At 41.6% G+C, this 57,671-nt stretch carries 39 protein-coding genes, 3 rRNA genes and 1 riboswitch (2 of these 43 only partly in view); of the genes, 31 read left to right on the top strand and 11 right to left on the bottom strand.

Annotated elements, in window-relative coordinates:
* Positions 1–99, bottom strand: the start of a protein-coding gene (locus ACZ5B7_RS28895) for an IS110 family RNA-guided transposase (protein ID WP_464490083.1). 1,176 nt of this gene lie to the left of the window's left edge; 99 of the gene's 1,275 nt are visible here — the first part of the coding sequence; it begins with the start codon at positions 97–99; its stop codon lies off the left edge, out of view.
* Between the two features lie 238 nt (positions 100–337).
* Here ACZ5B7_RS28895 and ACZ5B7_RS28890 point away from each other — a divergent pair, with 238 nt between their 5' ends.
* The 4 genes from ACZ5B7_RS28890 (at position 338) to ACZ5B7_RS28875 (ending at position 4,304) form a co-directional block, all read left to right on the top strand.
* On the top strand, positions 338–1,702 hold the full coding sequence (locus tag ACZ5B7_RS28890; protein ID WP_464492000.1) for a spore germination protein: 1,365 nt from the start codon (positions 338–340) through the stop codon (positions 1,700–1,702).
* Positions 1,703–2,797 (top strand): GerAB/ArcD/ProY family transporter, encoded by a 1,095-nt coding sequence (locus ACZ5B7_RS28885; protein WP_464491999.1) that lies wholly within the window; start codon positions 1,703–1,705, stop codon positions 2,795–2,797.
* Positions 2,794–3,888 (top strand): Ger(x)C family spore germination protein, encoded by a 1,095-nt coding sequence (locus tag ACZ5B7_RS28880; protein WP_464491998.1) that lies wholly within the window; start codon positions 2,794–2,796, stop codon positions 3,886–3,888. The genes ACZ5B7_RS28885 and ACZ5B7_RS28880 overlap by 4 nt, the downstream gene beginning before the upstream one ends.
* 197 nt (positions 3,889–4,085) lie before the next feature.
* Positions 4,086–4,304, top strand: coding sequence for a hypothetical protein (locus tag ACZ5B7_RS28875; RefSeq protein ID WP_464491997.1), 219 nt, complete (start codon positions 4,086–4,088; stop codon positions 4,302–4,304).
* Positions 4,305–4,540: 236 nt separating this feature from the next.
* Here the strand turns inward: ACZ5B7_RS28875 and dnaB are convergent, their stop codons facing one another.
* From dnaB to ACZ5B7_RS28860, 3 genes are all read right to left on the bottom strand, one after another.
* Positions 4,541–5,860, bottom strand: coding sequence for a replicative DNA helicase (dnaB, locus tag ACZ5B7_RS28870; RefSeq protein ID WP_464491996.1), 1,320 nt, complete (start codon positions 5,858–5,860; stop codon positions 4,541–4,543).
* Between the two features lie 176 nt (positions 5,861–6,036).
* Positions 6,037–6,366: a hypothetical protein gene (locus ACZ5B7_RS28865; RefSeq protein WP_464491995.1), complete on the bottom strand. Its 330-nt coding sequence runs from the start codon at positions 6,364–6,366 to the stop codon at positions 6,037–6,039.
* Positions 6,353–7,189 carry a conserved phage C-terminal domain-containing protein gene (locus ACZ5B7_RS28860; protein ID WP_464491994.1) on the bottom strand — a complete coding sequence of 279 codons (837 nt, stop codon included), beginning with the start codon at positions 7,187–7,189 and terminating at the stop codon, positions 6,353–6,355. The genes ACZ5B7_RS28865 and ACZ5B7_RS28860 overlap by 14 nt, the downstream gene beginning before the upstream one ends.
* A gap of 1,020 nt (positions 7,190–8,209) precedes the next feature.
* On the opposite strand from ACZ5B7_RS28860, the gene ACZ5B7_RS28855 reads away from it, so the two are divergent.
* Positions 8,210–9,610 carry an amidase gene (locus ACZ5B7_RS28855; RefSeq protein ID WP_464491993.1) on the top strand — a complete coding sequence of 467 codons (1,401 nt, stop codon included), beginning with the start codon at positions 8,210–8,212 and terminating at the stop codon, positions 9,608–9,610.
* Between the two features lie 152 nt (positions 9,611–9,762).
* Positions 9,763–10,029 (top strand): AbrB/MazE/SpoVT family DNA-binding domain-containing protein, encoded by a 267-nt coding sequence (locus tag ACZ5B7_RS28850; protein ID WP_464491992.1) that lies wholly within the window; start codon positions 9,763–9,765, stop codon positions 10,027–10,029.
* A gap of 871 nt (positions 10,030–10,900) precedes the next feature.
* Here ACZ5B7_RS28850 and ACZ5B7_RS28845 read toward each other — a convergent pair.
* The 3 genes from ACZ5B7_RS28845 to ACZ5B7_RS28835 all read right to left on the bottom strand — a co-directional run bounded on the left by ACZ5B7_RS28845 (position 10,901) and on the right by ACZ5B7_RS28835 (position 12,103).
* Positions 10,901–11,182, bottom strand: coding sequence for a DUF1450 domain-containing protein (locus ACZ5B7_RS28845; protein ID WP_464491991.1), 282 nt, complete (start codon positions 11,180–11,182; stop codon positions 10,901–10,903).
* 89 nt (positions 11,183–11,271) lie between these two features.
* Entirely contained in the window at positions 11,272–11,421 is a 150-nt protein-coding gene (locus ACZ5B7_RS28840) for a LysM peptidoglycan-binding domain-containing protein (RefSeq protein ID WP_464494590.1), read from the bottom strand.
* 154 nt (positions 11,422–11,575) lie between these two features.
* Positions 11,576–12,103 (bottom strand): NUDIX hydrolase, encoded by a 528-nt coding sequence (locus tag ACZ5B7_RS28835; RefSeq protein ID WP_464491990.1) that lies wholly within the window; start codon positions 12,101–12,103, stop codon positions 11,576–11,578.
* A 463-nt stretch (positions 12,104–12,566) separates the two neighbouring features.
* Here ACZ5B7_RS28835 and ACZ5B7_RS28830 point away from each other — a divergent pair, with 463 nt between their 5' ends.
* The 7 genes from ACZ5B7_RS28830 (at position 12,567) to ACZ5B7_RS28800 (ending at position 20,656) form a co-directional block, all read left to right on the top strand.
* Positions 12,567–13,679 (top strand): ROK family protein, encoded by a 1,113-nt coding sequence (locus tag ACZ5B7_RS28830; RefSeq protein WP_464491989.1) that lies wholly within the window; start codon positions 12,567–12,569, stop codon positions 13,677–13,679.
* 110 nt (positions 13,680–13,789) lie between these two features.
* Positions 13,790–15,307 carry a sodium:solute symporter family protein gene (locus ACZ5B7_RS28825; protein ID WP_464491988.1) on the top strand — a complete coding sequence of 506 codons (1,518 nt, stop codon included), beginning with the start codon at positions 13,790–13,792 and terminating at the stop codon, positions 15,305–15,307.
* 90 nt (positions 15,308–15,397) lie between these two features.
* A complete protein-coding gene (locus ACZ5B7_RS28820; protein WP_464491987.1) occupies positions 15,398–16,651 on the top strand; it encodes an AGE family epimerase/isomerase in 1,254 nt (417 codons plus the stop codon).
* On the top strand, positions 16,641–17,951 hold the full coding sequence (locus tag ACZ5B7_RS28815; protein WP_464491986.1) for a neutral/alkaline non-lysosomal ceramidase N-terminal domain-containing protein: 1,311 nt from the start codon (positions 16,641–16,643) through the stop codon (positions 17,949–17,951). Before ACZ5B7_RS28820 ends, ACZ5B7_RS28815 begins: the two co-directional genes overlap by 11 nt.
* Positions 17,935–18,708 (top strand): glucosamine-6-phosphate deaminase, encoded by a 774-nt coding sequence (locus ACZ5B7_RS28810; protein WP_464491985.1) that lies wholly within the window; start codon positions 17,935–17,937, stop codon positions 18,706–18,708. Before ACZ5B7_RS28815 ends, ACZ5B7_RS28810 begins: the two co-directional genes overlap by 17 nt.
* Positions 18,709–18,713: 5 nt before the next feature.
* Positions 18,714–19,901 (top strand): N-acetylglucosamine-6-phosphate deacetylase, encoded by a 1,188-nt coding sequence (locus tag ACZ5B7_RS28805; RefSeq protein ID WP_464491984.1) that lies wholly within the window; start codon positions 18,714–18,716, stop codon positions 19,899–19,901.
* Positions 19,901–20,656: a sugar isomerase domain-containing protein gene (locus tag ACZ5B7_RS28800; RefSeq protein ID WP_464491983.1), complete on the top strand. Its 756-nt coding sequence runs from the start codon at positions 19,901–19,903 to the stop codon at positions 20,654–20,656. Before ACZ5B7_RS28805 ends, ACZ5B7_RS28800 begins: the two co-directional genes overlap by 1 nt.
* 373 nt (positions 20,657–21,029) lie before the next feature.
* Here the strand turns inward: ACZ5B7_RS28800 and ACZ5B7_RS28795 are convergent, their stop codons facing one another.
* Positions 21,030–21,722 carry a hypothetical protein gene (locus tag ACZ5B7_RS28795; RefSeq protein WP_464491982.1) on the bottom strand — a complete coding sequence of 231 codons (693 nt, stop codon included), beginning with the start codon at positions 21,720–21,722 and terminating at the stop codon, positions 21,030–21,032.
* Between the two features lie 713 nt (positions 21,723–22,435).
* Between ACZ5B7_RS28795 and ACZ5B7_RS28790 the strand changes: the two genes are divergently transcribed.
* Positions 22,436–23,938 (top strand): hypothetical protein, encoded by a 1,503-nt coding sequence (locus tag ACZ5B7_RS28790; protein ID WP_464491981.1) that lies wholly within the window; start codon positions 22,436–22,438, stop codon positions 23,936–23,938.
* Between the two features lie 324 nt (positions 23,939–24,262).
* On the opposite strand, the gene ACZ5B7_RS28785 is transcribed toward ACZ5B7_RS28790, so the two are convergent.
* Positions 24,263–25,201 (bottom strand): LysR family transcriptional regulator, encoded by a 939-nt coding sequence (locus ACZ5B7_RS28785; RefSeq protein WP_464491980.1) that lies wholly within the window; start codon positions 25,199–25,201, stop codon positions 24,263–24,265.
* Positions 25,202–25,317: 116 nt separating this feature from the next.
* On the opposite strand from ACZ5B7_RS28785, the gene ACZ5B7_RS28780 reads away from it, so the two are divergent.
* The 13 genes from ACZ5B7_RS28780 (at position 25,318) to ACZ5B7_RS28720 (ending at position 47,324) form a co-directional block, all read left to right on the top strand.
* Positions 25,318–26,097, top strand: coding sequence for a class I SAM-dependent methyltransferase (locus ACZ5B7_RS28780; RefSeq protein WP_464491979.1), 780 nt, complete (start codon positions 25,318–25,320; stop codon positions 26,095–26,097).
* Between the two features lie 692 nt (positions 26,098–26,789).
* The gene (locus tag ACZ5B7_RS28775) at positions 26,790–27,920 is read left to right on the top strand and encodes a muconate cycloisomerase family protein (RefSeq protein WP_464491978.1); all 1,131 of its coding nucleotides are present in this window, start codon (positions 26,790–26,792) and stop codon (positions 27,918–27,920) included.
* Between the two features lie 56 nt (positions 27,921–27,976).
* Positions 27,977–28,297: a DUF3870 domain-containing protein gene (locus ACZ5B7_RS28770; protein ID WP_464491977.1), complete on the top strand. Its 321-nt coding sequence runs from the start codon at positions 27,977–27,979 to the stop codon at positions 28,295–28,297.
* 260 nt (positions 28,298–28,557) lie between these two features.
* Positions 28,558–29,820, top strand: coding sequence for an MFS transporter (locus ACZ5B7_RS28765; RefSeq protein WP_464491976.1), 1,263 nt, complete (start codon positions 28,558–28,560; stop codon positions 29,818–29,820).
* Positions 29,821–30,322: 502 nt separating this feature from the next.
* Entirely contained in the window at positions 30,323–31,468 is a 1,146-nt protein-coding gene (locus tag ACZ5B7_RS28760; RefSeq protein ID WP_464494589.1) for a HupE/UreJ family protein, read from the top strand.
* Positions 31,469–31,913: 445 nt separating this feature from the next.
* A complete protein-coding gene (locus tag ACZ5B7_RS28755) occupies positions 31,914–36,905 on the top strand; it encodes a lamin tail domain-containing protein (protein ID WP_464491975.1) in 4,992 nt (1,663 codons plus the stop codon).
* Positions 36,906–37,389: 484 nt separating this feature from the next.
* Positions 37,390–38,682, top strand: a complete 1,293-nt coding sequence (locus ACZ5B7_RS28750) for a M14 family zinc carboxypeptidase (protein WP_464491974.1) — start codon at positions 37,390–37,392, stop codon at positions 38,680–38,682.
* 938 nt (positions 38,683–39,620) lie between these two features.
* Entirely contained in the window at positions 39,621–40,340 is a 720-nt protein-coding gene (locus ACZ5B7_RS28745) for an ABC transporter ATP-binding protein (protein ID WP_464491973.1), read from the top strand.
* Complete coding sequence (locus ACZ5B7_RS28740) at positions 40,337–41,089, top strand: ABC transporter permease (RefSeq protein ID WP_464491972.1); 753 nt, start codon at positions 40,337–40,339, stop codon at positions 41,087–41,089. The genes ACZ5B7_RS28745 and ACZ5B7_RS28740 overlap by 4 nt, the downstream gene beginning before the upstream one ends.
* Before the next feature lie 648 nt (positions 41,090–41,737).
* Positions 41,738–43,287 (top strand): 16S ribosomal RNA (locus tag ACZ5B7_RS28735).
* A 195-nt stretch (positions 43,288–43,482) separates the two neighbouring features.
* Positions 43,483–46,417 (top strand): 23S ribosomal RNA (locus ACZ5B7_RS28730).
* An 86-nt stretch (positions 46,418–46,503) separates the two neighbouring features.
* A 5S ribosomal RNA gene (gene rrf, locus ACZ5B7_RS28725) occupies positions 46,504–46,620 on the top strand.
* Together the 16S, 23S and 5S rRNA genes form the textbook arrangement of a ribosomal RNA operon.
* Before the next feature lie 215 nt (positions 46,621–46,835).
* Complete coding sequence (locus ACZ5B7_RS28720; RefSeq protein WP_464491971.1) at positions 46,836–47,324, top strand: DinB family protein; 489 nt, start codon at positions 46,836–46,838, stop codon at positions 47,322–47,324.
* Positions 47,325–47,530: 206 nt separating this feature from the next.
* Here ACZ5B7_RS28720 and ACZ5B7_RS28715 read toward each other — a convergent pair whose 3' ends face one another.
* Together ACZ5B7_RS28715 and ACZ5B7_RS28710 are read right to left on the bottom strand one after the other, a co-directional pair.
* Positions 47,531–48,403 carry an HNH endonuclease gene (locus ACZ5B7_RS28715; RefSeq protein ID WP_464491970.1) on the bottom strand — a complete coding sequence of 291 codons (873 nt, stop codon included), beginning with the start codon at positions 48,401–48,403 and terminating at the stop codon, positions 47,531–47,533.
* An 18-nt stretch (positions 48,404–48,421) separates the two neighbouring features.
* Positions 48,422–49,351 (bottom strand): hypothetical protein, encoded by a 930-nt coding sequence (locus tag ACZ5B7_RS28710; RefSeq protein WP_464491969.1) that lies wholly within the window; start codon positions 49,349–49,351, stop codon positions 48,422–48,424.
* Positions 49,352–49,923: 572 nt separating this feature from the next.
* On the opposite strand from ACZ5B7_RS28710, the gene ACZ5B7_RS28705 reads away from it, so the two are divergent.
* From ACZ5B7_RS28705 to ACZ5B7_RS28690, 4 genes are all read left to right on the top strand, one after another.
* Positions 49,924–54,432: a cadherin domain-containing protein gene (locus tag ACZ5B7_RS28705; protein ID WP_464491968.1), complete on the top strand. Its 4,509-nt coding sequence runs from the start codon at positions 49,924–49,926 to the stop codon at positions 54,430–54,432.
* A gap of 183 nt (positions 54,433–54,615) precedes the next feature.
* A riboswitch (cyclic di-GMP riboswitch) is annotated at positions 54,616–54,702 on the top strand.
* A 60-nt stretch (positions 54,703–54,762) separates the two neighbouring features.
* Positions 54,763–55,455: a kinetochore Spc7 family protein gene (locus tag ACZ5B7_RS28700; RefSeq protein ID WP_464491967.1), complete on the top strand. Its 693-nt coding sequence runs from the start codon at positions 54,763–54,765 to the stop codon at positions 55,453–55,455.
* Positions 55,456–55,543: 88 nt separating this feature from the next.
* Positions 55,544–56,455 (top strand): HD-GYP domain-containing protein, encoded by a 912-nt coding sequence (locus ACZ5B7_RS28695; RefSeq protein ID WP_464491966.1) that lies wholly within the window; start codon positions 55,544–55,546, stop codon positions 56,453–56,455.
* Positions 56,456–56,779: 324 nt separating this feature from the next.
* A protein-coding gene (locus ACZ5B7_RS28690) for a quinone oxidoreductase family protein (protein ID WP_464491965.1) crosses the window boundary here: on the top strand, positions 56,780–57,671 show its 5' portion. It continues 89 nt past the right edge of the window; the window shows 892 of its 981 coding nt (coding positions 1–892); it begins with the start codon at positions 56,780–56,782; its stop codon lies off the right edge, out of view.

Genomic DNA, 57,671 nt, shown 5'->3' with positions numbered 1-57,671 from the left:
TACGTGAAATTGTTGCGCAATATCAACTCCAACAACTAGATGTTTAACTGAAATTCTTTCTATTAGTTGATTTTGTTTGTTTTGCATTTTAAACTTCATTATAGGGGTTCCTCCTTAAGGTTTGAGTTAGATTGGTCTCTATACTCATATCTTACTGAGGAGCTCTATTTTTTTCAAAGTCGAAAAATAACGATCTACAGGAATGCTAATTAAGAGAAATTTCTCCGCTTAATTTTCAAACCCGATGTATAACAGATTATCCGTCAATCCCCAGTGTGAATGGAAAACCGTTTATAACTCATACTATTAATATTCTCCACACTAAAAGGTGAGTTATATGAAGGGTCAAAATAAAACAATTAGAAACCTGAAGCTCCAGTTGCAAGAAACAAAAGATTTAATAACGCACTCCTTTGTATATTTTAATCAGGAAATTTCTTTGGTGTATCTGCAAAGCCTATGTGACAGTCAGAAAATTAAGACTGATATAATCCAACCTTTAATGATGTGTGAGAAAGAATCGAAATTTCTTTTGCACCTTTTGTCGTTACCATCTGCAAATGACATTCAGAACGGTGAGGACCTGCAGTCTTTAGTCATTGATGGGTGTGTCTTAATTTTTATTTCGGGTTCTGTTTATTCTTATAAGGCTCAAAAAGAAATCAATACTGAGGCTCAGGATTCGTCGGTAGAGATGTCTGTTCAAGGACCTCAAAAAGCATTCTCGCAGGATTTGGATCAAAATATCACCTTTATTCGAAAACGATACCCAAGCAGCAAGATAAAAGTAGAATACCAAGAGGTCGGGTCTTTATCCAAGACGAGAATCGCCCTTCTTTATGATATCGATTATGTAGATTTTACTGTCCTAAAAAAGTTAAAGAAGCGTTTAAGTGAAATAGATATGGATGTTATTCAAGCTGCCGGTCAATTAAATAATGCTCTAACGGGAAGAAAGATTAGCTTATTTCCGACCACGATGATTTCAGAACGACCCGATCGGGCTATACTCAATCTTTCACAAGGGAAAATTGTCATCGTGATACACGGAACGCCTTTTGCCGTAAGTCTTCCGGCTGTTTTCTTTGATTTTATGTCTTCAATGGATGATCTGTACCATGCTTATTGGATTAAGAAACTCATGCTTACTATTCGTTATGCTGCATTGATTATTACACTGGCATTGCCTGCTTTATATATCGCAATAACATCGTATAATCCTGAAATACTGCGATCACAGCTTACCTTAACCATTGCTGGAAGCAGGGCAGGGGTGCCTTATCCATCTTTCTACGAAGTTCTATTTATGATGCTGGTAGTGGAAATGTTGGTGGAAGCAAGTATAAGGCTGCCAAAGGCAATCGGGCCAACAGCGACAACGGTGGGGGGACTAATTCTTGGACAGGCCGCCCAACAGGCAGAGCTTGTCAGTTCAATTATGATTATTATTACGGCATTTGTGGCCATTGCCAATTTCACGATCCCGATTAACGCTATGAGCTTTGCAATTCGGTGCATTCGCTATCCTTTAATTCTTGCAGCATCCTTTTTCGGAATTGTTGGGCTGGTGGCAGGCATCATTGTGACGATATGTGTTTTAGTTGATATGCGAAGCTTTGGAACACCCTTTTTATCTTTGTATTGGGGCTCTTCGGATAAGATTGAAACCATAAGCGAGAGTCCAAAGGGGGGTCATCAATAGTTGATTCGTCATTTCTACTATATCGTCATCTTGACAATGATGATAAACATCATGGTAAATGTGCCAGCTGTTTTAATTCAAAAACGGTTTGACGGCACGATTATGTCTATGATTCTAAGTGTTTTTATCGGAGGCTTATTGGTGATCATATTTATATTTGCTATGGGTAAATATCCACAAATGGGCCTCCCTGAAATTTTCCTCCTTGAAAGGGTTCCGGCTTTTATTCGTAACCCCTATTTAGCCTTTTTGGCCTTAATGTGGATAGCTGCTGGGTCATTTGCCTTAATTTCCTACAGCTATGTCATTAAGCTATATATCAGCCCGGATATGAGTCTGGGGGTCATTCTTGGCTTTTTACTTATTATTGTCATATTTGGTGCTTTAAAAAAAACGGACTCCATTCTTTTCTTAGTTGAAATTGTTGTTCTCCCTGCTGCACCATTAGTGGCGTTTATTTTATTCAAGGCTTTTAGCAGCAAATACTTTTATTGGGAGCATATTTTTAGAATGCTCCATAACATTTGGCAATTTCCTAGCTATAGCTCTATCGCTGCGGCTACCTATATATTTATTGGGTACATAAATTTGGTTATTATGAATCGTTTTATCAATTCAAAAAAAGTTTTAAAGTTTATATGGATTCTTCCCATCATAGGGTTTCTAGTGATAATTTCCACATTTTTTGTACCAATCGCTTTTCTGGGCGTCGATGGTGTAAACGATGTGGTATTTCCTTGGATCTTCATAAGTGACTCTTTAAGGATGGAATTTGGCTTCATTGAAAGGGTGCTATATTTAATCCTGTGCTTGTATCTGCTTCTCATTTTAGTGTTCGGGATTATAACATGGCATGTTGGACTAAAGCTTTTAGAGGGAATAATTGAAGGGAGAAATATGAAAAGGAACGGTAGGAAAAAGATCTATAAATATGTATTCCTGATAAGTATTGGGCTTTGTACGATGATCCTCCAATCCCTTACAAATCAACGGGAATTTTTCTATATTGTAAAGACGTGGCTAAACATTCGCTTTCCTGCCGAGATGATGTTGGTAGCCTTGGTATTTTTCTTATCGAGGAGGCGGAAGACGTGAGGAAACAGTTTGCACAGATAGTGGTCCTTACCTCATTTTTCCTATCTGGCTGTCAATTTAACGATCTAGATAAACGTTTCTTTGTGGTTGCCATCGGAGTGGATTTAACACAAGATGAAAAAAATCCCTACCGTGTCATGGTGAAATTAGCGATTCCTTCGGCTCAGGTCGAGCCTGGAAAATCGAGGTTTCAAATTATTAAAAAAGAGTCTAATTCTATTCCGGAAGCTATTCGGATCATCCAGTCAATGGTGGATAAAAAATTAGACTTCGGCCATTGCAGGGTGATTATTTTAAATGAAGATATTTTGCGGCATGATCAATTAGCCGTAATCAAATGGTTTATAAAGCGCCCTGATATACAAGGGATTTCATATGTAGCTGTTGGAAAGCCGTCGGCAGAAAAAGTGCTATCTTGGAAGGTGAAATCAGAGAGATTGCCTGCAAACGCCCTTATTTTAGCATTTAATGAAGTAACCAATAATTCACCATATGTAATGTCTGATATTCTTAATGACTATTATATGAGACTTAGAGAAGATGGGATTGACCCTTATTTACCAATTATCGAGCCCATAAAAGGGTCCTTTAGAATTAATAAAGCCGTGGTATTTAAAGAGAAAAAGATGAAAGCCGAGTTAAATCCAAATGAAACTAGATTGTTAAATGAGCTTCTGAACAATGAGAAAACAGCCTTAATCAACGTTGGGAAGAGGAATGAGCGACTTTTTGTAAATGCCGAACACACAGACACGAAATGGAAAATAATTGTCCCGAAAAAGGGGAAACCTTATGTTCTTCTTTATATTAAGATTCATGGTATTGTTGAGGAATCAGAATTGACCCTTCATAGACGGAGTGATCTTGCAAAATATGAAAAGAAGGCTGCTAGCCAAATTAGCTCAAGGGTAAAGGAGTTTCTTGTTCATCTTCAAGAATTAGAGGTTGACCCACTAGGACTTGGGCTAAAGTATCAGGCCAAATATGGGATAACAAATAATGACATAAGCCAGTGGAAGGCGATCTATTCTAATCTGGAATTTAAGGTGAAAACGGATGTAAAGCTTAAGGGGACTGGGGCAATGTATTGATTTTTAGAAAATTATTAAAAGATGAGCCGTAGAGGGGCTATTTTGCATGTGCCACGTATCATGATTACCAAATTTGTCACAAGGAGAATAACTTAGTTGTTTAATTGTATGTGGTAGTAAGGAGCGTGATCTTCATGCGTATTGGCGAAAAGAAAAGCTTTGTCTATTTTCCCTAATATGGCTTGATCGAAGTGAGTATGGCTGACTCTCAAAAAAAGCGAGACCACCAGTTAAGCAGGCAGGTGGAGAAAGAAGAAAGTATGTCGCTTGAACAACTCTCCAGGAATACCCTGAGTGATGAATCGATCAGAGAAATGTTTGAACAGGCCTACCCGGGACATACCGTTATTCAAAACGGAAACGAGTGGACGATTGTCCCGAACGAGAACCTTAACAAGAAAAAATTCAAAGACTAGCCTTAGCTGCCGAAGGCTTACCAGTTGAGAAAGGAGGGAATCCCGCAAGGGATGATAGCGGGACACGAAACCCTCTTTTCCTCCTGGTATCATGAATCCTGCGGCTGTCTTCATTTCTTGCGGGGACACTCGGTCATGAATGCCAACCTCTGTACAGGACAAGCCAGGTTCAGCCGCCAGCCTGAGTTCCTTTTTAAAAAAAGCCCTTCGTCTTCGTCTTCGATCTTTGTCCTTCGTTATGTTTCCAAATGGGTGAACAGGCCATATTCTCTTTGGAAGCCAAGTTCGATGGTGCCGGTAGGGCCGTTGCGGTGCTTGGCGAGTATGATTTCGATTTTGTTCCGGTACGGTGAGTCTTTGGTGTAGTAATCATCGCGATATAGGAAGGCGATCAGGTCGGCATCCTGCTCGATTTGCCCGCTTTCACGCAGGTCGGAGAGAACGGGATGCTTGTCGTGGCGGCTTTCGACGCCTCGGCTCAGCTGGGACAGGGCGATGACAGTTACGTTCAGTTCTCTCGCCATGGTTTTCAGGGACCGTGAGATTTCATTGATTTCCGCCTGGCGGTTTTGGCGGAAGCTGCGGTCTCCTTCAATCAGCTGGAGGTAATCGATGACGACGAGGATTCGCTGCTCTTGGCCGTATTCCCGCCGTGCTTTGTGAACCTTGGACCAAATATAGGGGATATCCATCCCGGCTTTGTCAAAAATATGGAGATTCAGTTTGGATAGCGCCCCGATGGTATCGGTAAAATGCTGCCAATCTTCCTCCTGAAATTCCTTCTTCGGGTTTTTCATTTTCCGGCTGTCGATTAAGCCGGTGAATCCTGCCATCCGTTTTAGCAGCTGCTTTTTGGACATTTCTAGGGAGAAAATCAGGCTGATGTCCTGTTTGGCTGCATGAAGGGCGACATTCAGGGCGAAGGCCGTCTTTCCCATGCTCGGGCGGGCGCCGATGATCACCAAGTCGGATTCTTGAAAGCCGCCAGTGAGCATGTCGAGATTAGGGAAGCCGGAGGGAATGCCGACGATCTCGCCCAAATCCTTTTCGCAATCCATGAACAAATCCACCAAGGACGGGGTGATGCTGCCGGTGTCTTCGTCGGTAAGCTGGTCATCGATGGCCATTAGCTCTTGAATCCCGGTGTGGATCGTCTTTTGGATGTCTTTTCCGTTTGCCTGCTCGATGAGGCGCGAGGCAATGTGAATCGTTTTTCGCTTTTGCGCATATTCCTTAACGGATTGCTGATAGAAGGGAAAGTTGGTGGTGGTCGGCACGCTCCCGGCTAGTCGATTCAAATAGCTAACCCCGCCAATCCATTGCAGATTGTCGACGCCGAGCTCGTCAATCATCGAGACATAATCAATCGGCTTTCCCTTCTCATCCAGGCTGCGAATCGCCGAATAAATCAGTCTCAGCTGCGGAAAATAAAGCTGCTCCGGCAGAATCGCCGCCTCCTTCACCAGCCCGCCGTCCAGAAACAACGCCCCCACGAAAGCCTCCTCCACCTCCTGGCTAAAGCATGACGGTACTTGTGTTTGTGTTTGATTTATCATAATCGTGCCTCCTAACAGTGATGCATGGGGACGGTTCTCGTGCATCACTTTTACGTAGTAGTGACCAACTGACGGGTGCTGCTCCCGAGTTGAGCTTTGCGCGTCCGTCATGATATGTGATAAGGGGGGCGGTGACAGGCCCGCCCCGACAAGGACTGAGAAGTCTGCTTTTTCCTCTACCTCTGAATTCCCAGAATGGCCCTCATGTTTGCCAGTTCTCGCTGGACCACTTCTTCACTCGCTAGCTTATGCCTGGTGGCCATGATGAATCTGGTCTCGCTGGCATTAGGGACGGTCATGGCGCCGGACGATTTTGGCAATAGGTCGGCGATTTTAGGCGGAAAGGGTGATTCTTTTACGAACGAAAACAGTCTTTCCTGCACGATGTCGTGTCCATAGCTTTTGAGCACTTCATGCCACAGGTTCACCTTTTCCTGATTGACGATAAATTGGTCGTAGAAAGTGTTGATGGCCTTTAAAAGCTCAAACGTTTCACGCTTCATCATTGAGATCGAAATCCTCCTCGTTAAGGGTTTGTTTGGTTGCAGTTAGGCCCCTTCGTTTTTCAAAGAGGGGATTCGCTTGCGGCTTTTGGTTGAGATACGATTCGAATTTGGTTCCAAACAATGTTTCCGGTCTCAGGTATGTACTCATATGTGGATCATCGAGCCATTCGGCTGTCTTTATGTCGATGACTTTCTTAAAGTCCTCCACGGTAAAGCCTTCTCTTAATCTAGCTTGAATCAGCTGTTTCGTTTTCTTCGTTCCTGATTTGTAACTGGCATTCGTTTTGGCATTGAGGTAGTCGACGATGTCGACAATAGGTTTTTTCTCTGTGGTAGTCTCTGAAGTAATCTCTGGTATTGCTTGGGTCAGGTTGATTTCTTCTGTGGTCCAGTCTGGACTCTCAGACAGGTCAGTCTGAACCGACGGTTGGCCAGAAGTTGTGAAGAGGTCAGCTTGTACCTGTGTTGTGGGTGTTGTGTCAACGATGGTGGGACCTTCCTCCAGGGAATCCAGGCGTTGATAATCAATCGTATACCATTTGGTTTTATCGAGTTTAAGCTTGTTCCAATTGGACGAGATCAGGAAACCCTGTTCTTCGAGTGAGAGAATGGTTCGTTTAATGGTACTCTCCGACCAGAATGGCATTTGTTTCTGCCAATCCTTATAGGAGTTGTATATCCATTTTTGTCCCTCAATCAAATGGGAACTGGTCTGGATCCAATAATGAATTTGCTGAAGCACGATGGCTTCGTTCAGGCCCATTTTGACAGCGAGCGAAGGGATGATCATGATGGGCGCTTCGTTCATTAGTAATTTCGTCATCGGTTTTTCCTCCAGTGTGGTGTGAACCCCATTTTGAGGCACGAGAACCGTCCCCGTGCTTCACCCATAAGATATCGGGTTTGGTAGAATTAGTCGAATTGCCTCATTTCCAATTTGGAACGAATTTGGGTAGGAAAATGCGATTTTTGGCTCCAAATCGGAAATGATAAAGGGGTTTTCGTGAATTTCGTACCAATTTGATAGTTTTTAAATTGAAGCATGGGGACGGTTCTAGTGCTTCATTTTTGGGTAAATGGGGGAGGGCATTACGCTCTTTGGAACAAGGAAGAACTTATCTTTGACACGCGACAGGGAAAAAAACTCTAGAGTCTCATTCGTGCATTTGGTATAGGGGGGGCTCATTTTTAATGACCGACTACATCCCGAAAGGGATTGTATTCCATACGGCTTTTATATTGCTCGCCCTTAAAATAGCCTCAATCTGTGTATCCTAATCTCAAACTATCAAAGAAAACATAGGCAAGATATCAGGCAGGCACTTATTCAGGGATAAAACAAGGTTCCTTATTCAATAAATAAAGGTTAGATTCCGACGATGACCAAATTCAGCAGGATTCTAACCTGAATTAGTTGATTCTGTCCTCTTTATCAAGCTATGGATGAATAATTCAAGAATACTAGTAGAAGATATACTGCCGTACCAAACTAAATTGTATGGGCGTTAATCGGGGGATCTATACTATACAAGACCTGTCCCAAAAGGGATGATGCCTGTCACCACCTGAATTTTTCCAAGATAGATAGAATTTTTTATGTATGGAAAATGGTAGAATAGAGTTGCGACTGAATATTGTGAGGGTGGCCGGTTGTTGATCTTCTTTTCCTTTTAAATGCCACCATTATCGCACCAATGTTAACCGTTATTCTTAGTTGTTAGCTTTGGCTGCTCTTCGATGTTTGTAGCGGCGGCGATTGCGGCGGCAGCTGGAATGTCAGCTATGTTCTTTGTTAAACCAGGTCAACGGCAAGTAAAATTGAGTTAAAAAGGATGGGTGCATAGTGGATATTGTTTCTACCTCCATATTGTTTAAAAATAAGGAATTGTCCCCTGTTGAATTAGTCAAGAAAACGTTAGACAAAATTTCGGAAGAAAACCCGAAGAATAATGCCTTTATTACAGTTTGCGAAAAAGAATCATTGCAGGCTGCAAGAGAATTAGAGAAAGAATTAATCGCAGGGGAAATAAGAAGTCCGCTCCATGGCGTCCCCATCGCTGTTAAAGATTTAATTTCTACAAAAGGGATTCGCACAACGATGGGGTCGAAAGTGTATGAGCAATTTGTCCCGGATGTTGATGCAACAGTCGTTCAAAAATTAAAGAATGCAGGAGCTATTATTATTGGGAAAACAAATACACATGAATTTGCCTATGGCCCGATTGGCGATCGTTCTTATTTTGGTCCATGCCGTAACCCGTATAATTTAGATAAAATTACTGGCGGTTCTAGCAGCGGATCGGGTGCAGCAGTAGCTTCTGGGATGGTAATGGGTGCTTTAGGGACGGATACAGGCGGTTCCATTCGGATTCCAGCAGCTGCCTGTGGAATAGTTGGAATGAAACCAACCTTTGGATTGGTAAGCAAAAACGGAGCTTTTCCTTTAGCCTATACGCTTGATCATGTTGGTCCTATGACCACAAATGTGAGGGATAATGCATTAATGCTGAATATTCTGGCTGGCTATGATGCAGAGGATCCATATTCGTTACATACGGAAAGCAGGGACTATTCCAGTCTTATCGGTCATGACGTTAAAGGGAAAGTGATTGGCATCCCTTCTGTTTATTTTGAAATGATTGATGAAGAGGTGCATGCAGCGGTCATGAATTGTATTCATCTTTATGAACAGGCTGGAGCAGTCATCATGAAAGTGGATATTCCTAATATGGCTAAAGTGGCAAAGGCTCAGCTTGTGACGATCCAATCGGAAGCAGCGGCTGTCCATGTTGATACTGTAATTCACCACAAAGATGATATTGACGATGAAGTTTATGAAAGATTAGTAGCAAGTTCAGCAGTCAAAGGCTTTGAATATGTTCAATCTCAAATTGAAAGGAAGCAAATCATTGCAGAGTTTAATCAAATCTTTGACAAAGCCGATATCTTATTAACACCGACCCTGCCCATTCTTCCAACGAATATTGGGCAGCGCGATGTGGTTATACGAAATCAAGCCGAGGCGGTCCGCCACGCATTGTTAAGGTTAACATCGCCAACAAACTATACAGGTAGTCCATCATTATCCATTCCTTGTGGACTGTCATCTAGTAAACTGCCAATCGGTGTCCAACTAATCGGAAAACATGGTCATGAAGCAGAATTATATCAATTTGGGTATGCATTAGAACAAACATTGAAAATGATGCATGGGGACGGTTCTCTTGCTTCATTTTTTCAATGATGCCTGTCAGTCAATGTCCTTATTTGACGGAATTATACCCCTGTGAATATTAACGTTAATGCGTTATTATCGTTATAACATTAGTATAAAGTATTTGTTTAACGGTTATAAACCACCTAGAAAGCGTATATAAATAGTGGGGTGGAACGATTATGACTCTAACGGTGGTGAGAGAAGTGGAAAGAAAAGTAACAAGAATCGGGAATAGTTTAGGGGTTACCTTACCACAGGAAGTGTTGGAACACTTGGGAATCGGTCAAGGGGATGAAGTGCGTTTTGATATAGTGAATGGTCAAGTAACCATTAAGAAAAAACAAAATTTAGAGCTGCCAAAGGGAATTGACGAAGAATTCTTAGAGCAGATGAACGATATGATTAATGAATACGACCAAACTTTCAGAAACCTTGTTTATAGGTAGGTAATTTAAAGGTGTACCATTCTATTCGGTGCATCTTTTTTGCTGTTAACGTGACTTCTTCTATAATGTAAATGGGTTACATGCCAAACAGTGGCAGGTACCACTCAAATTAGATTTCGACATTCTTCTGCTGCCAAAATCAATAGAAATACAGCTGTTGAAGAGGCTTAGGCTATTACTATACTAACGTTTAGTTAAATGACAAAACTTTTACCGGAATTGGGAGTGAAAGTCCATTGTATCAATAGTTTTTTAGCTTTTAATCAAACGTTTGAGTAAGGTAAACGGTAGTGAAATTTGGTGGGAATTAGCGGATTACCGTGTTGGTGATACATTTATCAGAAATGCAACGCCGTAATCTAGCAACATTCATCAAAATTTTTATGAGATTAGGTGTAGAAACGTAGATCTATCAGCATTTTGGCCCAGTTCACATAAACGTTTGTTTGAATGACAGCCATTTTTGTCATACCGGAAAAGAAAATCCACCAGTGGCAAGACGTTGAATCGGTTTACATAAACGTTTGTTTAGGTTGCACAGGTGCAACAATTTGTTGAAATCAATCGAATAATAAAAGTAGTGAACGATTATGCTTAAGAATTGGTTTGAAGAATAGGTTGTTTACTTGTGGAGCAAGAGGGAATCCCGCAAGGGATGATGCGGGATTTACCCTCCTTTTTTCTGCTGAATTAAGGAAGGGGGCGGCTGCCCTGATTTTCTGAGGGGACACCAGGTCGTGAATGTCGACCTTTGTTTCAGGACTAGCCGGGTTCAGCCCCCAGTCTGAGTTCCTTTTTAAAAAAAAGCCCTTAAATCCGGGGTTAGACCCCTAGTCAAATAAAAAAACCACTAATTAATTAGTGGATTCTTCTACTCTTTCCTTTTACGTTCAATCAATTGTTGAAGAGCTTCTAATAATTCCTTTGAACTTTCTTTTGAGATAAACTGACCATCGATTATTGCATATGGAGCCTGCTTACATTCTTTGCATCGACTTTGACACTCATATTCTTTATAGTTGATGTACTTTGATTGTAAAAAGGTATCGTAATCAGCATAGTTCTCCTCTGTTAGGAACAGGTCAAGATTTTTTTGGCAAAATTCTATATCTGTCTTGATTTGTTTGTTAAATAATTTATTTAATAGTTTCATTTTAAGTACATCCCTTTTTACCTAAGCCTATCATAATACTAAAGTTTTAATTAGTGATGGGGGTCATAACGTTCGCTTACCTTTTACTATTACGGTTTTGATGGAATGATTAGCTTTTGGCCAATATAAAGGTATGCAGTTGGTTCCAGTTTATTGGCATCGACAATGGCTTGGGTGGTTACGCCGAATTTTTGAGCAATCTTCCAAAGTGTATCACCGGAAGTTACAGAGTGGGATATGGCGGGTACCGGCCTTCGATTGATGTTACTTCACCTAATAAAAAAGCTTAAGGAATAATAGATCCTCAAGCTTCTTTTAATATTCAGCGTTTCTATGAAAGAGTAGTCTGTACAGACGCCTCTTTTGTGCTTAACAATAAGGCAATGTTCCCGTTTAGTCCACAATGAGCTTATATCGCAATACAGCCGCCAGCCCTGCGCCGTGCTTGAATTCTCCAGATTTAATTAGGTTATTTAAATCTTTCATCGAGATTTTATGTACTTCAATTTGTTCGCTACTTTCCAGGTTTTGCTCCGTTGCTGTTAACCCTGCTGCTGCAAATAAATGAATCTCCTCGCTTGTAGAACCTGGAGAAGGGTAGAAGCTTCCTAAATCCAGCCAGTGCTCACCCTTATAGCCTGTTTCTTCTTCTAGTTCTCTTTTTGCCGTTTCCAGAGGAGTAGGGTCGGTATCGTCAATCATTCCCGCTGGCAGCTCCCATTGCCAGCTTTTCATGGCGTGGCGATATTGTTTTATACAGACAATTTCATTGTTATCGGTAATCGGGAGGACACACACACCTTTAGCAAAATCTATATAGGAAAACGTCTTTTCCTCCCCATTTGGGAGAACGACCTGATCCATTGTTAGCTGAAAACGGTCCACCTTTTCATTTGTAGAACTTTTAACCTTCCAAGTCATATTAAACACCTCAAGTTTTTAATCAGTATTCTCATTTTACATGGATTCCAGTAGAAAAACATTTTTAATGATGCAAAGGGACGGTTCTACCACTCGAAATAAAACAGAAGCAAGACAAAGCTCTAATTTCTACGGACCCACCTCGGCATACAAAGCTGCGTTCCCTCGTTAATCGATCCTTTACACCAAGTGCAGTAGAAGAGTTAGAGCCGCGAATCGAAGAAATTGCCAATGAGCTTCTAGATAAGGTTTTGGAAAGTGGAAGAATTGATTTGGTAAAAGGCTTCTCCTATCCGATGCCGGAGGAAGAGTTAATTTGTGGAAACTAGGATAGGTAATATAAGATAATAGTAATATAGTTTTAATCGAATGCACTTTCGAGGACTTTTTGAATTTATGATAGCTTTTCATTTTGTTGTGTTTATTGTAAATAGTAATGTATAGGGAAGAAGGAGTGTGTGGGATGAACAAAGGCACGGCATGGTTAAGACAGAAAAATGAAAAAAAAATGTTATCTTTTTTACGGATGCATCCTATTACCACTAGGTTAGAAATCGGGAAAGCGCTAGGAGTGAGCAAAAATACGGTTTCACTAATTGTAGAAAAATTTATCCAAGAGGGAGTTGTACGTGAAACGGGGATAGATGAGCAAGGTGGAGTTGGTCGACCACGCAAACAGCTCACATTGGTTTCTACTAGCTATAAATCCATTGGAATCTTTGTTCAAAAAACATCTGGGCAATTTGTGGTGACGGATTATTGCTCGAACATCCTTGAAAAAGGAGACTTTACCTTATCTGCTGATGATACGGATCAATGGTGCGCAGGATTATATCAGTTTTGCGAGTCTCTTTTAAATCGTCATCCTGAGGCATTAGGAATTGGTATAGGTATTCCGGGTCTTGTCGATCCTCTCACAGGAATTATTCATTATTCATCCCATCTAGGGTGGAAAAACATTCCTCTTAAGGACAAGCTATCCGGTCTTTTGGTGCCTGTTAAGGTGTTGAATAATGTTAAGGCTTCAGCATTGGCACCTATTAGTAGGATTCTGGATGGCATAATTCGAAGTGCTTTTTACATTCGCATAGGAAAGGGTATAGGGGGGGCTTTGATTATTGAAAATGACCTTTTCCATGGTGTTAGCAGTACAGCTGGGGAAATCGGGCATTTTGTTGTCAAATCGGATGGGCCATTGTGTACTTGCGGCCAAAGAGGATGCTTAGAATCATTGGTGAGTATACCAAATATCATGAAAGATACTTCAGAAAACTCTTCACTTACAGATTTGATTGTGAATGGAGAAGAGGCAATATTTCGCGAGCGGGGAGCCTATTTGGGGGTAGCCATTTCCCAAATCATACATCTTTTTAACCCTCAATACGTGATTGTTGATAGTCCATTGGAACAAGTAACCTCTTTCTGTGAGGAGACTTTAAAATCTGTTAGAGAGCGAACGCTTCAGTTTCCGTTTGAGCACTCGGAAATTCTATTTATCAATTCCCAATTCGGTACGGAACAGGGAGCTGCCTTGGCCGTGATTTTAGACTTTGAGCAGGAATCTATTAGTGGTTGAATTATATGAAAATTTTAAATATATTGACTGGTTTAGCATCCCTGTGTTATCTTCTAACTAATTAGTCCTAGACTAGGACTAATTAAATTTAATAAAGGAGATGAGTAAACGTGTCAGTGCTAGATTGGTTTGTATTAGGTCTTTTCTTTTTAGTTATGATTGGAATTGGTATTTGGTCTTATCGTCAAATTAGCGGTACTCAAGATTTCTTTGCAGCAGGAGGTAAAATGCCATGGTGGCTCTCTGGTATTTCCCACCATATGTCTGGTTATAGTGCGGCAGTCTTTGTTGCGTATGCCGGAGTTGCTTATCAGTATGGATTTACCCTTTACATCTGGTGGGCTATCCCTGTGTCTTTAGCCATCTTTATTGGTTCATTTTTATTAGCACCACGGTGGTCGCGACTACGTCAACGATTAAATGTAGAGTCTCCAATGGAATATTTAGCAATGCGTTACAACGTGCCAACCCAACAGCTTATGGCTTGGAGTGGAGTTTTACTGAAAGTATTTGATGTAGGGGCAAAATTGGCAGCTATTGCGGTCATATTGAATGTATTTGCAGGAATTCCCATGGTTGTTGGAATTATCGCATCAGGTGTGATCTCTTTAGCTTATTGTTCTATTGGTGGTCTTTGGGCAGATGCATGGACTGATTTTGCCCAATTCATCGTTCAATTAATCGCAGGAATTGCGATGTTTGTCATTATTGCTGCCAAGCTGGGCGGCATCAGTTCCTTTATGGGAATTTGGGACAAACTCCCACCTTCACACACGGAGCCGTTTGTAGGTCCGTATACGGTTGGGTTCGTATTGGCTTACCTTTTAATTGACTTTTTAAGCTATAACGGCGGGACTTGGAACTTAGCACAGCGGTACATTGCCTCTCCAAAAGGATCCGACGCACGAAAAGCGGCCCTTTTATCATCAGCTTTGTATTTGATTTGGCCGCTAATCCTATTCTTTCCAATGTGGGCCGCACCTTTATTCTACCCGGACTTAGCAGATCCGACTCAATCCTATTCGCTCATGGCCAAGGAGTTTTTACCGCCTGGAATCGTTGGACTAGTATTGGCTTCCATGTTTGCCCATACGATGGCAATGACTACCTCTGATGCAACTGCCATCACAGCAGTGGTATCAAGAGATATCTTGCCAACAATCTCAAATAAATTCCGTCATATGACCGGAAAAGGTTCCCTTCGTGTCGCACGAATCATTACCGTTGTTTTTACATTTTTCACCTTAATTATTGGGCTTAATGCCAATTCTTTTGGTGGAGTGCTGGGATTAATCCTTGTTTGGTTTGGTGCACTTGTAGGTCCTATCTCTATTCCAATGCTATTAGGATTACTACCTGCCTTTCGTCATAGTGATTCGAAAGCAGCCATCGTTTCTTGGTTAGCGGGAATTCTTACTTTTGCTTTGGTGAAATATGGGATTAATGCAGGCACCGCGGGAACCGTAGCTGCTCCTGTATTAGTTTCAGCCATTTTATATATTGGAATGGGCTGGCTGAATCGCAATCAACCACTGAAACCAGAGGTGGAAGAATTGATGGAATCCTTAAATTACGATATCGATTCCTTAGATCAACCAGATTCTTCTTCGGTGCATATACCGAAATAATCGGACATTTATATACTTATTCACTTTGATGAATGGTTGTTTTTTGAAGGGAGCATCCTTCCTCTTTGAGTATGAAAGTGAGGTGCAAACATGAATCTACGGCAATTTTATCAAAATCACATTGAAATGGATTTGATTCCTTTTTGGCAGAAGGCGATTGACGAACAAAACGGTGGTGTTTTTACCTGTTTTGATAATCACGGGGCGAAACAATTGAGTACAGATAAATATACTTGGTCTCAAGGCAGATTTGTATGGTTATGGTCAAGAATCGCAGATTGTGTCAATCGAAACGATCTTACTGGCGATGCTGACAACTATTTATCTTTTGCCAAAAAGACGATTGATTTTCTCCTTCAACATGTGTATCTGGACAATGGCAATTGCGCTTATCTTCTCACGCAAACCGGAGATAAGAAGGAAAGTGTACCGGGGCAGGGGTATGATAGCAGTTTTTATGCTGACTGTTTCGTTGTGATTGGCCTTGCCGAGTATGCAAGAGTGGCTTCTGATGCTGCGATTTTTAAGGAAGCTAAAGTTTTGTATGACAGGATTATTAAGCGGTTAGCAATTGGAAGCGTTCGCAGCGAGCCGTACCCGATACCAAAAGGATTTAAAGTTCACTCGGTTCCGATGATTATGTTAAACGTTACCCAAACGCTACTGGAAGCCGCCGAGATTCTTGATAAGGTTCATATCGAAGATTTAGAGCAGAAATGTCAATCGTATCTTACTGACATTATGGAAGTCTTCGCATGTGAGGATGGCAGAATGGCTGAGGTATTGCCGTTGTCTGGACCGGTTCCAGACAACATACTATGTCGGCATGTTAATCCTGGACATACCATCGAATCCATGTGGTTCGTTATTGCAGCTGCCAAACGGCTCAAACAAAATCATTATATTGAAAAGGCCTGCCATATCATCGAAAATGCATTTCTGCGGGGATGGGACGAAAAATATGGGGGATTATTACGATTCGTCGATCGGGAAGGAGGAGCCCCAAAGGGGGAGTACACTGGCGATCCTTATGAGCAGTTGATTTTGGATACTTGGGATAGCAAACTTTGGTGGCCTCATTCAGAGGCCCTGTACGCTCTGCTTTTAGCTTATAAAGAAACCGGTGACGAGAAATTTCTAAAACTTTATGAAATGACACATGAGTATGTATTTCGCATTTTTCCTAATCTGGATACAAGAGTAGGAGAATGGATTCAAATTCGCAATCGGAAAGGGGAGCCGATGGAGAAGGTCGTGGCTTTGCCAGTAAAGGACCCGTTCCATATCTTACGAAACCTTTTGCTGATTGTTGAACTGCTGGAGGAAACAAGTAATGGGGAATAGCTTTCAGTTGGGGGTTGCCAAAATTGATATTACCCCTGAATCACCTATACCTTTAGCCGGTTTTGCCCACCGCAAAGGAGCGTATGAATCTATCATTCGCCCCATTTATGCAAGGATATTGGTATTTCGTCAAAAAGACGATCAAGAGAAGATTCGACAGGCACTGATCGTCTCGGCCGATTTAATTTGGTGGGGGTCCGATCGGGTCCCCCTATTCAAACAACGTATTGAAAAAGAATGGGGGATTGAGGAGTCATCGGTCTTTCTTCATGGAACCCATAGTCATTCAGGACCTCAAACAAGCACTTGCTTTACGGAATCGCTTGGTGTGCCGTGCCGTGCATATCTGGATTCGCTTGAGGAGAAGATTTCGAAAGGTATTGGGCTCGCCATTGGAAATCTAGAGACTGTAAGTGTTGAATCTCAGAAAGGAATGTGTGAGATTGGCATCCATCGCAGAAAATGGGTGGACCAGGAGATTCGTATGGCTCCTAATCATATGGGTCCTGTGGACCCTGATTTAACCGTGATTCGATTCCAAACGGAGTTACATAAAACCAAGGCACTTCTTATTCACTATACGTGCCATCCGACCACAACGGACGAACCCTTTCTATCCTCTGAGTACACTGGGTATGCGATGGAGAAGATCGAAAGACATTTAGGTGAGTCTTGTGTAGCCGCATTTCTGCAAGGATGCTGCGGGGATATCCGCCCTTCATTGGTAAATGGGGAAGATTTCTATCGGGGGACGGATAAAGATGTCAGAAAATTGGGAGAGGCATTATCTCATCATGTGTTTTCACTTTTAGAAAAATCAATGGTCCCCCATGTTCCCGAGTTACGGTCAGGTCAGACGGTTTCCGTGCCGTTGAAGGTCCAAAAGGTGCCAACGATCGATCAATTGCAGGAAAAAAGTAGGGAGCCTGGAATTACTGGAGAGTGGGCCCGAGGACTTTTAAAACATCCGGAAAAAGGGAAATCAGCGATAAATTTAGAGATGACATACCTGACACTTACAAATCATTTTTCTATACTAAGCTTTAATAGTGAGATGGTAGTAGAATACGGGTTATATATTAAAGAGTACTTCCCGGGTGTACTGCCGGTTCCATATACGAACGGAATGATTGGCTACATCCCAACAAAACGGCAACTTGAAGAAGGCGGATATGAAGCCGTTGATTCTACCCCATACTTCGGATTGCCCAGCTGTTTTGACCATTCAATCGAACAGGTGATAAAAGAAAAGATTATTGATTTACTAGGAAAGGAGAATTGCATTGAATCAAGCTATTAGTCCAATCAACACACAAATCGCCGATAAATTAAAGGTGAAAGTATATTCCAATCGTATGCAAATGGGTGCCGAGTCGGCAAGAGAGGTCGCCGATAAAATCAGGGAACTGCAGCAACAGAAAGAACATATCCGCATGATTTTCGCTGCTGCTCCCTCTCAAAACGAGTTCTTGTCTGCACTTTCTGTTGCAGAGGGAATTGATTGGTCACGGATTACCGTATTCCATATGGATGAATATATAGGTTTGCCGGCGGGTGCCCCCCAACGGTTCAGCCAATTTTTATGTGATCGATTATTTGATCTGGTTTCGCCTGGTGTCGTGAATCTGATCAACTCAACGCAATCGGCTGAACAAGAATGTCAAAGGTATGCTGAACTACTTACTGAAGCTCCCATTGATATCATCTGTTTGGGGATTGGGGAAAACGGCCATTTGGCTTTCAATGACCCACCAGTAGCAGATTTCTCTGATCCCAAAGTAATAAAATGGGTCAAATTAGATGATGTATGTCGACAACAACAGGTTAATGATGGTTGTTTTCCTAATGTGGATTCCGTTCCTACACATGCCCTAACCATTACAATCCCGACCATTCTTTCCGCAAATTATCTTTATTGCATGGTACCAGGAAGCTCTAAGAGAAATGCGGTGGAAAAAACATTGAAAGGGCCAATCTCGACAGATTGTCCTGCTTCGATTCTGCGCAGCCACCAAAACTGTGTTCTATATCTGGATTCAGACTCGTATGGGGTTTAGGAACGATGGAGAATCTTAAGGGTAGAGAAATTGTTGAGGGTATTCATTATCTGACTGGAGAAACGATTGTCCTCCGTCTTGAAAAGGGAAGCATCGCGGATATTCAAATAAAGGAAAGAAACCATACTGAACCCCTTCCTTTCATTGGTCCTGGTTTAGTAGATTTACAGATTAATGGATTTAAAGGGTTGGATTTTAACACATTGCCTTTTTCTTCTGATCTCGTTTACAGAGCAACTAATGCCATGTGGCAAGAAGGAGTGACGACATATTTACCTACTATCATCACGAATAGTGATAAGAACATAGCTCAAGCGTTATCCACGATTGCTAAAGCATGTCAAGAATACGAAGGGGTACGACAGACGATTAGAGGCATTCATCTGGAGGGTCCATTCCTATCTCCTGTAGACGGTCCGCGCGGGGCTCACGCGAAAGATTACGTGAAAGCACCTGATTGGAACTTGTTTGAGTATTGGCAGGAAAAGGCTTTTGGAGCAATTAAGCTGATTACATTATCACCTGAGTGGCCTGGGGCTTCTGATTTTATTTCCCGTTGCGTGGAATCTGGTGTACAGGTGTCAATTGGTCATACAAATGCAACGGTTGAGCAAATCCGTGAAGCTATAGCTGCTGGAGCAAGGGTCTCGACACACTTTGGAAACGGCGCACACTTAATGCTTCCTCGGCACCCTAATTATCTTTGGGAGCAGCTCGCCGCCGATGAATTATGGACATGTGTCATTGCCGATGGCTTCCATCTGCCAGAATCTGTCCTCAAAGTGGTACTGCGGGTAAAAGGAAAAAAAGCCATCTTGGTGAGTGATGCTGTTATGTTTGCTGGATATCCTCCAGGGGAATACCAGACACATATTGGAGGCAAGGTTGTGTTAACAAAGGAAGGAAAATTACATTTGGCGGAATCCCCTCAATTATTAGCAGGCTCAGTACAAATGCTTTGCAGGGGAATTGAAAATTTCGTGCAATTGGGGTTAACCGATTTAACGGATGCATGGGAAATGGCGTCGATCCGGCCATCTATGTTAATGGATTTTCCTTCTCAGGCAGGGATCAAGATTGGAGCACCGGCGGATCTTGTGTTGTTTAATTGGGATCAAGGGAAAATTCAGATTCTTGAAACAATCAAACAAGGAAACCGCGTCTACCAAAAACAAGCGGAGGAGAAAGTGTGATGAATACAGTTACAGGTCAATATTTATCAAAAATCATGAGTCATTTGCAACGACTACATGATGATGAGCAACCAGCCATACAAGAAGCAGCAAAAATGCTTGCAGAACACATTATGCAGGATAAACTGGTGTTTGCTTATGGTCCAGGAGGACATTCAAACCTAGGATCCCAAGAAATTTTTTTCCGGGCAGGCGGATTGATGCATGTTAGTGCCATGTTAGATGAGGGGACCCTTCTTAGTGGTGGGGCTTTACGTTCTATGGCGGTAGAGCGAACCCCAGGCTATGCACAAATCGTCATGGATGACTACGGGTTAAAAGAAGGAGACTTGCTCATCATCATCAATGCATATGGAATTAACTCTGCAACGATTGATGCAGCTTTGGAGGCGAAAAAAAGAGGGGTAAAAACTATAGGGGTCACCTCGGTTCATCACGCATTGTCCACTCCTCAAGAACATGAGGCACGCCATCCGTCTAAGAAAAACCTACATGATCTAGTTGATATCGTGCTTGATTGCAAAATTGAAGTAGGAGATGCAGTGGTGCAAATAGACGGACTAGACCAGCGTGTGGCTGCAATGTCCACGTTCGCAAATGCCTTCTTATTAAATTCTTTGGTCGCAGAGACTATCAATCTGCTAGTCAAGCAAGGAGTAACCCCGCCGATTTGGATGAGTGGGAATGCAACAGGCGGCGACAAGGCCAACGCTCGGTTTATTGATCGATTCAAAGGGCGGATTAAGAAGCTTTAAATACGGGGTCAGAACGCGACTCAGCTAAAGTTTATATTGGTAAAGTATAAGAGTTATGCTAGGAGGCATGGCTCTTTTTTGCCTAAAGTTTTAATCATTATCCTCATTTTACACGGATTCCACTAGAAATAACATTTTTTCAAGATTAGGTAATCAAATGGCTAAATTCTACATAGATGGAGCGCTTCTGGGAAGTTTATATTTGTCAATCTCTCACGACCCCATCCTTAACAAATTTATTTAACCGTTATTGCTGGAAATGTGTGACCATATGATTCAATATCCCAATGGAGTTTTTCAAAGGTATTGACAACATAGTAAGTGGTTATTAGAAAAAAAGCCTTCCTTAATCGGAGGGCTTTTAACAAATGTTTTATTGTAATGGAATGTCAATGATTTTATATGTTAGATCGAAAGGCTGAACTATATATATTTGGATATTATTATAAGTTACTTTATTTTGTTGATTGTAAGCATTTAAAGCAATTTCTTTGATTTTTTCCTCTGAAATATAGTCTAGAACATTAAAATTAAATGACCCTAGCATGAAAGAGGCTGGATCAAGAACCAGTGAATCTTTCTGAATAGGATAGGTACAACCAGACCAGCAGTAGGAATCACTGCTTATTTTTCTATCAATGGAGTCTGAAATAAGTTGAGGAAAATTTGTGACGTATTGTTGAATTGAATCATGATCAACCTTATGAATTTTTTCTAATAATAAAACCCTTTTATTATATCTGTTATCGAGGTCATTGAGATATTGAATTACTGACATTTCTGAATCCCACTGACCAAGTACACTTTCGACCTTTGTTAATCTTGTCTCAATTTCTTCTGTACTGCTTTCTTTATTTTCTAATACTTCAAGTCTTTTTGTTGTGTCAGATAGTTGTTTAGATACTTCATCTAACTTCGTGGTTAAATGATCAATAGTTACTTGTTGTTTCTGTACCAATTCCTCTAGTTCAACTTTACTAGTGGCGTTTACATTGATAGATTGTCCAATCACCCCACCAAGTAGCAAGATAACTAACCCACCTATAAAAATGCCAATCTTTTTCATTTTTCTCCCCCATTGCTTTATTAATCTAGTAGAATTATATCGCTTTTTGTAAAAAAATAGGACTCTTTGCGGGAAATACCCTTAAATGTTCTATGGTTTTCCTTTTATCGATGGGAGCGGTGTTAAGGTGGGACGAATGGATGGAAGGCAGAACATTGATCCCGACCAAGTGGGACGAACCTTTGGCATCTACCCGGAGGATGAAGAAGACTTAAGGTCTTTTGTACAAGCACATATGCTGCTGGAAAACTAAAGGTTGGAAAGGTCTGTCTGTTTACCCGAACACCAGATGAAGACTTTATCATCGACCATCATCCTGATTGCCCATATGTAGCCATTGCCAGCGGCTTTTCAGGACATGGCTTTAAATTCGGAAGTGTGTTTGGAGAAATATTAGCAAACATGACTTTAGGGAAAAAGGTAGAGTTAGATTTATCTTATTTTCGGATGGGGAGATTTTCGGGAGCTGAGCAATACTTGAGGAGGGGAAACCATCTCTGTGTATTCTGTTTCTGTCAGGAAATTTAGTTGAAGATGTTTCGATGTTTTTTTATTGAGGATGCAGCTGTTAAGTATCGAAGTGATTTAAAAGTTTATTGGACGAGGAAAATTTAGATATAATAATGCTTGGACTAGAAACATAAAAAGAATAAGATGCAGTCGGGAGAATCCCGAGTACGGACTGGACTGGGAACAGAAAAGGAATGGTAGTTATGTCATTTTTTGATGATAAATGGTTTGACCTAAAAGGCGAATTATTAGATGTACAGAATCTTTTTAGTAAAGTAAAGAATGTATTTTTAATTTTAGTTTGTGTATTTCTATCAATCTCTTATTTAGTGCCATACCTAAAGTCTCGGGCATTTCCTCTGCCCATTTCTAACAGTATGGATGTTGTTAAATGGTTGGTAGTTATAGGTGTCGTGGGTACCTTTGTTTTAGCATTCGGTCTTATGTTTGTGTGGCTGAAAAGTACTGAAAAATTTTTAAAAAGTATAAAGCTGTTTTTTATAATGCTTTGGAACTTTTGGGATATATTTTTAAGTACTCTGTTGATACTATTAATTTCTCTTTTATTAATGTTATTTATAAAATTAAATATATTATTAATTGCTATTATGATATTTATTAATCTGATTTTTTCTTTTCTTATTCATTATATTGCTTTTTTTATTATCTATTTAAAATATGAAGATCAAAAGATAATTAATATGGACGTCTTAAAATCTAAGGATAATATTAGAATGCGGTTAATGGCTCTTTCCTTAATTAGCCCAGACTATGTTATGGCTAATTTGTTTAAAAAAGCATTAAATAATAAAGGGTTTGATATTGAGTGCAGCCAAGCCGGGTGCAGATTGGATATGGAGGGAATTTGTGAATACACGTGGGAGCAAAGGAAGGTTAGGAGGAAGTACTTCATCATATTTTCCAATTGGACAAATTTAGTTTTTGCTCTTATCTTTTCCTTGGCGTTGATGTATTCCTATTCATACATAGAGTTAGAGATAACAAAAATCATATTTTTAGTGTTAGTTTTACGTATCATTTCAAGAAGTTTTGAAATTTCATATGCCTTTTATAAGGATGTTGTGGAAGTTAAATCAAGAGCTTTCTGGGGAAATCACTGGGGAAGCAGCCATCGAAAGTTTATAAACTATTGGAGGTCCTCTTCAATCAGAAGACCCGAAAGGATTTCTTTAGCAGTTCATTCCTATATTGAAGTTATATTATTATTTACTCTCTTTTATTTATTTATGGTCAATATTCATTACGGGCAAAATCCATGTGATTTTAAGAACTTTTTACAAATTGATGGAACTTGCCCAGGCCCCATTAGTCTGGAAAAAGTTCAAATTATAAAAGACTATAAGGATTACTTCTTATATAGTTCATCAGTCACTTTTTTTAACTTTTCCTTTGATGTAACGAATGGAAATAGCTTATGGAATTCCTTTCACGTTTTACAAGTATTTTTAAGCATTATATTGGTTGTATTATCTTTAGCTGCCTATATTGGGATGAATGATGATATGGATAAGAAAGAAGAAATTGATTTTTTATTAACCACTTATATAAAAGAGAGAAAGAAAATTGGGGTAACCTTGGATAAGAGGAGATTAGGTAAAAGGAAAAAGGATGAGCTGAATAGTAAGAATAGATTATATGATAAATACATTAATCAACTTAAAGAAGAAATGAGAGAATATATGTAATTCTCAATCGTCATTTTGTTGCTTATTATATGATATGAAAAGAGGATAAAACCAGAATCGTTAATGGATCGCGCATTTTAGTCCAATTTACATAAACGTTTGTCTAATCGACTACGTTATTTGCAATAGTGAAAGAAAAAGTACGCAGGTGGCAAGACTTTGAATTGTTTTAAATAAACGTATAGTTAGGTTGCGCATTTGGATTGGAGAACATCTGGAGCCAGATTTTTAAAGGTGTACCATTCGGTGCATCTTTTTTGCTTTTAAAGTGGCTCCTTCCATAAATTTATTGTATGGATTCTAAGTTTACTTCCCTCTCCTTTTTTATGGTACCGGATTTTGCGATTCATAAACGTCCATAAATGCCCTTGCCGCTAGACTTAAGTATCGCTCTTTCAAATAAGCAAATACTACTGTTCGAGTCGGGTGTGATTGAAGCGGAATATACAACGGATTAAAATTTGCATTTTGCCGCATTACCATCTTTGGAACAATTGTCACTCCCAATCCGGATGCGACGAGAGATTGAGCTGTCTCGATATTGCTTGTTTCGAAATCAATTTGCGGTTGAAATCCGCTGTCAGCACAGAGATCCAACACAATCCGCCGAAAGCCGAATCCCTGTTTTAATACTATAAACGGTGAGCAGGACAACTCTGCCAAAGGAACTGTTCCCTCCGAGACTTGGTCATTTTCATCTGCAGAACGAACGAAATGGCGAATTTGCTCCGACATCCAGTCTTTTTCTTCCCGTGGAACCGCTAGCAGCAATGGTTCTGTCAGCATCAGACGAGTGGCCAACCGGTTACTTTCTATCGGTAATGGTAAAATGGACAGGTCAACAACACCCTGAATTGTTAAATTTTCCAACTCCTCGGTTGATTCCTCAATGAGACGCACCTTCATTTGCGGGTATCGCTTCAAAAAGTTTTTTATTAGCAATGGCAGCACGTGACCACCTGTGACGGCAGGCGCGCCTATTGTCAATTCCGATCCGATACCCACGTTATGTTCGTGCATCTCACGCAAAAGGTCGTCGTGCTGTCTTAAGATCTGCTGCGCTTTCTCAATGAAACGGATGCCTTCAGGTGTTGGAATGACTCGTCCTTGTCCGCGTGAAAACAATCGGACACCGATTTCCTTTTCAAGTTTTTGGATTTGCTGGCTCAGCGACGGCTGGGCAATATGTAAACTATCGGCTGCTTTTGTAAAGCTATTTTTTTGATAGACTTCCACTGCATATTGTAATAAGCGTATCTCCATCTATACCAACTCCATAGTTTAAATCTATGACTTTCATAGATTATATATCTTAGACGAATACGTGTCTAATCGATAATATACATATAAGAACAGTAATTTCCCAGGGGGAATAAACGATGGCAGATGCGAAAAATAAGGTCCAGCAACAGTTTGCAAAAAATCCCGAGAAATACCGGGACGAGAAGCTGTTTGCCGCAGGCCAGGAACTGGACGTAATGGTTAAAGCAGTAACGTTAACAGGCAAGGAAAACGTACTCGATATAGGCACAGCTGCCGGGCATACGGCGCTCGCCTTTGCGCCGTTCGTTAAGAAGTGCATTGGAGTCGACATCACGGAAGAAATGGTGAAGGTGGCAGTTGATTATGCGAAGGAACGGGGTTGTGAAAATGTAACGTTCCAGCAGGCAGACGCCGAAACTCTCCCTTTTCCAGATGAAATGTTTGATATCGTTACGTGCCGTTATGCAGCCCATCACTTTCCAAATGTACGAAAAGCGGTGAAAGAAATTTCTCGTGTTCTGAAGAAGGGTGGGCATTTCTTACTTGTCGATCATTACGCCCCGGAGGACAAGATCCTCGATCATTTCATAAACAAAGTAAATAAGCTCCGCGATCCTTCACAAGTGCGCGAAAGCTCCCTTTCTGAATGGAAGGAAATGTTTGCTGAAAACTCCTTACATTATTCGGAGCGATTAAAATGGAATTTGCCCCTTGAATATGCCAGCTGGATTGAAAGGGCAGGTACATCAGCTGAAGCGCAAAAAGAAATTATCTCGATGCTCGAGAACGCCGCGCCATTATGCAGGGAGACATTTCAAATTTCCTTCGATGAGGAGGGGGTGCCGCAGGATTTTTGCTTGAAGGCGGTCTTGTTGCATGGGGTTAAGGTGGAATGAGAATTGGGGGCCGTCCAATTCTGCCCGTGAGTGCCAGGAAAGTAGGGCATCGGTAAAAATAAGATGTCTATTTTGCCCGTGAGTACTAGAAAAGTAGGGCCCACGGTAAAAATAAGTGATCTATATTTCCCGTAATTCCTGTAACTTTAAGCCATGTTCTTTTCTTATTCTTATTATTTGTGCTCATTTTCGGTAGTGAAAATTCAGGAGATGAGAGCCTCATGATTGGTGCTCTGTAATCACCCGAATTATGTATAGGTGGGAGTAAAGTGCGGGAGACCGCTGCCTATTTCTTGGAGAACGAATCCTGTGGCGATTACACAAATAGCAAGAAAACTCTTGAAAATATGATAAAAGTATTTCATAATATAGAAAACGCATACAATAATTAGCCTGTTTATTAACGATTAAAAATTCACCATTTTTAATTAACCTTAGTAAACGTAACGGCCTTTTAAAGATGAGGGATTCCATTTGTCCGCAAATGGGAGCCGCCATCTTTAAAAGGCCTTTTTTATTTTTATGCGTTATGTTTGTGGGAGGTCCTACCCTCAAGTACATCCACCTATACAACAAAAGAGTGCTAAACATAAGGAGCTATATAAGAAGACAATTAACGGCAATGAGATTTTGATTTAGAGGTTTGCGTCAAAACAGAAGCAGATTATATTGAACAAATAGGAGATGAATAAATGAAGATACGTTCAGTTGATATTTTTATTTTAGATATACCAACCGTTAGACCTCATCAGTTATCAATGCATACGATTACAGCACAATCGATTGTTGTGGCCCGGATCACGAATGAAGATGGTCTGGATGGATGGGCAGAGGTGGCGACAATTGGCGGTGCTTCCTATGGGGAAGGGACACCGGAAGCTATCAAAGCTAATATTGATCAATATATCACACCACATTTACTTGGAAGGAATCCAAATGATTTTTCTAAAATCATGTTTGAGGTTTCAAAGGCTGTAAGAGGGAACCATTTTGCTAAAGCTGTGGTCGAGGAGGCGATGATCGATTTAGCGGCAAAAAGTAAAAATATTCCGGCTTATGAGCTATTAGGTGGAAAAATTCATGATTCTCTCCCGCTCGCATGGACGTTAGCAAGCGGGGACACAGGAAGGGATATTGAAGAAGCAAAAGAATTATTACAGCAAAAACGCCACAAGATTTTTAAATTGAAAATTGGTAAAGGCGATCCATATAAAAATGTGGACCATGTATTGAAAATCATTGCTGCGGTAGGTAATCAAGCCCGGGTGACTGTTGACGTTAACCAGGCTTGGGATGAAACAACCGCTAATTACTGTATTGAGGAGTTGCAGGATGGTGGAGTTTCCATGGTGGAACAGCCGCTGCCAACTTGGAATTACGAAGGCATGGCTCGGTTAACCGAGCGGTTTAAGGTACCAATCATGGCAGATGAATCAGCCAATTCAGTCCATGATGTATTTCAAATTACCAAGCATCGCTATGGGAATTGTATCGCTCTTAAACCGTGCAAGCATGGCGGGTTAATGGAAACGAAAAAGGTGGCGGCCATTGCGGAAGGCTCAGGATTTGGCTTGTATGGCGGTACCATGATTGAATCCAGTCTTGGATCTGCTGCCTGTGCAGCTGTTTATGCAACGATTTCAGAATTTGAATTCGGTACAGAAATCTTTGGTCCATTGTTGTTCAAGGATCGCATTACCGTAAACGATCTCCGTTTTAAAAACTTTGAAGTGATCATACCAGACGGACCAGGTTTTGGAATGGAAATCGATTTAGATAAAGTGAAGCATTACGCAAGGGATTATTCCTATAGTTTAAGCTGATTTTCCAATGATTGTCCTGGGTTTATACTATCTTACTCTTGAAAGGATGTTGAGTAATGGGAATGCCAACAGTATTTATTTCTGCTTATGCAAAAGCACCGCAAAACACACCAATGTATGAGAATAATAAGCAGATCGGAGTTATGCTTGAGATTCACAAACAAAATCATATTATCGTGAATGCAGATGCTACCTTTATTACAGATTTGGCAAAAGACTATTTAAAGCGTATTGTCATTGGAACTGATTTTAGCAAGGATATTAGTTCATTGCTTAAGGAGATCGAGCAGGATTTTTTGATTCAATCTCAAGGAGCTTTGATTGTTGCGCTAAAAGTTGCCCGCCAAAAATATCACGATAATTATTTACAAAATTAACTATATCTTCTGGGATAGCCAAAGCTTATAAATTATGTATTGAATTATTAGAAAATTGGTGTAAAATAAAATTATTAAAATCATTATTGCCTATTCATTAGCTATTAAAAAAATAACCTTTTTTAATATAAACTAGTGAACTATCTGGCTATCTTAAACAACTACTATTAAGTTTTTAATAGTAATGTTTGGGATAGCCATTTTTTATTTCAATAATGTAACCGCTTTAAATTAAACTTTTTAAAAAAAGGAGTGTATCTATGGAAAAAACACAAGTAAGTCGACCTTGGATGATTGTATTTATCGCTTGTTTTCTAGGCCTCATCGTAGATGGAATGGATATACAAATGCTATCATTAACTCTTCCAAGTTTAATGGAAGAATTTCAAATCACAAAAGCAGCTGCAGGGTTTATCAGTACATTATCCTTAATCGGCATGGCAGTTGGAGGGATTGTAGGCGGCTGGTTATCTGACCGATATGGCCGGGTGAAAATGGCGGTCTATATGATGGTACTTTTCTCTGTTGGCACGGCATTCCTAGGGTTTGCTCAAACTTACGAGCAATTCCTAGTCATTCGTTTTATCTCTGCCATTGGAATAGGGGCAGAATATTCTATAGTTATGATGCTAATGGCTGAATATGTACCAACAAAAAAAAGAACGACGATATTAGGGTCATTACAAGCAGCGTATTCAGTGGGATATTTAGTGGCAGCCCTGTTAGCAAATGCGATCTTGCCAGTTTACGGTTGGAGGCCACTTTTCTTCCTATCTATAGTACCAGTTGTTTTAGCCATTTATATCAGACGGAAGATTCCTGAACCACAAGGATGGGTTGAAGCAAAACAACAACCTAAAAAGATTAAGAAAAACGAGTGGGTAGCCATCTTCAAAGAACCAAAAGTAAGATCTATCTTTATCTTCTGGATTTTTACTTCAACCTTTTTACAGTTTGGTTTTTATGGTGTAGGAACATGGCTTCCAACCTATCTTGTAGAGGATTTAGGTTTCGATTTTAAAAAGATGACAGGATATCTTGTGGGAACCTATACAGCATTAATTTTTGGCAAGATTCTTGCCGGCTGGTTAGCAGATTTAATAGGTCGTCGTGCTGTATATGCAATTGGCGGGTTAGCTACTGCGATTTTCTTGCCATTCCTTATCATGTATCATACACCAGGCAATATCATTATATTACTTACCATTTTTGGCTTCCTTTATGGAACACCCTATGGGGTGAATGGTACGTACATGAGTGAAAGTTTCCCTACACACATTCGTGGAACGGCTAGTGGAGGAGCATATAACATTGGACGGTTTGGTGCCGCGATCGCGCCTGTTAGCATAGGTATTATTTCACAAGCTCAATCCATTGGATTTGGTTTAGCCACACTTGGAATAGCTTATGCAATAGCAGGTATTATTCCAGCTTTATTTATCCGAGAAAAAATGTATGACCCATATCAAAATAACACCTCTGTAGAACCAATTGTAAATAATACCAAAGGTCATTCTGCGTGATTGGAAGGGTAATTTTTCAACACATAAAATACTCTCGATGAATAAAAGTCAACTATCCTGAACAGGGTGGTTGGCTTTATTTATGATAGAGCCTAAAATGGCAGAATGATCTTCACGCCTTCATCAACTCAGACAGGCTCTGGATCGACTGGACCACCAAATCTAGCTCTGATTCTAATAGATAGAGCAGGCAAAGGGCACCACAAACGGTGAGCAGGATAACTCTGCCAAGGGAACTGTTCCCTCCGAGACTTGGTCATTTTGCCTGAAAGCGGTGTTGTTGCAGGGGGTTAAAGTGTAAGGGTTGTGCAAAATGCATGACCTTTTTTTATGAATTAATTCCTCAGTGGTAACAGACCTGGGACATCTAAAGAGCTGCAGTATAATAAACTATTTTCTACTATTTTACTATTTAGACTTTCTTAACATAGCATATACATCAACTTAATAATTAATTGATAGTATATATTCTGACATGTTTAGGAGGGTGATAGTTTTGGTTATGCTAAAAGGCAGAAAAATCATTAGCCTATTATCATTAATGATTCTTAATGTGATTCTTTTTTGCGGTAATCCTCGAGGGGTAGAAGCGCACATGAATACAGTTGGTTTTTCCGATATTGAGATCCATGACAAGACGATCGAATACCAATTATACCTTGATCCAAGTGAAGTAGCCCAATGGGTAGATGCGAAATCGAAAAGAGTTTTTGTTATCGGCGAAGCATCACAAAATGAAGCTTCTAAACCGGAGGTAAGCTGGACGGAGGAGGATCTCAAACCTTTCATCCGTGAATTCCTAACTGTAACTAACAATGGAGAAACTGCAGAACCGAGTATTAAGGGAATATCCATGGCCGAACGAAAAGATGGCCCAACTGTTCTCATTGATCTGAATTATGTATTTGCGGAGCCTGTTGATGCATATGAAATAGATTACAAGTTCTTTTTTGATCAGTTTGATGCTCTTCATCAAAACTTTGCCACTATACATATAGGCGATACGGAAGTGGAGAAGGTTTTTAACAAAGATCACCGTTCTGTATCCGGTCAGGTTGCGGGTGTATCTTCGGGGACCATTACAACGGAAATCACCATTCCAAGCTGGCTGAATACGATGTGGGAGTATGTAAAGCTAGGAGTCGAACATATTTGGACAGGGTATGATCATTTATTGTTTGTAGCAGCCCTTGTCATATTACAACAGCCATTGAAGAACTATATCAAAATCTTAACGTCATTTACGGTCGGTCACAGTATTACCCTTGCGATTGCTGCGCTGGATATTTTCAGGATACCGGCAAGCATCATTGAACCATTAATCGCACTAAGTATCGTTTACGTTGCCATTGAAAATATTTGGATTAAGAAGCTTAAGTGGCGCTGGCTACTAGCTCTTAGTTTTGGACTTATTCATGGATTCGGCTTTGCCCAGATCCTTCAAGGCACACTGGGTGATCATTATATTTTATCCTTATTCTCCTTTAACCTCGGGGTTGAAATCGGCCAGATCATTGTCGCAGCGGTCCTTCTGCCGCTTTTAATCATGGTCAGCCGGCGGAAATGGTATCGTCAGGCCGCCTTTATTGGGTCAGGAGGTATTGCCATCATCGGTCTGTATTGGTTGATTGAGCGAACATTGTTTTAGACTGTTGATAAAGTAACCCGACTGTCATTCTTGATGAATCACTTTCAATTATTATAAGAGCAAATGTACCACCCGCCTTCTAGCAACATCTGAGGGATTGGGTGGTATTTTGCTTTCTATTAGAAGTGTATGTAGATTGTTCATCCTTGAGGGTTCCAATTGTTAAAAGTTGTGGATATACCATGCTTAGACGTGGTTCGACAAAGCTAATCGAAAAGTACTGGATAAATTTTACTAGTTTTACAACAAAGTTACAATTAGTTAAAGAATCATTACACTTTTCATACAATTCTCTTAATCTTCGATTGATATATTTTATTGGGGTGTCAAAAATGTCACTTTATTGGTTTTTTAGAAAAAAAGGAGGGGATTTTATCGTAATCTGACTTTTATCGTTTTAAAGATTCGTAGATTTCAAAAACGTAAGGGATTGAGGGGAGAGGCATTGAAGAAAAAGATGAAAAAGAAGATGAGGAAGAAGCAAAATCGTGTGCTTTCATCGCTATCCGTCATGGCGATGTCTATTAGTTTGTTCTCACCACAAGCATTAGCTATTGAAACAACTAACCAGGTACCAGGAGAAACTGTGACACCGACGGATCAAGCGCCAGAAGAAAGTAAGGCGTCAACGGAACAGGTACCAGGAGGAACAGGGGCAGCAACTGAACAAGTACCAGTTGAAAGTGGGGCACCGGCAGAACCCGTGGCAGGAGAAAGCGGTGCACCAACTGACCAAAAACCAGCAGAACAAGAGGTACAATCCAATTCTGCCCCACAAATCAATCATACGCCAGTGACGAACTTGGAACAACCGGAAGATATCAGTATCTCAGCAAAAATTGCAGACGATCAAGCCATCACGGAAGCAAATGTTTTTTACAAAACGAAAAACGATACCGATTTTAAAAAGATGCCCATGACGGCCGGAACCGTTGATGGGAATGGATTTACAGACTATGCGGTTACTATTCCGCAATCTGCCATCGAGGGGGCTGCTAGCCTTCAGTATTATATTGAAGCATCGGATGGGGTGAATGTTACCCGGAATCCTGCTGAACCAAGCGAACTATATACGATTCAAATTGGTGAAGAAGTGGGTGGCGAAGGGCCTTATTTGCAAATCACTGAGGTTTTGTTTAACTCCTTGGATTATAGTTCAACGATGGGCGAGTCCTACGAATACATTGAACTTTATAATAACAGCAACCGGCCCATCCCTTTGAATCAATATAAGCTTAGATACGGAAATTGGGCGAATCCCTCACTTAATGAGTTTGAGATTCCTGGTGATCGAATTCTGCAGCCCGGTGAAACGATTGTCCTTTGGAACCAAAAAACGAACCAAGATGCGACTATTCAAGATTTTATCGCCAACTATGGCGGAGTCATTTCCGAGAATCAGATTGCTATTTTAGAACCTTTTTATGGATTTGTTAATACCGGTGGACACAATTTTACCTTAATGACCAAAACAGGAGAAATTGTTTCGAAGGTTACTTATAATCTGCAAGGAAGTTCTACGGATAAATCAGATGATCAAAATGGCAAAAGTGCTGTTTATAAAGCCGAACCAACTGGTGATCCACTCATGACGAAGATGGCTAGTAAAGTCTCGCCAACACCAGGAACGGTTTTGCCTGAGCAAATGCCGGATAAGAAAGTGCAGCTTCCGGAGGACTTTTTAAAGCCAATCATTCAACATATGATTCCAACGGGTTCTACTAAGGTACAGGATGTACCTATTACTGCCTATGTGACAGATGACCAAAATGTAAAGGGAGCAAATTTATTTTATAAGAAAAAAGAAGATGAAACCTTCCAATCAATCCCGATGACTTCCGGTACGGACGGTCAATATCATGCCGTCATTCCTAAAGAGGCGCTGGAAGGGACTACAAAGCTTCAATACTATATTGAAGCCACAGATGGTTTGAATGTGGGAACTACATTGGATACAGAAGGAAAATTGTTCGAGATTCAGGTTGTTAAGTCGAACAAGCAGGTTGAATCCAGTCTATTGATTACCGAGATTGTTCCTGCCAATGTTGGTACGGAGAAGTATGAGTATGTAGAGGTTTACAACAATACCAACAAAGAAATCAATCTAGAAGATTATAAACTTCTTTTTGAAAATCGAGGCGGTGCTTCAACGCTGATCGATATTCCAACTGATTTTGTTTTACCAGCTCAGGAAACTGCCGTTGTCTGGCTTCAATCCTATGACAGTAAGAATGAGAGTGTTGCCCAATTCAAAGCTCACTATGGTACAAAACTTGATGACAGCAAGGTACTGCCTGTTTATTGGAATGGTCTTGGCCTGCCGGATGCCGATGAGGGCAGAATTCTGATTGCTGCCGATGCCGCTTATCCTGTTTCACATGCGGATAAAGGGATCATTTCTCAAGCATGGTTCAGTGTCACACAGGACGATGCCATTGATGGAAAAAGTGTTGTCTATGAGTATCCAAAGGATGGAAGTAACCGGATGTTCTTAAGAGGCTCTGGTCAACAGCCGACACCAGGTGTGCTGGTAAATGCCCAAGTGCCGGATGTGCCGGTGGAAGTGGCGGTAGACGAAGTGAGTCCAGTCATATCTCATCAGCCTTCAACAGAAGCTCAGGAGATAAAGGATTTTACTTTGGAAGCAAAGGTAACCGATGACCAATCTATTAAGCAAGTGAATTTGTATTTTAAACGGAACGGTGCAAGCGAGTATACACGTGTGAATATGCTCCGTTCAGATGATGGAAAATATGTTTCTGAACTCATTCCGCGTTACCAAATACTGAATGCAGAATCTATTGAATACTATTTCACGGCGACGGACGGATTCAATGCTGTATCTACCCTGGATGATGGCGGTAAGCCTTATCAACTTACCTTTGCTGGTCAAACGGAGCCATTGTTGTTAAACATTAAGGATGGTGAATACCTGCGTGGAACTGAGGTTTTGGAGGGGCGCAGCAAGACAGCTGATCATCATTTAAGTATGTCGATCGATGGTCAAGTGCTTGAAACGCAGCCGTCTATGCCGGAAGATGCGTATATTTCATTTGAAGCGCAGGATATGCAAGCCTCCTTTAATAACGGGCTATTTGTTAATGATGAACTTGCTTCAATCATGCCGGGTGTGACCAATTATAAATCTGCTATGCTGCCATTACCAAAGGAAATGATCAAACCTGGAGTAAACAAAATAACCTTGACCTCAGGGAATAAAATTGATCCTAAAGGATTAGAAGGAAATAACGATGATTACAGGCTGCAAAATGTGGAAATCCTGCTTTGGAATGGGGACAAACCAGCGATCACTGCCCAAATTCAGTCAGATACCGGGAAATTAACACCAGTTGCGGATCCGAAGGCAAGAATCCTCATTAAGGATACATTGCCGCAGATCCACTATACGATTGATATTCCTGCGTCTGCATTCCCTGCTGTTGCAAAAAAAATGGATACAACAACGTTAACAGATGGAGAGCATCAGCTGCAGCTTACCAGCGCAAATGGTGAATCGATTTCGAAAAAAGTGGTTGTAGATAACACGGCACCTATTATTGAAAATCTTTCTATTGAAGACGGAAAATCCTATAAAGAGCAAGTGAGCTTAAGTGTGACTGCAACAGATGCTGGTTCTGGAGTAGAGAAAATCACAGCCTTATTGGATGGAAAACCGGTAGAGCTTCCTTTCTCTCCAAATTTGGAGGCTGGTGCCCATACATTGGAAGTGAGTGTAACAGATAAAGCGGGAAATGTAGCAACGAAAAAAGTATCCTTTACGATGATTAACCATAACCCGGATCAGCCAAGTGAAGCAAAGCCTTCCGGTGATTCGAAGGTAAATGGCAAAGCGGATCTTAGTGTCAAAGTGACCGACCCAGACGGCGATGCCATGGATGTTAGTTTTTACAAAGCGTATAAATACGACTTTGCTGGAGGATCACAGATCGCTGCTTATTCCAACAAGACTGACCGCGAGCCGCCATTAGAATTAGTTCCTTCCGGAGAGGAAGCTTTCTCTAAAGATGCTATTGCAAAGGTAAAAGAGAAAGATGGCCAGTATTTCGTGAACGATACAAATGGTGAATTTCCCTATCACCGATTCGATTTTACAATCGATAAAGAGCTCTCGCCAACTGATGAAGTAGAGGTCGTATGGAATGGTCATTCCCTTGAAGGGCGCCAAGTAACGATGTATACGTGGAACTATAATACTCTAAAATGGGAAAGGGCTACTTCCGGAATTGGCAATGAGGACTTTGAATTACGAGCGAAAGTGAATGCAGGGGACATGGTGCGCGATAATACGGTGCATGTGTTAATTCAAGATTTATTCCCATCACCAGAAGATGTAGATTTCACCTTTGCATGGGTGAGTGATACCCAGTATTATGCAGACGCCTATCCAGACATTTATCGAACCATGATGAAATATCTGGTTGATCAAAAGGATGAAAAGAAAATTATCTATTCGATTCATACAGGGGATATCGTAGACGATTGGTACCGTCCGGACGAATGGGCTGTTGCCGATGAAAGTATGAAACTGCTTGATGATGCGGGTATGAACTACGGGGTAGTTGCCGGAAACCATGACGTCAACTTCTCTGAAGCGGATTACTCCGAGTATTACAAGTATTTCGGCAGAGATCGGTTTGAGAAGCAGCCAACGTATGGCGGTGACAACCACAACAACCGTGACCATTATGATCTTGTTTCTCAAAATGGCCAGGATTTCATCGTTATGTATTTAGGCTGGGATGTTCAAGGGGAAACCATTAAGTGGGCGAATGAGGTTCTGCAAAAATATCCTGATCGTCAAGCCATTATCGCCACTCATTCTTACATTACGCCAAGCGGTGCCTATGGAGGGGACGGCCAGAAGATTTGGACTGACATTGTCGCTCCAAATAAGAATGTATCTATGGTCCTTTGCGGCCACTATCACGGGGTGGCCTATAATGTAAAACATACGGATGATGGCAGAACGGTTGTCGAAATGTTGTCCGATTATCAGTCTGGATTAGAAGGCGGCAGCGGATATATGCGTTTCCTTCAATTTGACCTTGATAATCAAAAAATTCATGTCAATACGTATTCGCCATACAAGGATGACGAAAACTTCTTTGACGAACCAGGCAAAGATGAATTTGACATTGATTACCAAGTAAGACCTACCGCTAAACAAGTGGCTACTGATTATATTGGTGTCAATGTATATACAGATGAACAAATCGGCACAAGTGAGAACATCCAAAGCGGATCGGCTGCTAGTGTGGAGTGGAAGAAGCTTCCGGGAAATAGCTTCAGCAGCTGGTATACGAAGGTGACCGATAAATTTGGTGGTACAGCCGTGTCGGATGTTTGGAGATTTAAGACGGGGGCACCGGTTGATAGACCCAATAGAGGGGCGAATCGGGGGTCAAATTCTGAGTAAGTTATAGAGGTTATAAGTAGGGGGTGAGACCCTTACTAAGTTAAAGCGGTAATAAGTAGGGGGGTGAGACCCTTACTAAGTTAAAGAGGTTATAAGTAGGGGGGATGAGACCCTTACTAAGTTAAAGCGGTCATAATTAGGCGGGGGCAGACCCCGACTCGGTTAAAGCGTTAAAGCGTGAGGGTTGTGCAAAGGGCATGGCCCTATTTTTTTGTTCGTGAAATGCCTAGATTGGTGGTCAGCCCCCCCAATCGGGGCTTCTTTAATCCGATGGAATGATCGAGTTGTTGTTCATATGTTTGTACAGGTTAAAACGCCCGACAAAAGTCATGGTTGTTATCCTGTTTTCCTCTCAATTACTCTATCGGCATAGGTATTTGGTTCTGTTTATCCATTATTATCAAAATTTTACAGATTTATAGTTTATTAGGGAATCTAAATATGCTATTATTTGGAATAATCAAATTATTCCGGGAGGATTAGGATGAAAAAGAAGAAACGACTTGGGTACATAATTTCCAGCGGGGTATTGGCCTCGACAATTATTTTGGGGGCAACGTCGGTTTTTGCCGAACCAACGACTACACCAAATGGACCTTGGGTACAGGACCAGCAAAATCTTTCCTTTGCAGGCTTGATGTCGAATGAGCAATTGGAAGCTAAATTGAAACAATTGGAGCAAGCATCCAACGGAAAAGTAGAGCTCGAGCAATTTGGAACTTCTAACGACGGCTACCCGCTATATGTGGTAAAACTGGGAGATAATAATCCAAACAAGAAACGCGTATTGGTCTATACGCAAATCCATGGCAATGAGCCGCTTGGTACGGAAGCGGCAGTCGAATTAATTCAAAAACTTTCTGCCGGCGGAAAAGAAGCTGAGCAAATTTTGGACAAGGTGAACATTTGGTTCGTCCCGCGTATCAATCCGGACGGGACCGCCAATCAATTTGAAGGCAAGCCTTACCCTACAAGATACTCCCATCAAACATTTGATCCAGTAAAACTAGGTCTGCCGGAAGGTACTAAAGCTCCTTGGTATTACAATGCCAAGGGAAGCGAACGGGCTGTCAATAATGATGGAAACGTTGTTTATGGCATTCCGGGGTTTGACCTAAACCGGGATTTCCACCCGAATTATGACTTTGACGTAAATGAAGAGATAAAGAAAAATCCACAAAAAGTGGCGGATATCTTGAATAACTCTAATACAAACAATGGTTCACAGGCAGCGCTGGTCTTCTCACCGGAAACACGTGCCTTGACCAAACTGGTAAAGGACTTTGCTCCGGATGTCGCCATCGACATTCATCACCGTGGATTCAACCAATTATCGGAAGAAGACAACCGTTCCGTCTCCATTCAGCTGTTAGGCCTGTTTACGACGAAGCCATATACAGATCCTTTCAGCGGAAAAACATATTCGGTGGATCCAGATGTGGAAACACTCAGCAAAAAGGTGAACGCCGTTGCTTATGAATCCTTACAGCGCGGAAACTCATCGTATGGCGCCATTCAAAAATACCCTCAGGTGAACTATCCGGGCTCAGGTTTGGGGGCGATTCAGTTAAATGGTACAGCCACGATGCTGATTGAAATCAAAGGTCAGACGCAGACATTGGGCCAAAAGCAAAACGGAATGCTGAAGGAAACCGCGAAAGTGCCAGTCATGGCAGTCCTAAACAGCTTGGCCGATGGTTCCATTGAAAACGTAGACCCTGCAGTGTATGATGAGATTCCTGATTATGCCTTGGGAGTAAATCCAGGCGGGAAGTGATTGTAGGAAGTGACCGAAGGGACGGTTCTTGAGCCGATCAGAACCGTCCTTGTGAAAGGATTAGTAAACTTCCTGCATAACTTGCATTGGTACCGTTGAGAATTAGCTGTTATTATTCATTGTTGATTTTCATTTAGGTATGAGAATTCATAGGCGGAGAAATTCCGGGTAATGTATAAAAGGAAGCTTAAAAAGCGGATATAAGCGGACATATTCCGATTAACAGCTCTGAATAAGACAAAATCCAAAGATTCGGATCATATAAACGGAAAAACTTCCTTTATTTTTAAGGGAATTTGGGGATTTCCCAATATAAACGGAATTTTACCGTTTATTTTTCAAACACTGTGAAATCAATGTTCAGTTATTTTATAAAATTAAATCCACAAGAATAAAAGGTTCAAATCATATGCGATTTGAACCTTTTATTCTTGTGATCAGAAGCCGAACCCGTTAACCTAATTCCTATTGCTTCATTAATCCACTTTTGTTGAGATTCACAATGGAAGGAAAGGGTGAACTAGCAAACGGGAGCGAATGTTTGGTAAGATTGCCTAAGAGGTGCCTGTCACCTAAATGAATATGAAGCAGAAGAATCGTCCGAGACCACTGAAATGGATTAAAGACATTTTCACTCTAAATCGAAAGTTTTGTCTTTAATAAGTTGGATTAAAGACATTTTCACCCCAAATCGAGGTAGTTTTGTCTTTAATAAGCCGAATTAAAGACATTTTCACCCCAAATCGAGGTAGTTTTGTCTTTAATAAGCCGGATTAAAGACATTTTCACTCTAAATCGAGGGAGTTTTGTCTTTAATAAGCCGGATTAAAGACATTTTCACCTTAAATCGAGGCGGTTTTGTCTTTAATAAGCCAATGTTAGGCGTGTTTTTTCAATGATTTCGAACCGTCCCCATGCTTCATAAGGAAGTGAACGGAATGAAAGAAGCTATACAATTTAATGATGTTAATTACTCTATTGATGGTCAGCCGATTTTGAGGGATATTTCAGGGGCTTTTTATGATGGGGAGATTACGACTTTGGTGGGGCCTTCGGGGGCTGGGAAGACGACACTGTTGAAGTTGTGCAATGGGCTGTTGTCGCCAAAGGATGGAGACATTATCGTGCATGATCAAAACATAAATGATTATGACCCCGTGGAATTGCGGCGGAAGGTTGGGATGGCGCTTCAAAGTGCGCCGATGATTGATGGAAGTGTACATAAAAATTTAGCACTGCCCCTAGAACTGCAGGGAAACCAGCTTCCAGATTTACAAGCCATAGATTTATTAAATGATGTGGGTTTGTCAGAGGATTTCCTACAAAGGAACAGTAAGGAATTATCTGGTGGGCAGCGTCAGAAAGTATCGATCGCCCGTACGTTGGTGAATCATCCGGAGATATTATTACTGGATGAAATTACTTCGTCTCTCGATCAAGTTTCGCAAAAGGAAATTGAGGAACTGATTGTCAAAATCAACCGGAAGTATGGCGTGACGATTGTTTGGATCACACACAACTTAAAACAGGCTTTAGATGTCGGGACGTATACATGGGTGATGATGGCAGGGGAAATCGTTGAAACGGGAAAAAGTGAATTATTAGAATCGCCAAGCAACGAGCGAGTAAGGCAGTTTGTTAAGGGGGAATTGGGATGAGCACCATGGCCTTAATCTTTTCGCTCATTTTCGTCCTCATTCCCATTGTATTATCGAAGACCTTGAATCTTGGCCTGGAAAAAGATGCGACGATCGCCGTCGTCCGCTCCATCATCCAATTGCTTGCTGTGGGTTATATTCTTAAATTTGTGTTCGACACCAAAAGCATTATTTACATATTCTTAATGGTTGCGGTGATGATTATTGCTGCGACTTTAAATGCACGTAAAAAAGGAGCAGCGATTAAAGGGATCACGTGGAAAATTGCGGTTACGTTAATTTTTATCGAAGTGTTAACTCAAAGCATCTTACTTGGGTTCAATATTACACCCCATACCGCCCAATATATCATTCCCATCAGCGGAATGATGATTGGCAATGGAATGGTCCTGGCTATCCTGTTTCTTAATCGGTTTATTGCGGAGACCGAGTCCCATCAGGACCAGGCAGAACTGATCCTATCTCTTGGAGGAACACCTAAACAGGCCGTCCACACCCAGTTGATGACCTCGATCAAAGCAAGTATGATTCCAACAATTGAGAGTCAAAAAACGATTGGACTGGTTCAGCTCCCTGGGATGATGAGCGGCCAAATTATCGCAGGTGCGAGCCCTGTACAAGCCGTTCAATTCCAGCTGCTCGTGCTGTTCCTGCTATTAACGACAGCATCCATCACAAGTATCATGCTTGGGTTCTTGTCTTATCCAACGTTATTTAACCAACGTATGCAGATAGTGAGAAGTAAATGAAGCATGGGGACGGTTCTGCTGCCTCACTTTGAGGCGGAAGAACCGTCCCTGTGCTTTACAATTCCAATATTGAAATTTATTCTTTTAGTTTCAACATCAACGGCATTCCTTTTTTTACTGTGGCCGTGAAGATTTGCGTATCCGGCGGATTTAACATTTTCTAATTGATTGATCAGTTTTTCGGGGCTTTCGTTTAGTGGCGAATCTCGAAACTGTTCGTCCTCCATTCTTATTATGAGATAATCCAATAGGATGAAATTACCAGTTGAAATCCATGCGTAAAGGGTATATATTATTACTCCAGTCACTTTTTTTGGTGACGAAATACATTAGGATATGAAACAATAATGTTTTTATCTTGATTAAATGAAAAAAACTTTTAGTTGAATTATAGTACCAATGGTGTTATGATGTAAAAGTCGCTTTTGAAAAGAGCGTTCAAGTCAATTGCAATTGGAAATAATTGATGGTTGATAGATTGCGAGAAATGCGATACAATATAATTCCTGTCACTTTTACAAATGACAAAGATAGTTCTTTGAAAACTAAACAAACAAAAACGTCAACAAACAATAATGATCATGTTTCTTCTATTTAATATAGATAAACATGAGCCAACGTAACATTTTTGAGCTAATCAACTCAACTTTATTGGAGAGTTTGATCCTGGCTCAGGACGAACGCTGGCGGCGTGCCTAATACATGCAAGTCGAGCGAATCACTGGGAGCTTGCTCCCGGTGGTTAGCGGCGGACGGGTGAGTAACACGTGGGCAACCTGCCTGTAAGACTGGGATAACTTCGGGAAACCGGAGCTAATACCGGATAATTTCTTCCCTCACATGAGGGAAGGTTGAAAGTCGGTTTCGGCTGACACTTACAGATGGGCCCGCGGCGCATTAGCTAGTTGGTGAGGTAACGGCTCACCAAGGCGACGATGCGTAGCCGACCTGAGAGGGTGATCGGCCACACTGGGACTGAGACACGGCCCAGACTCCTACGGGAGGCAGCAGTAGGGAATCTTCCACAATGGACGAAAGTCTGATGGAGCAACGCCGCGTGAGCGATGAAGGCCTTCGGGTCGTAAAGCTCTGTTGTCAGGGAAGAACAAGTATCGGAGTAACTGCCGATACCTTGACGGTACCTGACCAGAAAGCCACGGCTAACTACGTGCCAGCAGCCGCGGTAATACGTAGGTGGCAAGCGTTGTCCGGAATTATTGGGCGTAAAGCGCGCGCAGGCGGTCCTTTAAGTCTGATGTGAAAGCCCACGGCTCAACCGTGGAGGGTCATTGGAAACTGGGGGACTTGAGTGCAGAAGAGGAAAGCGGAATTCCACGTGTAGCGGTGAAATGCGTAGAGATGTGGAGGAACACCAGTGGCGAAGGCGGCTTTCTGGTCTGTAACTGACGCTGAGGCGCGAAAGCGTGGGGAGCAAACAGGATTAGATACCCTGGTAGTCCACGCCGTAAACGATGAGTGCTAAGTGTTAGAGGGTTTCCGCCCTTTAGTGCTGCAGCTAACGCATTAAGCACTCCGCCTGGGGAGTACGGCCGCAAGGCTGAAACTCAAAGGAATTGACGGGGGCCCGCACAAGCGGTGGAGCATGTGGTTTAATTCGAAGTAACGCGAAGAACCTTACCAGGTCTTGACATCCTCTGACACTCCTAGAGATAGGAATTTCCCCTTCGGGGGACAGAGTTACAGGTGGTGCATGGTTGTCGTCAGCTCGTGTCGTGAGATGTTGGGTTAAGTCCCGCAACGAGCGCAACCCTTGATCTTAGTTGCCAGCATTCAGTTGGGCACTCTAAGGTGACTGCCGGTGACAAACCGGAGGAAGGTGGGGATGACGTCAAATCATCATGCCCCTTATGACCTGGGCTACACACGTGCTACAATGGATGGTACAAAGGGCAGCGAAGCCGCGAGGTGGAGCCAATCCCATAAAACCATTCTCAGTTCGGATTGCAGGCTGCAACTCGCCTGCATGAAGCCGGAATCGCTAGTAATCGCGGATCAGCATGCCGCGGTGAATACGTTCCCGGGCCTTGTACACACCGCCCGTCACACCACGAGAGTTTGTAACACCCGAAGTCGGTGGGGTAACCGCAAGGAGCCAGCCGCCTAAGGTGGGACAGATGATTGGGGTGAAGTCGTAACAAGGTAGCCGTATCGGAAGGTGCGGCTGGATCACCTCCTTTCTAAGGATAATGCAGTCCTTATGGACTGATAAGAAGTTGACTGTTTCTTGTTTGTTTAGTTTTGAGAGAACAATCTCTCAAAACTTTCGTTCTTTGAAAACTAGATAATCGTATAGAAGAAGTAACCAAGTAAGAACCGAGTAATCGCCATTTTAGTTTTTCTCTCTTATTTTTAAGAGTAAGTAAAACCTTTTAGGTTAAGTTAGAAAGGGCGCACGGTGAATGCCTTGGCACTAGGAGCCGATGAAGGACGGGACTAACACCGATATGCTTCGGGGAGCTGTAAGTAAGCGCCGATCCGGAGATTTCCGAATGGGGAAACCCACTGTTCGTAATGGAGCAGTATCTTTACCTGAATACATAGGGTATTGAAGGCAGACCCGGGGAACTGAAACATCTAAGTACCCGGAGGAAGAGAAAGCAAACGCGATTCCCTGAGTAGCGGCGAGCGAAACGGGAACAGCCCAAACCGAAAGGCTTGCCTTTCGGGGTTGTAGGACACTCAACATGGAGTTACAAAGGAACGGGGTAGATGAAGCGGTCTGGAAAGGCCGGCCATAGAAGGTAAAAGCCCTGTAGTCGAAACTTCGTTCCCTCCTGAGTGGATCCTGAGTACGGCCGGACACGTGAAATCCGGTCGGAAGCAGGGAGGACCATCTCCCAAGGCTAAATACTCCCTAGTGACCGATAGTGAACCAGTACCGTGAGGGAAAGGTGAAAAGCACCCCGGAAGGGGAGTGAAAGAGATCCTGAAACCGTGTGCCTACAAGTAGTCAGAGCCCGTTCATGGGTGATGGCGTGCCTTTTGTAGAATGAACCGGCGAGTTACGATTGCATGCGAGGTTAAGTTGAAGAGACGGAGCCGCAGCGAAAGCGAGTCTGAATAGGGCGAATTAGTATGTAGTCGTAGACCCGAAACCAGGTGATCTACCCATGTCCAGGGTGAAGTCCAGGTAACACTGGATGGAGGCCCGAACCCACGCACGTTGAAAAGTGCGGGGATGAGGTGTGGGTAGCGGAGAAATTCCAATCGAACTTGGAGATAGCTGGTTCTCTCCGAAATAGCTTTAGGGCTAGCCTCACGTAGTTAGAGTCTTGGAGGTAGAGCACTGTTTGGACTAGGGGCCCTCATCGGGTTACCGAATTCAGACAAACTCCGAATGCCAATGACTTATCCGTGGGAGTCAGACTGCGAGTGATAAGATCCGTAGTCAAAAGGGAAACAGCCCAGACCACCAGCTAAGGTCCCAAAGTATACGTTAAGTGGAAAAGGATGTGGAGTTGCTTAGACAACCAGGATGTTGGCTTAGAAGCAGCCACCATTTAAAGAGTGCGTAATAGCTCACTGGTCGAGTGACTCTGCGCCGAAAATGTACCGGGGCTAAACGTATCACCGAAGCTGTGGGTGGACACCTTGTGGTGTCCGCGGTAGGAGAGCGTTCTAAGGGCGTTGAAGCTAGACCGTAAGGACTGGTGGAGCGCTTAGAAGTGAGAATGCCGGTATGAGTAGCGAAAGATGAGTGAGAATCTCATCCACCGTATGCCTAAGGTTTCCTGAGGAAGGCTCGTCCGCTCAGGGTTAGTCGGGACCTAAGCCGAGGCCGAAAGGCGTAGGCGATGGACAACAGGTTGATATTCCTGTACCACCTCTTTATCGTTTGAGTGATGGGGGGACGCAGGAGGATAGGGTAAGCGCACTGCTGGATATGTGCGTGCAAGCAGTTAGGCTGGTGAATAGGAAAATCCGTTCACCTTAAGGCTGAGCTGTGATGCCGAGGGAATTATAGTACCGAAGTTCCTGATTCCACACTGCCAAGAAAAGCCTCTAGCGAGATAAAAGGTGCCCGTACCGCAAACCGACACAGGTAGGCGAGGAGAGAATCCTAAGGTGAGCGAGAGAACTCTCGTTAAGGAACTCGGCAAAATGACCCCGTAACTTCGGGAGAAGGGGTGCTTTTTGGGGTGAATAGCCCCGAAGAGCCGCAGTGAATAGGCCCAGGCGACTGTTTAGCAAAAACACAGGTCTCTGCAAAGCCGCAAGGCGAAGTATAGGGGCTGACGCCTGCCCGGTGCTGGAAGGTTAAGAGGAGGGGTTAGCGCAAGCGAAGCTCTGAATCGAAGCCCCAGTAAACGGCGGCCGTAACTATAACGGTCCTAAGGTAGCGAAATTCCTTGTCGGGTAAGTTCCGACCCGCACGAAAGGCGTAACGATCTGGGCACTGTCTCAACGAGAGACTCGGTGAAATTATAGTACCTGTGAAGATGCAGGTTACCCGCGACAGGACGGAAAGACCCCATGGAGCTTTACTGTAGCCTGATATTGAATTTTGGTACAGCTTGTACAGGATAGGTAGGAGCCTGAGATGCCGGAGCGCCAGCTTCGGTGGAGGCGTCGGTGGGATACTACCCTGGCTGTATTGAAATTCTAACCCGCACCCCTGATCGGGGTGGGAGACAGTGTCAGGTGGGCAGTTTGACTGGGGCGGTCGCCTCCTAAAGTGTAACGGAGGCGCCCAAAGGTTCCCTCAGAATGGTTGGAAATCATTCGCAGAGTGTAAAGGCACAAGGGAGCTTGACTGCGAGACCTACAAGTCGAGCAGGGACGAAAGTCGGGCTTAGTGATCCGGTGGTTCCGCATGGAAGGGCCATCGCTCAACGGATAAAAGCTACCCTGGGGATAACAGGCTTATCTCCCCCAAGAGTCCACATCGACGGGGAGGTTTGGCACCTCGATGTCGGCTCATCGCATCCTGGGGCTGTAGTCGGTCCCAAGGGTTGGGCTGTTCGCCCATTAAAGCGGTACGCGAGCTGGGTTCAGAACGTCGTGAGACAGTTCGGTCCCTATCCGTCGTGGGCGCAGGAAATTTGAGAGGAGCTGTCCTTAGTACGAGAGGACCGGGATGGACGCACCGCTGGTGTACCAGTTGTCTTGCCAAAGGCATCGCTGGGTAGCTATGTGCGGACGGGATAAGTGCTGAAAGCATCTAAGCATGAAGCCCCCCTCGAGATGAGATTTCCCATAGCGTCAAGCTAGTAAGATCCCTGAAAGATGATCAGGTTGATAGGTCAGAGGTGGAAGCGCGGTGACGTGTGGAGCTGACTGATACTAATCGATCGAGGACTTAACCAAGTCATAATTAAGTAAGGTGAACTCGTTCTTATATACTTCTTCTGCATTATCTAGTTTTGAGGGAATGAAACCTCTAATTCAATAGGTCCGGTAGTAATGGCGAGAAGGTCACACCCGTTCCCATCCCGAACACGGAAGTTAAGCTTCTCAGCGCCGATGGTAGTTGGGACGCAAGTCCCTGTGAGAGTAGGACGCTGCCGGGCAAACAAAAAGACAACCTGAATTGGTTGTCTTTTTTTTTCAAAACGACTTACATTAACTAGATTATCTCCACCCTGTTTCCAAATCAATCTCTGAACTCAAACCGGTACTTCCAATTTATTCATTTGCGAAATGCTGTTTGGTGAAGAAGAAGGGAAAGGTTTTTTCTATACATGTATAGAATAAGTAGTTATATCTGTTAAAGGTGGGTGTTTTGATGCTTCAACATGAATATGGATGGGTTCGGCAGACTAGAGGTACTCTGTTAGATTTTTGTGGGAATATAGACCCTAATCATTTTACTCAAACAAATGGTTTCGGTTGGCAAAGTGTAAGAGACACATTGGTTCATATAGCAGATTGCTATGTTGCATGGCTTGGCTCATTTGTTTTATTGAAGACAAAAAAACCACTTACTCCAAGAGAACAATTACATAATCTCAGTATAGAGGAAATAAAAGCACGATTTGAGCAAGTAGATTCAATCGTAAATGAATTATTAGAACTACATGGACATAAATTAAACGTGCTAATTGAGAGAGACATCCCTTGGAGAGAAGCACCTGAACGATTATCTATTACTCCCCGTAAATTGCTCATGCACACCATCACTCACGAGTTTCATCACAAGGGACAAATAGCAGCCATGCTCCGTCAGATGGGTTATGAGCCCCCAAATACAGATGTATTAGGAACAGAAGATTAATTTAATATTGAAGTATTTTTGGTGATGTTTAATTGACATTGCCTTTTTCGTTGAGTAAGTTTGTGATCTGGCAGTTAGTACAATGTAATCAGTAGGTGACAGTCACAAGCCACCAACCTAACGGTAAAAGGTGCAGGGAGAAGTGTTAGCAACACTTCTCTTGCTTGTTCCTAGAAAATATCCCACCTAGAAATTTTTTAGAGAACTTACCTAACCCCGCCACCCCAGATTTCTCTACCGCCAGTATGGCCAGTGTTTTGATGGACGTCTTCATCGACGAGTTGAAGGACGCCTGGTTCTTCATTGTGGTGCCAGGTGAACCCCTCAGGAGTGTTCCCTTGTCCTAGCTGTGCGATATCATGTTGGTCTAGTCCTATTTGTTGGGCTAGAGCTGAATCTGATTGGATTGCCTCATATAATTCTTGATTCGCGCAGGAGAAATGGACATTGTCTGATTGGAGGTAAAGCTCTTCCGGCAAATGAACCTCAACGTCACTTTCAAATACAGGGAAGGTACCTGTCACGTATTCACCACTTGGTAATTCTACGGTTTTTTCGATAAAAGGTACTCCTGTTTCGGGATGAAACTCTCCATTTAAATGGTCGTTTCTTGTATCAAGGTCCTCTGCATCAACAAAATCGGCTCCATCAATAAGATCCGCTACGCCTACCGCTAACATGGAAATGGCCGCTACTTTTCCGATGTTTTTAACACCCTGAAGTGCTTGTTCCTTATCGCCCTTTTTTAAGCCTTCATACGTGGTGCCTGCGCTTTTTGCTGTGTAGGTGATCGTGCTGCCAATTCCTTTAAGCGTTCTGCCGCCAGAGTCTTTCAAATCGCTGAAGCCCTCTTTTTTTGCCTGCTCGTCTTTCTTGATGACTCCGTATGTGCCTTTTACGGCTCCATCGATGAAATGACCGGCATTATCTAATGCAGTCGTTGATGCCAGCTTAATTCCATCACCGACTTCCTCTACCCATTCGGATTTAACTGCCTTTCCCGCTAGTTTGACGCCGCCTCCAACAACACCGCCTGCCAAACTGCCAATACCTTTACCAACTGTCCGAAAAAAAGCCACCTCAATCGCTCCTATCTATTATTCTCTAACTAATAATAACTGTTTCATATCTCCGTGAACTAAGGCGCCGCTACCACCTGATGAATAAAAATAGATATAATAAATGCCTGCCCTTTTGGCAGAATGGACTGGTTGGTAGCCGTTATTCCATTCCTTTATGTCTTTAATCCATACGTAATCCAGGGCTTTTCCATTTCCTTTGTACCGAATCGCGGCCCGATCGTTAAGTTTTAATTCTCCTTTTATGAACTCTATTTTCATCTCCATCATGTCATCACTATATTTTCTTAAGTAGGTTACCTGACCAATGAACTTGAATCTCTTTAGGTTAAGCGTATCGTTGTTTTTAGCTTTGGTCTTGGTGGTTGCTGCTGCAGGTGTTTTAGAATGTAGTTCATTGGCTAATGTCTTTTTGGATTGCAGCTTAGGTTTCTTGAAAGTGAAAAATTGGATGAGCGATCGTTTTTTCCAAGGATTTTGCTGCCGACGGCGTTGTTTGATTTTTTTAATATGCGCTTTTGCTTCTTCCCGATACTGCTGTCTTAAGAGCGCTCGTTGGTTTCGTATCTGGGCTGCAGACTTGGCGTCCTCCATTCTAATCATCAAGCCCAGACCGCTAATGTCAAACAATGCGCCCAATAGGAAAATAGCCGCGGATTCTTTCATTTTTGAATCAATCGATTTTAAGATTTCAAAATGTTTATTTGTTTTAAGATTGAAGTATTCTCTTAGGAACTCCCCAACAACATAGTCCTTATAAGAAGAAGCTTCTACTAGTTTTACCGCCATATCATTATTCTTAACGGCCTGGCTAGTTACGATAAAAAACAATAAATCGTTTCCAACATAGTCGCCTGCACCTAAATCCTGAAAATATTCCCTATTAAAATTGTTTAAATATGTCAAAAACCTTAGATCACTCTGTAATTGCACTAATGCTTTCTTCATTAACAAAATCCCCCATTATATGTAAATATATTTTAACATAAATAGGGGTTTGGTACTTATTACCCATGCCTGTCATGCTGAATTTTTTGGAAGATTGATAGAGTTTTGTGAGACGTAGAAACAACTGGTTTCCCTAATGGACAGGCATACAATACTGGGATTAATGATCAATTTAAAATATAAATGCTTCTTTTTAGACCGGATCATTAATAAAACAAAAAGTAAGAAAACAGAGATAAGAATATTACCGCTTTTTGAAAAAAATGTATAAAAACACTAAATAAATGTGTCTAAAGTCACGTTTAACGTGGTATAATTTTCAACGAATTGCGATAATTTTCGACACTTTTTAAAAAATTGAATGAATTATACAGGAATTATTAGATAGGAGGCAATTGACCGCAGTTCTTCTAAATTTCTAGCAAGAAATCAGTCTATTTATCTATTTAATAAAGAGGAGAATGAAATGAATGGGAAGTTCGAAAGGAAAAATACATATACATAAAATAGGTGTTTTGATTCTCTGTTTTCTCTTAATATTTTCCAGTTTTCTACCTTGGAGCCCAAGTGTAATGAAGGCAAAGGCGGAGACGACGGGGGGACCGGAGTTCCTTCAATTTATTGGTGATAACGGAACACTCCAATCCCCTTATGGAATTGCCAAAAATTCAAAAGGGGAAATTTATGTATCAGAAATATATAATGGACGAATCGTAAAATTTAATCAGAATGGGGAGTTTTCAAAGGGGATTTCTACTATTGGTTGCCCTTCTGGATTGGCAATTGATTCAGAAGATCATATATATGTTGCGGATAGTTGCTCTAATATGATTATGAAATTTGATTCATCTGATCATCAAATTGCACAATGGGGTGCCTCGGGTGAGCCATGGGGACTTGCAATTGATGCAAATAATAATATCTATGTGGCAGAAATGTACAATCAGCAAATCCAAAAGTTTACTTCAAACGGAAACCTTCTAAAGACGTTTAATACAGGAAGCTCTTCTTCCCCAGCTGGAGTGGCAGTGGATTCTGAAGGTCATATTTTTGTAAGTGATATATCTAATAATCGAATTCAAAAGTTCAGCCCTACGGGGACATTAATCAAGCAATGGGGGAGTACAGGAGTTCAAAACGGTCAGTTTCAAGCACCATACGGACTTGCTGCCGATTCTTCCAATAATATTTATGTAGGGGATTTTGGTAATAGTCGTGTCCAAGTGTTTAATTCAGATGGTGAATTTAAAACAGTCTGGAATAATACAGGGAGTGGACCATTATTCAATCCGATTCAAGTAGCTTTCAATGGGACAAAAATTTACGTGGCGGAATATAGTATAGGACGTGTTTCCGTATTTGGTGTCCAAGGACTCATGACTCCTGAAAAATCTAAAAATGCTGATTTAAGCAATGTAACATTAAATGCAGCAACATTGCAGCCAGTTTTTTCAGCACCAACAACAGATTACACAGCATTTGTCGGGAACGCCGTGGAAAACATCCAGGTAACCCCAACGGCTGCCGATTCACATGCAACGATAACGGTAAATGGACAAGTTGTGAACAGTGGTACTGTCAGTCAGCCGATTCACTTAGATGTAGGATCAAATCCAATTACTATAATCGTTACGGCAGAAGATGGAACAACAAAAACCTATACGGTAACTGTCAATAAAGCACAATCCAGTAATGGAAATCTAAGTAATTTAACAGCCAGCACAGGGACATTGAACCCAGTGTTTAATGAATCAATAAAGAATTATAGCATCCGTGTACCAAATCTTACTGACAGCATTTCTTTCACACCAGTAGCAGCTGATTCGAATGCAACAGTAAACGTTGTCGGCAGTCCTGTTATAAGCGGGCAGCAGACGGCGCCGATTCACCTAAATAAAGGAGATAACACGATTCCTGTTGAGGTTACTGCCCAAGACGGAACTACCACGACTTATACCATTGTTGTGAAACGGAATAATCCGCCTGTTACATCAAATAGTTCTTTTTCAGTTAATGAAAATGCGTCTCAGGGAACATTAGTTGGCAGGGTTCCTTCAACCGATATCGATGGGGATGGTCTGAACTACAGAATTATTAGTGGGAATGACACCGGCGCTTTCGAGATCAATCAAAGCGGAGACATCACTGTAGCTGATGAAAGATTATTAGACTATGAAAATATTCATTCTTATGAATTAACCATTCAAGTTAGTGATCAAACTGATTCTGTTACTTCAAAAGTGACAATCCAAGTGAATGATGTGAATGACCATAATCCGATACCGGCTGGCTTTAACGTGTTCATGAATGAAAATACGCCTAATGGTACGACGGTTGGAACAGTAACAGCATCGGACGGGGATGCGGGAAGCCGGTTATCCTACTCGATTACGGCTGGAAACGAAGCAGGTGCTTTTATCATTAACTCGAATACCGGTGAAATTACGGTAGCGGATTCTAGTAAACTAGATTTTGAAACGGTAAAAAATTATACACTAACCGTCCAAGTAAGTGACGGAACACATACAGCTGATACAACCGCAGGGGTCTACTTAATTAATGTAAACGACAATTCGCCGGTTATGAACAATGCGGTATTCCATGTTGATGAAAACGCCGTATTTGGAACCTGGATTGGAAGGGTCATCGGTAGTGATGCTGATGGAGATCAACTAAATTACAGTATCATCTCAGGCAATGAATTAGGTGCCTTCACGATTAATTCTATGACTGGAGACATTATCGTTGCCGATAGCAGTAAACTGGATTACGAAACGAAAACATCCTATGAGTTAAAGGTAAAAGCCAGTGATGAGCAAAATACGTTGGCTTCGCCCTACTCATTATTAAGGGCATTAATAAGCAATAATACTGCAACAGACATTGCCACCATTACGATTCATATCAATGATCTAAATGACAACCACCCTGTACCGCAAGGATTTACAAAGAGCCTTGACGAGAATACAGCAAACGGATCACTGGTTGGAACGGTAAACGCAACAGATGCGGATGCTGACAGTCATTTTACCTATAGCATCACTTCCGGAAACGAAGCTGGCGCTTTTACCATTGACCCAAGCAGTGGTGCAGTGACAGTAGTCGATTCTAGCAAACTGGATTATGAAACGGTTCAAAGCTTTAACTTAACTGTCCAAGTAAGCGATGCTACGAATACAACAGATACCACTGTGACAATCAACTTAAACAATTTGAATGACAATTCACCGGTTGCAGGGTCAGCATTATTTTTCCAAACGAATGAAAATACGGCTAACGGAACAATGGTTGGAATTGTAACAGCTAATGATGCGGATAACGACCAGCTTAGCTTCAGAATCGTCTCTGGAAATGAAGAAAATGCTTTTGCCATTGATTCTGCAACTGGAAAAATCACGGTTGCCGACCAGTCCAAACTGGATTATGAAACGGTTCAAGGCTTTACGTTTACCGTCCAAGCCAGTGATGGTGCACATACAGCGGAGACAAGCATAACAGTCAACCTAACGAATTTGAATGATAATATTCCTGCATTAAACGACGAGATATTCACTATTGATGAAAATTCGACAAACGGAGCAACTGCTGGTATCGTTCGCGGAACGGATGCTGATGGAGATCAGCTGCATTACAGTATCGTAACAGGAAATAATGCAGGAGCGTTCGCAATGGATGCGTCTACTGGAAAAATAACAGTGGCAGACAGCAGCCAGCTGGATTATGAAAAAGTCCAAAGTTTTACATTAAAGGTACAGGTCAGTGATGGAACACATGAAGCAACCTCAGACGTGAAGATCAACTTAACGAATCTGAATGATAATCCACCAGTTTCAGCGGATGCGGATTTTACAATTGATGAAAAGTCCGCAAACGGATTAAGTATAGGTACCATTACGGCAAGTGATGCTGATGGAGATGCTGCCTTGTATTCGATTGCATCCGGAAATGACAAAGGAATCTTTGTAGTGAATGAAGCGACTGGCGAAATCACGTTAGCAAAGGCTTCTCTTTTAGATGCGGCAGCAAAAGCTGTGCACACACTGACGATTTATGTGAACGATGGGAAGTATACTGCCGTTCAAACGGTTACAGTCCATATTCTTTCAAGTGATACCACCCTTAGCCAATTAACAAGCAGCAAAGGCAACCTAGATCCTGCATTTAAACCGGAGACGACTCGATATTCTATGATGGTCGGGGAAAGTGTGAAGACGATTAATCTAACTCCGGCTACAGCAAATGCGAATGCAACAGTAAAAATTAATGGGAAACAAGTGACGAGCGGTCAAGCAAGTGATGATATCGCCTTGAACGCCGGGAAAAACACGATTGCAATTGAAGTAACGGCTCAAAATGGTCAAAAAGCAGTCTATACTGTTACGGTGACTCGTTTGCAGAAGGTTGTCCCTGCCGTTACTGCAAAAAATGGGATAACAGGAACTGTATCAGATGATCAAGTCAACCTGGTTGATGATAATGGAGCACTCGTTGTAGAGTTAAAGCAGAATCTCGATGAGATAAATACCATTAAATTTACAGGTGAGCAACTAGAAACATTAATCAATAGACATGCAGTGATCAATATTTTGAAAAATGATGTCCAACTCTCAATCCCAGCTGCTAACTTTGCTAAAGGGGAAGACCTTACGTTTAGTTTGGAGAAACTAGACAAAAATCCAGCGCAGCTTCCTTCATCTAATTTGGCGGTGAGTGCTGTTTATGATTTCACGATTAAAAGGGGAGATCAAATTATCAGCCAGTTTGATCATGAAATAGAACTTGCCTATCCAACTGATGGCGTTGATCATCCTGAAGAATTGAAGGTTTACTATTGGAACACAGGTAAGAAGGCATGGGAATTAGTAGGCGGAGTATATGAAAATGGTATGATTAAGGCCATGACTAATCACTTTAGCACCTATGCCGTCTTCCATCCTAATGACCTAGCAGTTAAAAAGAAAGAATCAGATTTACCGAATACTTCAACCAATATGTATAACTGGCTGTTTGCTGGTATTCTTTTCATTCTGCTCGGAGGAGCACTATTCATGGTGCAGCGATTAAGACAAAGAAATAACTAATTTAAAAGGCTGAATTTCAAAGGGAAAAGATTCTTCCAACCTTTGAATTCAGCTTTTTTTTAACATCCTAAGTAATCATGATTTTACAATAAAGGTAAATATAATTAACAAAAATGCAAAATATTACAAAAATAGACATAGATTTAGGTAGTTAGTCCCTGTATAATAATGGTAGACATTCCATAAGAATCATAGCAACCTACCTAAAAGGATAAGACGCAAAGCTATAGGGACTAAAATTGAAACCAACTATGCTAGGAGGTTGACAAATTTTTCATAGGTCTTTTTGGGTGTTTATATTGGAAGAAAAGGGTTGAGAGGAGTAATATAATGAAAAAAGTTTTCTTGATACTATTTTCAGTTGCCATATTCTTAGGAGTAGGATCGCCTGCTTTTGCAGCTGAAAGTGATGATGTTCAAAATGCAATCAAATTAATTGAAAAGACAAACAAAGATATCGATGAAGAAATTGAAAAAGCAGTAAAAAAGGCTGATAAGTTACAAGCTGATTATCTTCTTGATGTTCGTAAAATTGAAGAGGGAGATCAAGTAATCAAATTAAAAAATGAAAAAGAAAAAGTTGTGTCTGACTTAGCAGCAGCTCAAAACGATACGAAAAAACAAGAGGAACTAAACAAAAAGTTAACGGAAATATCTGCAAAAATTGAAAATGAACAAGCAAAAATTAATAGTAAAATTAATGAAATCAATCAGGATATAATGGAAGCGACCCTTCAGCTGGTAACAGTAGACAATAAGGATTCAAAAAAGATAGAAGAAAAGATTAGTAAACTAAATGATAAGTTAAATAAAAGATCTGAAAAGTATCAAGAAAAAACAGAAAAGTTTACGAGCGACCTTCAAAAAACCATTACTGATATTTATGATAAAACGCTTAATATGTCAGCAGAAACAATAAAAAAGGCTGCTGAAAAGGGTGTTCAAGCTGAATGCAGCTGGAAGCTAGTCCGTTTTGCTGATAAGTGGGTATGGATTGATCCTATTAGAATAGTCGGCTGCTAAATTTATTTCACATTTCTGAAAAATATATAGTAAAATAAAAACGAGTTCGAACCTGAGCTCGTTTTTATTCGTATTAAGGCGGGATACCATGGAAGGATTTATGATTGGCAAAAAAGGAACTTTTGTCGAAAAAGTAGATTTCGAAAATAATGGAGTATTTAGTTTGTTAACTCGAGGGGATGGAGTTGAAATTATCCACCAAGGGATAGAAGAAGGAAGAATGTTCTATATTTATCCCAGCGAGAACGCTAATGCTCTGGAGTTTTATTATCTATTATCAGGCCAAGTTGTTTGTGAACTTGATAATCAAAAGTTAACATTAGGTCCTGAAGATTATTTTTCCGCAAGAGGTCTTAAAAATCCAATCCACTTTACCGCCCTTTCGAAAGTAACCTTATTATGCGTGTTTACGGAACAAACCTTTGTTCATATAAGTAAGGACATATCCTCTCTTATGGAAATTACGAAACAAGTAGAATTAAAAGATAGATATACTCATAAGCATAGTGATCGAGTGGCAAAGTATTCTGTGAAAATAGCTAAAAAATTAAAACTAAGTAAAGAACAATTGGAGAATTTAACTGTGGCTGCTGTGCTTCATGACATTGGTAAAATTCATGTGCCAATTGAGATTTTAAATAAACCAGGAAGATTAACGGATGAAGAATTTGAGATTATAAAAAAGCACCCTATAGATGGAGCAACAATGATAAAAAACTCTTATTATCAGGAGTTGGCTCCAATTATTGAACAGCATCATGAAAGGCTAAATGGCAGTGGCTACCCTTATGGATTAAGCGGAGATGAGATTCTTTTGGAAGCAAGAATTATCGCAGTGAGCGATACATTCGATGCAATGACAGAAGATCGTGCTTATAGGAAAGCATCTAAAGAACAAATTGCAATAGATGAACTTAAGAGACTGGCTGGCTCTCATTATGATACAGAAGTGGTGTGGGCCTTCGAACAAATATTAAAAGAAGAAGGACGAATTGACTAATCTTTTGAAAAACGGGGGTAGAGCCCCGCTCAAAGTTGAAAAAGCGCGAAGGAGGGGGCGGTTTACTTGTGATGAAACAAGAAAACCGCCTCCATGTCTTGGTGCTAATCCGAATCCTCTTCAGAGGTTTTCACCCATCCGCCATTGTTTACGGCCATACTGAGACAAGTTCTTTTTAAGTAGTAGATATACCGACCTATTTATGCTAACAATAAAAGAAAGTGATTTTAAAAATGAACTGGTTCGTAATTATAGAGATAACAATATAGTTTTAATTATATTGTCTCACGTTAGTATGACCGCCTTTCTAAATTAACCCTAGAGATGAGGTATTTATATATGAAAGCACTTGTTTTTAATACATTTGGAGGTCCGGAAGTCCTGGAATATTGCGAAGTAAAGGATCCTGTCATCGGTCCGGATGAAATTCTTGTAAGAATGAATGCAATTGGCCTAAACTTTGCAGATATTTATAGAAGGAAAGGAAATTATCATCTGGCCGGGGAGCCTCCCTATATTTTAGGTTATGAAGGTGCCGGAATGGTAGAAAAAGTAGGAGCAGCGGTGCAAGGCATAAGCTCGGGAGACCGTATTGCATTTGCTGATGTTCCATTTGCCAATGCAGAGCTAGTAGCTGTTCCATATGAAAAATTGATACCTCTGCCAGAATCAGTTTCATTTAAGGAGGCTGCCTCTATACTCCTTCAAGGGCTGACTGCACATTATCTTACAAGGGACAGCTATGCTGTAAAAAATAATGATGTTGTCTTAGTACACGCAGCAGCCGGAGGTGTCGGGCAGCTTCTTGTTCAAATTGTAAAGCTTCTTGGTGGTAAGGTAATAGGCTTAACATCTTCCAAGGAAAAAGTAGAAGCGGCAAAAAAAGTGGGAGCGGATTTGGTTCTTCAGTACAGGGATGACTGGAAGCAGAAAGTTCTGGAAGAAACGAACGGCAAAGGGGTGGATGTTGTTTATGAATCAATAGGCTCAACACTCATGGACAGTTTTGCTGTTACGCGCATCGGTGGTACAGTTGTATTTTATGGGATGGCAGGCGGAGATCCGGCCCCAGTTGATCCCCGTATGTTGATGGATACCTCAAAAACTCTAACGGGGGGAGATCTTTGGAATGTTCTCACTTCTAGGGAAGAAAGAGTGACACGATCAAAAGAGCTGTTTAGATGGATAGAAGAAGGAAAAGTAAAAGTATCGGAGC

This window comes from Neobacillus sp. S1115 (assembly GCF_055385565.1).
This window is presented reverse-complemented; position numbering and strand designations above follow the sequence as displayed.

Bases quoted from the DNA above. Each gene is read 5' to 3' on its own strand.
- ACZ5B7_RS28890 (WP_464492000.1), top strand. From the start codon at position 338: ATGAAGGGTCAAAATAAAACAATTAGAAACCTGAAGCTCCAGTTGCAA.
- ACZ5B7_RS28875 (WP_464491997.1), top strand. From the start codon at position 4,086: ATGGCTGACTCTCAAAAAAAGCGAGACCACCAGTTAAGCAGGCAGGTG.
- dnaB (WP_464491996.1), bottom strand. From the start codon at position 5,860: ATGATAAATCAAACACAAACACAAGTACCGTCATGCTTTAGCCAGGAG.
- ACZ5B7_RS28865 (WP_464491995.1), bottom strand. From the start codon at position 6,366: ATGATGAAGCGTGAAACGTTTGAGCTTTTAAAGGCCATCAACACTTTC.
- ACZ5B7_RS28860 (WP_464491994.1), bottom strand. From the start codon at position 7,189: ATGACGAAATTACTAATGAACGAAGCGCCCATCATGATCATCCCTTCG.
- ACZ5B7_RS28850 (WP_464491992.1), top strand. From the start codon at position 9,763: ATGACTCTAACGGTGGTGAGAGAAGTGGAAAGAAAAGTAACAAGAATC.
- ACZ5B7_RS28845 (WP_464491991.1), bottom strand. From the start codon at position 11,182: ATGAAACTATTAAATAAATTATTTAACAAACAAATCAAGACAGATATA.
- ACZ5B7_RS28835 (WP_464491990.1), bottom strand. From the start codon at position 12,103: ATGACTTGGAAGGTTAAAAGTTCTACAAATGAAAAGGTGGACCGTTTT.
- ACZ5B7_RS28830 (WP_464491989.1), top strand. From the start codon at position 12,567: ATGAACAAAGGCACGGCATGGTTAAGACAGAAAAATGAAAAAAAAATG.
- ACZ5B7_RS28820 (WP_464491987.1), top strand. From the start codon at position 15,398: ATGAATCTACGGCAATTTTATCAAAATCACATTGAAATGGATTTGATT.
- ACZ5B7_RS28815 (WP_464491986.1), top strand. From the start codon at position 16,641: ATGGGGAATAGCTTTCAGTTGGGGGTTGCCAAAATTGATATTACCCCT.
- ACZ5B7_RS28805 (WP_464491984.1), top strand. From the start codon at position 18,714: ATGGAGAATCTTAAGGGTAGAGAAATTGTTGAGGGTATTCATTATCTG.
- ACZ5B7_RS28800 (WP_464491983.1), top strand. From the start codon at position 19,901: ATGAATACAGTTACAGGTCAATATTTATCAAAAATCATGAGTCATTTG.
- ACZ5B7_RS28795 (WP_464491982.1), bottom strand. From the start codon at position 21,722: ATGAAAAAGATTGGCATTTTTATAGGTGGGTTAGTTATCTTGCTACTT.
- ACZ5B7_RS28790 (WP_464491981.1), top strand. From the start codon at position 22,436: ATGTCATTTTTTGATGATAAATGGTTTGACCTAAAAGGCGAATTATTA.
- ACZ5B7_RS28785 (WP_464491980.1), bottom strand. From the start codon at position 25,201: ATGGAGATACGCTTATTACAATATGCAGTGGAAGTCTATCAAAAAAAT.
- ACZ5B7_RS28780 (WP_464491979.1), top strand. From the start codon at position 25,318: ATGGCAGATGCGAAAAATAAGGTCCAGCAACAGTTTGCAAAAAATCCC.
- ACZ5B7_RS28775 (WP_464491978.1), top strand. From the start codon at position 26,790: ATGAAGATACGTTCAGTTGATATTTTTATTTTAGATATACCAACCGTT.
- ACZ5B7_RS28770 (WP_464491977.1), top strand. From the start codon at position 27,977: ATGGGAATGCCAACAGTATTTATTTCTGCTTATGCAAAAGCACCGCAA.
- ACZ5B7_RS28765 (WP_464491976.1), top strand. From the start codon at position 28,558: ATGGAAAAAACACAAGTAAGTCGACCTTGGATGATTGTATTTATCGCT.
- ACZ5B7_RS28760 (WP_464494589.1), top strand. From the start codon at position 30,323: ATGCTAAAAGGCAGAAAAATCATTAGCCTATTATCATTAATGATTCTT.
- ACZ5B7_RS28750 (WP_464491974.1), top strand. From the start codon at position 37,390: ATGAAAAAGAAGAAACGACTTGGGTACATAATTTCCAGCGGGGTATTG.
- ACZ5B7_RS28745 (WP_464491973.1), top strand. From the start codon at position 39,621: ATGAAAGAAGCTATACAATTTAATGATGTTAATTACTCTATTGATGGT.
- ACZ5B7_RS28740 (WP_464491972.1), top strand. From the start codon at position 40,337: ATGAGCACCATGGCCTTAATCTTTTCGCTCATTTTCGTCCTCATTCCC.
- ACZ5B7_RS28720 (WP_464491971.1), top strand. From the start codon at position 46,836: ATGCTTCAACATGAATATGGATGGGTTCGGCAGACTAGAGGTACTCTG.
- ACZ5B7_RS28710 (WP_464491969.1), bottom strand. From the start codon at position 49,351: ATGAAGAAAGCATTAGTGCAATTACAGAGTGATCTAAGGTTTTTGACA.
- ACZ5B7_RS28705 (WP_464491968.1), top strand. From the start codon at position 49,924: ATGAAGGCAAAGGCGGAGACGACGGGGGGACCGGAGTTCCTTCAATTT.
- ACZ5B7_RS28700 (WP_464491967.1), top strand. From the start codon at position 54,763: ATGAAAAAAGTTTTCTTGATACTATTTTCAGTTGCCATATTCTTAGGA.
- ACZ5B7_RS28695 (WP_464491966.1), top strand. From the start codon at position 55,544: ATGGAAGGATTTATGATTGGCAAAAAAGGAACTTTTGTCGAAAAAGTA.